This is a genomic window from Halomicrococcus pelagicus, from assembly GCF_050954125.1.
Genome location: NZ_JBPBWC010000002.1, coordinates 384589 through 441231 on the forward strand (window position 1 = coordinate 384589; position 56643 = coordinate 441231).

50 protein-coding genes and 2 tRNA genes (2 of these 52 cut by a window edge) are annotated in these 56643 nt (G+C 67.8%); 27 read left to right on the forward strand and 25 right to left on the reverse strand.

What is annotated here, in order from left to right:
* Positions 1 to 1762 carry the 3' portion of a S8 family serine peptidase gene (locus tag ACRYA2_RS06710; protein WP_433625611.1) on the forward strand. 8 nt of this gene lie to the left of the window's left edge, so the window shows 1762 of its 1770 coding nt (coding positions 9-1770); its start codon lies beyond the left edge, outside the window; the stop codon is at positions 1760 to 1762.
* A 238-nt stretch (positions 1763 to 2000) separates the two neighbouring features.
* The gene (locus ACRYA2_RS06715; protein ID WP_433625614.1) at positions 2001 to 3305 is read left to right on the forward strand and encodes an LVIVD repeat-containing protein; all 1305 of its coding nucleotides are present in this window, start codon (positions 2001 to 2003) and stop codon (positions 3303 to 3305) included.
* A gap of 515 nt (positions 3306 to 3820) precedes the next feature.
* Here the strand turns inward: ACRYA2_RS06715 and ACRYA2_RS06720 are convergent.
* Entirely contained in the window at positions 3821 to 6658 is a 2838-nt protein-coding gene (locus tag ACRYA2_RS06720; RefSeq protein WP_433625617.1) for a S8 family serine peptidase, read from the reverse strand.
* 138 nt (positions 6659 to 6796) lie between these two features.
* Between ACRYA2_RS06720 and ACRYA2_RS06725 the strand changes: the two genes are divergently transcribed.
* Entirely contained in the window at positions 6797 to 8155 is a 1359-nt protein-coding gene (locus ACRYA2_RS06725) for a winged helix-turn-helix transcriptional regulator (RefSeq protein ID WP_433625620.1), read from the forward strand.
* A gap of 174 nt (positions 8156 to 8329) precedes the next feature.
* On the opposite strand, the gene ACRYA2_RS06730 is transcribed toward ACRYA2_RS06725, so the two are convergent.
* From ACRYA2_RS06730 to pth2, 8 genes are all read right to left on the reverse strand, one after another.
* Positions 8330 to 9835 carry an FAD-dependent oxidoreductase gene (locus ACRYA2_RS06730; RefSeq protein WP_433625623.1) on the reverse strand — a complete coding sequence of 502 codons (1506 nt, stop codon included), beginning with the start codon at positions 9833 to 9835 and terminating at the stop codon, positions 8330 to 8332.
* 39 nt (positions 9836 to 9874) lie between these two features.
* Complete coding sequence (locus ACRYA2_RS06735; RefSeq protein ID WP_433625626.1) at positions 9875 to 11509, reverse strand: alkaline phosphatase family protein; 1635 nt, start codon at positions 11507 to 11509, stop codon at positions 9875 to 9877.
* 138 nt (positions 11510 to 11647) lie between these two features.
* A complete protein-coding gene (locus ACRYA2_RS06740; protein ID WP_433625628.1) occupies positions 11648 to 13072 on the reverse strand; it encodes an MATE family efflux transporter in 1425 nt (474 codons plus the stop codon).
* 126 nt (positions 13073 to 13198) lie between these two features.
* Positions 13199 to 14401, reverse strand: coding sequence for an MFS transporter (locus tag ACRYA2_RS06745; protein ID WP_433625631.1), 1203 nt, complete (start codon positions 14399 to 14401; stop codon positions 13199 to 13201).
* A 150-nt stretch (positions 14402 to 14551) separates the two neighbouring features.
* On the reverse strand, positions 14552 to 15898 hold the full coding sequence (gene truD / locus ACRYA2_RS06750) for a tRNA pseudouridine(13) synthase TruD (protein ID WP_433625633.1): 1347 nt from the start codon (positions 15896 to 15898) through the stop codon (positions 14552 to 14554).
* A 134-nt stretch (positions 15899 to 16032) separates the two neighbouring features.
* Positions 16033 to 16407: a DUF7344 domain-containing protein gene (locus ACRYA2_RS06755; protein ID WP_433625635.1), complete on the reverse strand. Its 375-nt coding sequence runs from the start codon at positions 16405 to 16407 to the stop codon at positions 16033 to 16035.
* 82 nt (positions 16408 to 16489) lie between these two features.
* Positions 16490 to 19555, reverse strand: coding sequence for a PAS domain S-box protein (locus tag ACRYA2_RS06760; RefSeq protein WP_433625637.1), 3066 nt, complete (start codon positions 19553 to 19555; stop codon positions 16490 to 16492).
* Between the two features lie 88 nt (positions 19556 to 19643).
* On the reverse strand, positions 19644 to 19982 hold the full coding sequence (gene pth2 / locus ACRYA2_RS06765) for a peptidyl-tRNA hydrolase Pth2 (RefSeq protein WP_113276795.1): 339 nt from the start codon (positions 19980 to 19982) through the stop codon (positions 19644 to 19646).
* A 137-nt stretch (positions 19983 to 20119) separates the two neighbouring features.
* On the opposite strand from pth2, the gene ACRYA2_RS06770 reads away from it, so the two are divergent.
* The gene (locus tag ACRYA2_RS06770) at positions 20120 to 21730 is read left to right on the forward strand and encodes an LVIVD repeat-containing protein (RefSeq protein ID WP_433625641.1); all 1611 of its coding nucleotides are present in this window, start codon (positions 20120 to 20122) and stop codon (positions 21728 to 21730) included.
* 17 nt (positions 21731 to 21747) lie between these two features.
* On the opposite strand, the gene ACRYA2_RS06775 is transcribed toward ACRYA2_RS06770, so the two are convergent.
* Entirely contained in the window at positions 21748 to 22119 is a 372-nt protein-coding gene (locus ACRYA2_RS06775) for a hypothetical protein (RefSeq protein WP_433625644.1), read from the reverse strand.
* 198 nt (positions 22120 to 22317) lie between these two features.
* Here ACRYA2_RS06775 and ACRYA2_RS06780 point away from each other — a divergent pair, with 198 nt between their 5' ends.
* The 3 genes from ACRYA2_RS06780 (at position 22318) to ACRYA2_RS06790 (ending at position 25089) form a co-directional block, all read left to right on the forward strand.
* Entirely contained in the window at positions 22318 to 22893 is a 576-nt protein-coding gene (locus tag ACRYA2_RS06780; RefSeq protein WP_433625646.1) for a 2Fe-2S iron-sulfur cluster-binding protein, read from the forward strand.
* A 205-nt stretch (positions 22894 to 23098) separates the two neighbouring features.
* Positions 23099 to 23171, forward strand: a tRNA-Arg gene (locus tag ACRYA2_RS06785).
* A 316-nt stretch (positions 23172 to 23487) separates the two neighbouring features.
* A complete protein-coding gene (locus ACRYA2_RS06790) occupies positions 23488 to 25089 on the forward strand; it encodes a multicopper oxidase family protein (RefSeq protein ID WP_433625649.1) in 1602 nt (533 codons plus the stop codon).
* Between the two features lie 116 nt (positions 25090 to 25205).
* Here ACRYA2_RS06790 and ACRYA2_RS06795 read toward each other — a convergent pair whose 3' ends face one another.
* Entirely contained in the window at positions 25206 to 25550 is a 345-nt protein-coding gene (locus tag ACRYA2_RS06795; protein ID WP_433625652.1) for an SHOCT domain-containing protein, read from the reverse strand.
* Between the two features lie 121 nt (positions 25551 to 25671).
* Between ACRYA2_RS06795 and ACRYA2_RS06800 the strand changes: the two genes are divergently transcribed.
* Positions 25672 to 26658 carry a DUF7972 family membrane protein gene (locus ACRYA2_RS06800; protein WP_472850124.1) on the forward strand — a complete coding sequence of 329 codons (987 nt, stop codon included), beginning with the start codon at positions 25672 to 25674 and terminating at the stop codon, positions 26656 to 26658.
* Positions 26659 to 26916: 258 nt separating this feature from the next.
* Positions 26917 to 27075 carry a hypothetical protein gene (locus ACRYA2_RS06805; protein ID WP_433625658.1) on the forward strand — a complete coding sequence of 53 codons (159 nt, stop codon included), beginning with the start codon at positions 26917 to 26919 and terminating at the stop codon, positions 27073 to 27075.
* Between the two features lie 6 nt (positions 27076 to 27081).
* Here ACRYA2_RS06805 and ACRYA2_RS06810 read toward each other — a convergent pair whose 3' ends face one another.
* The 3 genes from ACRYA2_RS06810 to ACRYA2_RS06820 all read right to left on the reverse strand — a co-directional run bounded on the left by ACRYA2_RS06810 (position 27082) and on the right by ACRYA2_RS06820 (position 29953).
* A complete protein-coding gene (locus ACRYA2_RS06810) occupies positions 27082 to 28401 on the reverse strand; it encodes a 5'-deoxyadenosine deaminase (protein WP_433625660.1) in 1320 nt (439 codons plus the stop codon).
* A 111-nt stretch (positions 28402 to 28512) separates the two neighbouring features.
* Positions 28513 to 29607, reverse strand: a complete 1095-nt coding sequence (locus ACRYA2_RS06815; RefSeq protein ID WP_433625663.1) for a M20 family metallopeptidase — start codon at positions 29605 to 29607, stop codon at positions 28513 to 28515.
* A gap of 46 nt (positions 29608 to 29653) precedes the next feature.
* Positions 29654 to 29953 (reverse strand): DUF7553 family protein, encoded by a 300-nt coding sequence (locus tag ACRYA2_RS06820; RefSeq protein ID WP_433625666.1) that lies wholly within the window; start codon positions 29951 to 29953, stop codon positions 29654 to 29656.
* A gap of 125 nt (positions 29954 to 30078) precedes the next feature.
* Here ACRYA2_RS06820 and ACRYA2_RS06825 point away from each other — a divergent pair, with 125 nt between their 5' ends.
* Complete coding sequence (locus ACRYA2_RS06825; RefSeq protein ID WP_433625668.1) at positions 30079 to 31122, forward strand: pentapeptide repeat-containing protein; 1044 nt, start codon at positions 30079 to 30081, stop codon at positions 31120 to 31122.
* A gap of 52 nt (positions 31123 to 31174) precedes the next feature.
* Here the strand turns inward: ACRYA2_RS06825 and ACRYA2_RS06830 are convergent, their stop codons facing one another.
* Both ACRYA2_RS06830 and ACRYA2_RS06835 read right to left on the reverse strand, forming a co-directional pair.
* A complete protein-coding gene (locus tag ACRYA2_RS06830; protein ID WP_433625670.1) occupies positions 31175 to 31786 on the reverse strand; it encodes a DUF2238 domain-containing protein in 612 nt (203 codons plus the stop codon).
* On the reverse strand, positions 31783 to 32376 hold the full coding sequence (locus ACRYA2_RS06835) for a DUF2238 domain-containing protein (RefSeq protein WP_433625672.1): 594 nt from the start codon (positions 32374 to 32376) through the stop codon (positions 31783 to 31785). Before ACRYA2_RS06835 ends, ACRYA2_RS06830 begins: the two co-directional genes overlap by 4 nt.
* A gap of 297 nt (positions 32377 to 32673) precedes the next feature.
* On the opposite strand from ACRYA2_RS06835, the gene ACRYA2_RS06840 reads away from it, so the two are divergent.
* On the forward strand, positions 32674 to 35298 hold the full coding sequence (locus ACRYA2_RS06840; RefSeq protein WP_433625675.1) for a valine--tRNA ligase: 2625 nt from the start codon (positions 32674 to 32676) through the stop codon (positions 35296 to 35298).
* A 113-nt stretch (positions 35299 to 35411) separates the two neighbouring features.
* On the opposite strand, the gene ACRYA2_RS06845 is transcribed toward ACRYA2_RS06840, so the two are convergent.
* The 4 genes from ACRYA2_RS06845 to ACRYA2_RS06860 all read right to left on the reverse strand — a co-directional run bounded on the left by ACRYA2_RS06845 (position 35412) and on the right by ACRYA2_RS06860 (position 37396).
* Entirely contained in the window at positions 35412 to 35570 is a 159-nt protein-coding gene (locus tag ACRYA2_RS06845) for a hypothetical protein (RefSeq protein WP_433625676.1), read from the reverse strand.
* An 86-nt stretch (positions 35571 to 35656) separates the two neighbouring features.
* The gene (locus ACRYA2_RS06850) at positions 35657 to 36022 is read right to left on the reverse strand and encodes a DUF7344 domain-containing protein (RefSeq protein WP_433625679.1); all 366 of its coding nucleotides are present in this window, start codon (positions 36020 to 36022) and stop codon (positions 35657 to 35659) included.
* A 175-nt stretch (positions 36023 to 36197) separates the two neighbouring features.
* Positions 36198 to 36692 carry an Lrp/AsnC family transcriptional regulator gene (locus ACRYA2_RS06855; RefSeq protein ID WP_433625682.1) on the reverse strand — a complete coding sequence of 165 codons (495 nt, stop codon included), beginning with the start codon at positions 36690 to 36692 and terminating at the stop codon, positions 36198 to 36200.
* 182 nt (positions 36693 to 36874) lie between these two features.
* Positions 36875 to 37396, reverse strand: coding sequence for an archaemetzincin family Zn-dependent metalloprotease (locus tag ACRYA2_RS06860; protein WP_433625684.1), 522 nt, complete (start codon positions 37394 to 37396; stop codon positions 36875 to 36877).
* Between the two features lie 39 nt (positions 37397 to 37435).
* Between ACRYA2_RS06860 and ACRYA2_RS06865 the strand changes: the two genes are divergently transcribed.
* Positions 37436 to 37849 (forward strand): UPF0146 family protein, encoded by a 414-nt coding sequence (locus tag ACRYA2_RS06865; RefSeq protein ID WP_433625686.1) that lies wholly within the window; start codon positions 37436 to 37438, stop codon positions 37847 to 37849.
* A gap of 27 nt (positions 37850 to 37876) precedes the next feature.
* The gene (locus ACRYA2_RS06870; protein WP_433625688.1) at positions 37877 to 38614 is read left to right on the forward strand and encodes an SDR family NAD(P)-dependent oxidoreductase; all 738 of its coding nucleotides are present in this window, start codon (positions 37877 to 37879) and stop codon (positions 38612 to 38614) included.
* 32 nt (positions 38615 to 38646) lie between these two features.
* Here ACRYA2_RS06870 and ACRYA2_RS06875 read toward each other — a convergent pair whose 3' ends face one another.
* Positions 38647 to 38817: a hypothetical protein gene (locus ACRYA2_RS06875; RefSeq protein ID WP_433625691.1), complete on the reverse strand. Its 171-nt coding sequence runs from the start codon at positions 38815 to 38817 to the stop codon at positions 38647 to 38649.
* A gap of 81 nt (positions 38818 to 38898) precedes the next feature.
* On the opposite strand from ACRYA2_RS06875, the gene ACRYA2_RS06880 reads away from it, so the two are divergent.
* Complete coding sequence (locus ACRYA2_RS06880; RefSeq protein ID WP_433625694.1) at positions 38899 to 39573, forward strand: class I SAM-dependent methyltransferase; 675 nt, start codon at positions 38899 to 38901, stop codon at positions 39571 to 39573.
* Between the two features lie 16 nt (positions 39574 to 39589).
* On the opposite strand, the gene ACRYA2_RS06885 is transcribed toward ACRYA2_RS06880, so the two are convergent.
* On the reverse strand, positions 39590 to 40585 hold the full coding sequence (locus tag ACRYA2_RS06885; RefSeq protein WP_433625697.1) for a PhoU domain-containing protein: 996 nt from the start codon (positions 40583 to 40585) through the stop codon (positions 39590 to 39592).
* 270 nt (positions 40586 to 40855) lie between these two features.
* Here ACRYA2_RS06885 and ACRYA2_RS06890 point away from each other — a divergent pair, with 270 nt between their 5' ends.
* The 4 genes from ACRYA2_RS06890 to pstB are packed head-to-tail and all read left to right on the forward strand — an operon-like array spanning position 40856 to position 45541.
* Positions 40856 to 41962: a PstS family phosphate ABC transporter substrate-binding protein gene (locus tag ACRYA2_RS06890; RefSeq protein ID WP_433625699.1), complete on the forward strand. Its 1107-nt coding sequence runs from the start codon at positions 40856 to 40858 to the stop codon at positions 41960 to 41962.
* A complete protein-coding gene (gene pstC / locus ACRYA2_RS06895; protein ID WP_433625702.1) occupies positions 41962 to 43038 on the forward strand; it encodes a phosphate ABC transporter permease subunit PstC in 1077 nt (358 codons plus the stop codon). The genes ACRYA2_RS06890 and pstC overlap by 1 nt, the downstream gene beginning before the upstream one ends.
* Positions 43035 to 44642 (forward strand): phosphate ABC transporter permease PstA, encoded by a 1608-nt coding sequence (gene pstA, locus ACRYA2_RS06900; RefSeq protein WP_433625705.1) that lies wholly within the window; start codon positions 43035 to 43037, stop codon positions 44640 to 44642. Before pstC ends, pstA begins: the two co-directional genes overlap by 4 nt.
* Positions 44639 to 45541 carry a phosphate ABC transporter ATP-binding protein PstB gene (gene pstB, locus ACRYA2_RS06905; RefSeq protein WP_433625708.1) on the forward strand — a complete coding sequence of 301 codons (903 nt, stop codon included), beginning with the start codon at positions 44639 to 44641 and terminating at the stop codon, positions 45539 to 45541. Before pstA ends, pstB begins: the two co-directional genes overlap by 4 nt.
* A 22-nt stretch (positions 45542 to 45563) precedes the next feature.
* Here the strand turns inward: pstB and ACRYA2_RS06910 are convergent, their stop codons facing one another.
* Positions 45564 to 46520 (reverse strand): diacylglycerol/lipid kinase family protein, encoded by a 957-nt coding sequence (locus ACRYA2_RS06910; RefSeq protein WP_433625710.1) that lies wholly within the window; start codon positions 46518 to 46520, stop codon positions 45564 to 45566.
* A 56-nt stretch (positions 46521 to 46576) separates the two neighbouring features.
* Between ACRYA2_RS06910 and ACRYA2_RS06915 the strand changes: the two genes are divergently transcribed.
* From ACRYA2_RS06915 to ACRYA2_RS06930, 4 genes are all read left to right on the forward strand, one after another.
* On the forward strand, positions 46577 to 47284 hold the full coding sequence (locus ACRYA2_RS06915; protein ID WP_433625713.1) for a CehA/McbA family metallohydrolase: 708 nt from the start codon (positions 46577 to 46579) through the stop codon (positions 47282 to 47284).
* A gap of 104 nt (positions 47285 to 47388) precedes the next feature.
* Complete coding sequence (locus ACRYA2_RS06920) at positions 47389 to 48885, forward strand: heme-binding protein (protein WP_433625716.1); 1497 nt, start codon at positions 47389 to 47391, stop codon at positions 48883 to 48885.
* 124 nt (positions 48886 to 49009) lie between these two features.
* Positions 49010 to 49909: an acyltransferase gene (locus ACRYA2_RS06925; protein WP_433625718.1), complete on the forward strand. Its 900-nt coding sequence runs from the start codon at positions 49010 to 49012 to the stop codon at positions 49907 to 49909.
* Positions 49910 to 50050: 141 nt separating this feature from the next.
* The gene (locus ACRYA2_RS06930; protein WP_433625721.1) at positions 50051 to 51133 is read left to right on the forward strand and encodes a PQQ-dependent sugar dehydrogenase; all 1083 of its coding nucleotides are present in this window, start codon (positions 50051 to 50053) and stop codon (positions 51131 to 51133) included.
* Between the two features lie 70 nt (positions 51134 to 51203).
* Here the strand turns inward: ACRYA2_RS06930 and ACRYA2_RS06935 are convergent, their stop codons facing one another.
* Entirely contained in the window at positions 51204 to 52487 is a 1284-nt protein-coding gene (locus ACRYA2_RS06935; RefSeq protein WP_433625724.1) for an aryl-sulfate sulfotransferase, read from the reverse strand.
* Positions 52488 to 52688: 201 nt separating this feature from the next.
* On the opposite strand from ACRYA2_RS06935, the gene ACRYA2_RS06940 reads away from it, so the two are divergent.
* Positions 52689 to 52913 (forward strand): hypothetical protein, encoded by a 225-nt coding sequence (locus ACRYA2_RS06940; RefSeq protein WP_433625727.1) that lies wholly within the window; start codon positions 52689 to 52691, stop codon positions 52911 to 52913.
* A gap of 48 nt (positions 52914 to 52961) precedes the next feature.
* On the opposite strand, the gene pyrF is transcribed toward ACRYA2_RS06940, so the two are convergent.
* The gene (gene pyrF, locus ACRYA2_RS06945; RefSeq protein WP_433625730.1) at positions 52962 to 53807 is read right to left on the reverse strand and encodes an orotidine-5'-phosphate decarboxylase; all 846 of its coding nucleotides are present in this window, start codon (positions 53805 to 53807) and stop codon (positions 52962 to 52964) included.
* Positions 53808 to 53906: 99 nt separating this feature from the next.
* Here pyrF and ACRYA2_RS06950 point away from each other — a divergent pair, with 99 nt between their 5' ends.
* The 4 genes from ACRYA2_RS06950 to ACRYA2_RS06965 form a co-directional block, all read left to right on the forward strand.
* Positions 53907 to 54554, forward strand: a complete 648-nt coding sequence (locus tag ACRYA2_RS06950) for an HAD family hydrolase (RefSeq protein ID WP_433625733.1) — start codon at positions 53907 to 53909, stop codon at positions 54552 to 54554.
* A gap of 71 nt (positions 54555 to 54625) precedes the next feature.
* The gene (locus ACRYA2_RS06955; protein WP_433625735.1) at positions 54626 to 55210 is read left to right on the forward strand and encodes an FxsA family protein; all 585 of its coding nucleotides are present in this window, start codon (positions 54626 to 54628) and stop codon (positions 55208 to 55210) included.
* Positions 55211 to 55246: 36 nt separating this feature from the next.
* Positions 55247 to 55320 (forward strand) — tRNA-Ile (locus ACRYA2_RS06960).
* A gap of 353 nt (positions 55321 to 55673) precedes the next feature.
* On the forward strand, positions 55674 to 56643 hold the 5' portion of the coding sequence (locus ACRYA2_RS06965; RefSeq protein WP_433625738.1) for a SulP family inorganic anion transporter. 746 nt of this gene lie beyond the right edge of the window; 970 of the gene's 1716 nt are visible here — the first part of the coding sequence; it begins with the start codon at positions 55674 to 55676; the stop codon falls past the right edge of the window.

Sequence of the window (56643 nt, forward strand, 5' to 3'; positions counted from 1 at the left end):
CGTGAACGACCATGACAGACGTCGATTTCTGAAGGCGACGGGCGTGGCCGCCGCTGGGTTCGCGCTCCCGTTCAGCGGTACGGCAGCCGCCGGGTCCGGCGACGTGATAGACGACGCGTTCGACCTCTCGACGAGCGGACTGAAGGAGGCGCTGGTGGTGTTCACCTCGAACGCCCAGGTCGACCGCCTGCGCCACCTCGACCTGGAGGACGGCTTCCACGGGTTCGAGGTGCTCCCCATCGGTTACACCAGACTGACGAGCGACCAGATTCGGATCGTGGCGGACTGGCCGGAGGTGCGCTACGTCCAGAAGAACGTCGAACTGGAGTACCACAACGACGACGCCCGCGAGACGACGGGCGCCGACGCGGTCCACGGAGACTTCGGTTACACCGGGTCCGGTGCCCACTCGGTCGTCATCGACTCGGGCGTCGACGGCGACCATCCCGACCTCGGCGACGACCTCGTTCACAACTGGCGGTACGTCAACCCCCTCTCCAGCAGCGACGACACGACGTGGGAAGACGTCGGGGCCGTGGACTCCGACGACAACGGCCACGGCACGCACTGTTCCGGTTCCATCACCGGGTCGGGTAGGAAGAGCGACGGCAAGTACGAGGGGCTGGCTCCGGACGCCGACCTCACCGTCTACTCGGCGGGGCTGACCCTGCTCATCGTCAAGCCCGTCGCCGCGTACGACCACCTGCTCTCGCGAGTCCGGGCCGGCGAAACGGACGTACAGGTCGTCTCGAACTCGTGGGGCGGCAACAACGGCACCGACTTCGACCCCGACGACGCGGTCAACGTCGCCACGTGGCACGCCTTCAAGGAGGGCATCCTCCCCGTGTTCTCGGCCGGCAACAGCGGACCGGGCACGAACACGCTGAACCAGTACGCCACCGCCCCGCACGTCCTCGGAGTGGCCGCCACGGACGACCGGAAGACGGTGACCGACTTCTCTTCGCGCGGGCGCTCGCCGGACTACGACGGCCCGACGAACTACGACCGGAAGAAGGCGCTCGACAACCTCCGCGAGTACCACGCCGCGGACAAGACCGAGACGGAGGTCGACGCCGGGTCCTACTCGGGGACCGTGGACGTCACGGGCAGCGAGTACCACCGCTGGGACGCCCCGAAGAACGCCGGATACGTCGAAGCGACGCTGTCGTGGACCCCTAGCGTCGAGGACCTCGACTTCTACCTCCACGAGGGGAGCAAGGACGGCGACGTCGTCGCCTCCAGCGCCTCGTTGAACGAACCGGAAGCGCTCGCGGGACAGATAGCGGGCGGCGAGACGTACTACTTCGAAGTCCGTCCGTTCATCGACGTGGTCGCCGACTACGCCATCGAGTTCACGGCCTACGAGGGCATCAACCGCGACGTGACGCCGATGGGGCTCTACCGCAACGGCGTCGGCGCACCGGGGAAGCTCGTGATGAGCACGCTCGAACCCGACGACCCCCTGCAGGCCTACTACGAGGACACCGAGACGTGGTACGGCCGCATCAGCGGGACGAGCATGTCCTGCCCCGTGACGGCCGGTGCCGCCACGCTGCTCGTCGACGCCTACTACCAGAATCACGGTGAGTACCCCGACCCGATAGACGTGCTAAACACCGTCGAGGCGGAGGCCGAGGACGTCCACGACAGCTACACCGTCGAGAGCATCGGTGCCGGCTTCGTCGACGCCTACGACGCCGTCCGGCGGGCCGAGTCGGGCGACTGGAGCACCTTCGGCACCGTGAAACTGGTCGACGACTGACCACGGTGACGGCCAGGCGAACGTCTCACGGACGCAACCAGCGCGAACGACGCACCTAACGCCACGAACACGTGACGAACGACTGCACCACGCCGACGGACGCGACGAGACGCACAGTGCTCGCGGCGCTCGGCGGCCGACGGACCCGCGCTCGCAGGGCCGGCAGGCACGTATCGCGGCGACGTGAGCGACGCGGTCGGCGAACTGCTCGACGAACGACCCGAATTTCACCACGACCATGACTTTCGACAGACGCAGCTTTCTCAAAGCGACGGGAACAGTACTCGGAACCACCGCACTCCCTGCCGGTGCAGCATCGGCCTCGGAGTGGCGCTACGAACTCGTCGGCGAGGCGCTCGACCCGGGGACACAAGAGGTCGACGTCCAGGGCGACTACGCGTACACCGCCCAGTCGGCGAGCATCGCCACGGTCGACCTCGGCGACCCGTCGACGCCGCTGCTCGCGGGGACCGCTACCGGCGAGGGCACCGACAACGTGGACGCGAAGGTCGACGGCGACGTCGCCGGCCTCGCCAACGACGGCGACCCCGGTGGCGTCACGTTCTTCGACGTGAGCGACCCGACGACGCCGACGAGAGTCTCGTTCTACGAGGCCGCCAGCGGCGTCCACAATCTCTTCATCGACGGCGACTACGCGTACCTCTGCATCAACGACGACTTCGCGCACTCGCGGATGGTCGTCGTGGACGTCTCCGACCCGGCGAATCCCGTCAGTCTGGAGGGCGACGAGCGCGGCTCCGGCGGCGCGTGGATGCTCCGGGACGCCCACGAGGACATGGCGGAGGCGGGCGTCAATCCCATCCACGACATCTGGGTCCAGAACGACCTCGCGTACATGTGCTTCTGGGACGCGGGCGTCGTGGTCGCCGACGTCTCGGACCCGACCGACCCGACGGCGGTCGCCCACTTCGGCGCGGCCGACGACGCCGGCGAAAAGCCGGCGGACACCGCCGAACGGTACCGGCGCTACCTCGGCGGACACGAGACCAACGCACACTACGTCCAGCCGACGCCCTCGGGGGACTACACCTTCGTCGGTGCCGAGACGTTCCCCGGTCCGTTCGAGGACACGGTCGTCCCGGGCGACCACGGTGGTATCCGCGTCTTCGACACGAGCGACGTCTCGGCGGCGTCGACGCCGTCGAACCCCTACGCGGACCACGTCGCCTACGTCCCGGCGCCCGAACAGCCCGACGGTGCGCTGTCGACGAGCCACAACTTCGACGTGACCGACTCGAAGCTGTTCGCCAGCTTCTACCAGGGCGGTGTGCGGACGTACGACATCGACGACCCGACGGACCCCCAGGAACTCGCGGCGTTTGCGCCCGACGGCACCGCCTACTGGGGGGCACGGGTCCTGCCGACGGACGGGCCGAGACACTACACCGTGGGCAGTGACATCGGAAAAGGGTTGACCGTGCTGGAACTCGAACACGAGACGCCCGGAACGCAGAACTGGGAGACTGACGAGGAACTCGGTCCGTACGACGTGCTGGAGCCGACGATGCAGAAGCCGCTGTAACCGAACCGACCGCCGGGGACGTCCACGCCGACGACACCCCGTGGAGCGTCGGCACTGGATTCATCCACGCCGACGACGCCGTGGCGCGTGCGGAGACCGGTACCCTCGCGACGGCCGGCGACGAGTCTCGTCGACCGCTGCGCTCCAGAGCGATATAGCTATAATTCCGTCTCCCGTACGGGCGTCCGATTGCCGTGAGCGAACCCGAAGCCGACGAAATAGTAGAGCAGTGTAGCAGCTGTGGCAGTCAGGTGCTCGGCGTCTACATCGAGGACGGACGCTGTCCCGACTGCCGCGAGTGAGTTCGGGACTTTTTTCGCCGCGTCGTCCGGTAACCCCTCCGTCGCCGAGCGGAGCGTGGAAGCGTCGCCCGCCGACCGGCTGCTCGACGTCACGGAGCAGTGAGGTCTCGCCGGTCGTCTTCGGCACCGTTCGTCTGCTGAACCAGTTCGCTTCGGCGGACGTTGGAATTACCCGGAGTTGGATGCGACGAGTCGGGCGGTGGTTCGTGGTCGCTACGTGCTCTTGGCGACGACCGTGTTCGCGTCGCTCGTGCCGCTCACGTCGTACCACGTGCTGGAACCGTCCGGCCGCGCCTGGACCGGCCCGAACGTGTACCGGTTGCTCTGGGCGGCCTCGGCCGGGGCTTCTGCGAAGTAGGTGACCGAGAGGTCGTCGCTCGCGCCGGGCGAGAAGTAGACGTACTTCACGCCGCGGTCCGGGTTGTGTTCGACCCGCGCCACGTCGCCGTAGTCGGTCTCGACGCCCCACTCCTCCGACACGACGTCGCGGACCTGGACGGCCTCGTTGGCCGTGACGTCGAGGTCTATCTGGTCGGTCTGGCCGCCGGTGAACACCGAGCCGTCGTCGGTTCGCGTGCCGGAGACGACGAAGTCCCGCGTCACGTCGAATGAGAGGTCGACGTGGGCCTGCACGTCGTCGCCGTTGACGGCTCCGGGGGCGTTGACGAGTTTCGCGACGACGAAGAAGTACTTCGACTCGTCGGTCGTCACCGACACCGACGGGGAGCCCTGGAGGCCGGCGTCCCGGGCGACGACGTTCGGTTCGCCGTGCTGGGCGGGGTTCTCGGCGTCGTAGACGAACAGGTCGACGTGCGGGTCGCCCTTGGTCGCGCCGGCGTTCCCGCCGGAGTAGTGCGAGAAGTCGACGCTCACGTCGAACGCGCCCCGGCCGCAGCGGACGAACCCGGCGACGGCACGCTCGTCGTCGGGAATGTTCAGGCCGAAGACGTCCGAGATGGTGCCCTCGGTTATCTCGCGCGTGACGGCGTCGACGGCCGGCCCGGGGTTGAGCCGTCCGTACCCCTCCCACGGGTCGCGCCCGCCGAAGTCGTACTCGGGAGCCTTGACGCGGTGGTACGGCGTGGCCGTGAACGCCGTCTCGGTGGCCGTGGCCAGCAGCACCTGCTTCAGCGCCATCACGTCGTCGAACGTCGTATCCTCGGGAGCGGGCAGCGAGAGCGAGTCCGGAGCGTCCTCCTCCATCGCCTGCGCCACGAGTCCGGTCGCGCCCGTCGTGAACGGCGTCGCCATCGAGGTGCCGGCCTTGCCGGTGTAGTCCCGGATGGGGTCCTGGTCGCTCTCGGGCGCGTCGGCGAGTCCCGTCTTCGCCGCGTTGACGAGGTCGGTGACGTACCCGCCCGGCGCGGTCACGTCTGGTTTCATGTAGGCGTCGTCCGGTTCGGGCGACGTGAAGTCGGCGTCCTCGTCGACCCCGGCGACGCCGCCGCTGGAGTACGCCGAGATGCCGTCGAGCGGGCCGGTGGCGACCACGGAGACGCACTCGTCGGCGACGGCGGGCGACCCGTTACCGTTGACGGGCGTCGCCGCGTTGCCCGCCGCGGCGAGCGTCAGCACCCCGGCCTCGGCGATGTCCTTGATGGCGTTCGGAATGGTGTCGAGCGTCCCGGCCGCCGCGCCGAGTGGCAGGCCACCGGCGTACCCCCACGACATGTTGACCGCGCGGAGGTTGAACACGTCAGAGAACTGGTCGGCCTGGTCCGCGAGGTCCTCGGTCGGCGCGGAGAGTCCCTGAAAGCAGACGAGGCTCTGGTCCGGCGCGACGCCGGTGTGCAGCGCCTGGTCGCCGCCGGCGGTCCGGTCGCCGACCGTCGCGTCGGGGTCGACGAACGCGCCGACGCTCACCGTCTCGACGTAGGCCGCCGTCGCCGTCTCGCCCCCGGCGGTCTGGACGTAGACGGTGTACGTGCCGGACCGGTCGGCGGGCGCTTCGACGACGTTGTTGTCGAGCGTGCTCGCGTCGCTGGTCGTCGCGGAGGTGTCGCGGGTCTCCCCGTCCGGCCCCTCGATGCGCAGGTCGATGAGGTCGCCGTACGCCGACCCGTAGACGCCCTCGCCCTGCTCGGCCTCGACCTCGTAGGCGAGTGCGTTCCCGGTCACGGCCGAGAGGGCGGTCCGCGGTTCGTCCTCCCGGACGCGGTCGGGGTCGATGGCGGTCGCGCGACCGCTGTCGCCCATGATGGACGAGCAGTGGGTGCCGTGGCCGTTCGGGTCGCGCGGTCGTTCGTGGTAGCCGTAGCGCGACCCCGGGTCGTACCAGCCGACCGTCTTCGGCGTGTCGGGCGTCGTCTTCCCACCGACGAAGTCGAACACGACGCTCGGGTCGTACGTCTCCACCGTTCCGGAGATCTCGTAGTACGTCCCCGATATCTCGTAGGTCGTGGTCGTGTTGACGTACACTTCGACGACGAGTCGGTAGGTCGTGCCGGCCTCGACGGGCGCGGACATCGTCTCAGGCATGCTCGCCGTGGCCGCGCGAGTGACCGTCTGCCAGCCGTCAGTGACCTTCTCGTCGAGGCGGAACTCCAGGTCGTTGACGGCGTCGACGTTCGGCGACCACGACAGTTCCGCGTCGAGTTCCGCCACGCCGCTCGGGGCGGTGAACTCGTGGTACGTCTCCTCGCCGGTGGCGAAGGTGCCGGGACCGACCGTGCCGGAGAACGACTCGGCGTCGCCGGTCTTCTCCCGCTCGACGTCGTTCTGGTCCGGCTTCGTCAGCTTCACCTCGCCGTCCTCGACGAACGCCTGGACGCCGTTCCACGGACCGACGCCGGGATGGCGCGCGTCGAGGCCGCTGTCGGTCAGACCGACGGTCCGGTCCTGTCGCCCGCGATAGCCCCGCTTCCAGACGTTGCTCGCCTCTCGGGCGCGCCAGTTCAGGAACTCGTCGCTCGCTCCCGCGTCGCTCGCTGCGCTGACGCCGTGCGCACCCACGCCGAGTGCGCCGGCGCCGGCGAGCGCGCTACTGACCGCGAGAAACGAGCGACGGGTCAGCGGGTGGTTCTCTTCGTCGTCCAGGAAGTTCGTTCCCATGTACCACGGAAAGTTAATAGAAAGTAAATGAATTGTGGCAGAACCGTCAAAACGTACAATCCTGATAGCCGGTTGATGTTACGGCGAACAGCTCTAAGTGTTCGTGAGTCGTCGTGTTAGCTAACGACGAACGAGAGGATGGACCGACCCTGCCACCGTCCCGGCGTGATACTGCTCGCCGTACTTCTGTGTCTCCCCGGTTTCGCAACGGCGTTGTCCGCGGGTAGCGCGCCGGGCGGCCCGGCGAGCGGAACGCCCGCACCGAACGGTCCGGACGCGACCGCCACGACGGATAGCCCGAACGCGACGGTCACGACCGCGCCGGACGCCACCGTCACCTCGAACACGACCACCGAGGACGCTAGCTCGACGCCGAGCACGACGAGCGTCCGTGACACAGCGAACGTCCAGAACGCGACGACCCTCCAGAACGCGACGAACGTCACCACAGCGAGCACCGCGACGGTGACGACCGTCGTCGAGACGCCCGGGAGCAGCGTCGACGCGACCGACGCGACGGAATCCGCCACCGAAACCGTCGGCGAGGTTGCCACCGACGCGACGACTGACTCCGTCGACGCGACGACCGCGGTCGGTTCAGTCACCGACGCGACGGTCGACGCCGCAGACGCGACCGGGACGGGCGGCACGGCCGCCGCCGGTGCCACGCCGGGCGCGACCGGCGACGGGTCGTCGAGAGCCGAGACCACGGGTGCGGCGGACGGGGCCGACCGCGGGTCGGCGGGAGCGCGAGCGACGACCGGGCGAGTGGACGCGGCAGGGAGCGATGACGCCGCGGTGGCGGCGGGCGCGACCGACTCCGCTGGGGACGCTCGCGACCCCGAGCCGAGGGGTCCCGTCGGACTGGCGCGGACGGCAGGACTCGTCGGCGCGGCGGTCGCCGCCGGCGTCGCCGTTCACGTCCCCGAGACGGCCTCGCTGGTCGCCAACGCCGGGACCGCGAGCGTCGGCCGGACGGAACCGAGCGGGCGGTTCTGGCGACTGTTCGCGCCGTTCCGGTACGGTCGCCACGACGGGCCCGACCCACTGGACCACGAGGTGCGGGCGGAACTGTACGAGCGCGTCGAGCGCACGCCCGGTGTCTACCTCTCGCAACTCGACGACGGGACGGTCGTCTCGCTGTCGACGATTCGACACCACCTCCGGACGCTGGAGGACGAGGGACTTGTGTCGAGCGCGAAACTCCGGGGCAAGCGGCGGTTCTTCCCCGACGACGAGGACGTCGAACTCACCGCGGCGCTGGCCGACCCGGCGACCGCCGCGGTGCTCGACGCCGTCGCGCGCCGGGAGGCCGCCTCGGTGGGCGAACTCGCCGACGACCTCGACCGCGACCCGAGCACCGTCTCCCACCACCTGTCGCGTCTGGCGGACGACGGACTGGTCGAGCGCGAGCGCGACGGGCGGACCGTCGTGAACCGACTGACGGCGACGGCCGAGGCGGCGTTCTCGGGGCCGGTCGCGCCCGCCGACGACTGACCGGCCGACGACCGTCGAAGTACCGCGAGCGCGGCGACGTGCTGGCGTTAGCATCGGCAGCGAGCGGGCGTTCTTCGTCGGCGGCGTCGCTCTCCGGCGTCCCGACGTTCCTCGGGCCCTCTCGCACTCCCTCGGCGCGCAGGCGCTGACGCGGTGGCGAGCGGGCACCCGCGATCACTTCTTCGGCAGGTCGCTGTTCGCCGGGCCGTCGAGGACGCCCCCGTCGACGTCGAACCGCGAGCCGTGACACGGGCAGTCCCAGGTTCGCTCGGCGTCGTTCCACTCCACGAGACAGTCCAAGTGGGTGCAGACCGCAGAGACGCGGTGACGGTCGCCGTCCTCGTCGCGGTACTCGGCGACCACGTCGCCGCCGTCGCGGACGACGTGGGCGTCCCCGGGCGCGAGCGACGCCTCGCTCCGTCGGAGCTTCGTCGCCCAGTCGCCGGCGAACCGCTTGCCGGCGTTCGCGTTCTCCTTGAGGAGTTCTCCCGCGCTCTCCAGCGGCGGTAGCCGCCCCGGGTCGAACGCGTCCGCCCACTCGCTGCCCGTCCCCGCTATCTCGTCGGCGAGGAGTTTCCCCGCCGCGGTCCCGTTCGTCATCCCCCAGCCCCCGAACCCGGTCGCCACGTAGACGTGCGACCGCCACGGCGCGATGGGACCGACGAACGGAACGCTGTCGGCCGAGACGTAGTCCTGGGTCGACCAGCGGTACGCGACCGACTCCACGTCGAAGTGGTCGCGGGCCTCCCGCTCCAGTCGGCGGTAGCGCTCGGCCGTGCTGCCGCCCTGTCCCGTCTTGTGGTTCTGGCCGCCGACCAGGACGAACTCCTCGTCGTCGGTCTCGTGCGGTCGCACCGAGAAGTACGAATCGCCCGTCCGGTAGAACATGCCCTCCGGCTGCGGGTCGTTCGTCCGGACCGCGAGCACGTACGACCGCTTCGGGTACGCCCGGGCGAAGTAGCCCGCCGGGTCGGAGATGGGGAAGTGGGTGGCGACGACCACGTCGTCGGCGGTCACCGACCCCCGATTCGTCTCCACCCGGCACGGTTCGCCCGCCTCGATATCGGTCGCGCGCGTCTCCTCGAAGACGTAACTCCCCTCGCCCGGAATTACCTCTGCGAGCGCGAGCAGGTACTTCCGCGGGTGGAACTGCCCCTGGTCGTCGAACCGGACCGCGCAGTCGGCGTCCACCGGGTCCGGCACGTCCTCGACGAACGACGCCGGCAGGCCGAGACGCCGCGCGGCGTCGACCTCGCGGCGTACCTTCTTCCGAGCGTCGTCGCCGTCGACGTACGTGTAGGCCGGCAGCCGGCGGAACTCGCAGTCGAGGTCGTCGGCCCGCGACGCGACCTCCTCGACGGCGGCCTCGTTGGCCTGCGCGTACTGGCGTGCGCGGTCGGGGCCGAACTCGGAGCGGACGTCGTCGTATATCAGTCCATGCTGGGCGGTCACCTTGGCCGTCGTCCGCGCGGTGACGCCCGAGACGATGCGGTCGGCTTCGACGACCGCCACGGTCTCGCCGGCGTCTTGGAGTTCGGTCGCCGCCGACAGTCCGGCGATTCCGCCGCCGACGACTGCCACGTCGACCCGGACGTCGCCGTCCAGCGGGTCGAAATCGGTCGTCTCCGTCGTCTCCAGCCAGAGCGATGCGTCCCTGCCGGGTAAGTCGGGCTCCCCCATGGGACGTTCGGAGGGGCGTGAGAGCGAAAAAGGCGGTGGCTACTGCATGTAGCCGAGGTCGGCCAGCCGTTCCTCGACCTCCTCCTCTTCCTCCACCGCGGCGTCGTCCATCTCGTCGTGCTCGGGGTACGACGTCACGCCGGCGTCCTCGACCACAGGGATGACCTCGCCGTCCATCCGGTCGCTGTAGGGGATTCCGAGCGCGGACATGACCGTCGGGGCCACGTCGAACAGGTGCGGATGGGGCCGCTCCTCGATGCCGTCGGGGTCGACGCCCTCGCCTTTCGCCGCGAAGACGCCGTCGAGCTTGTGGTTCCAGGGCTCGTTGGGCGGTGCGAAGTAGTCGCCGAGCAGTTGCGCGGACAGGAACTGTCCCATGTCGTTCGGGATGGTGACCACGTCGGGGGCGTTCTCGACGTTCTTGCCGTGGAAGTACTTCTTGCGCGGGGCGACCTCCTGGAACACGGGGTCGCCGTCGGGCGTCTGGACGCCGCTCAGGCGTTCGATGAGCGCCTCGCGCACGTCGTCGTACTTCTCGGGCGGGACGACGCCCTCCGGTTCGCGGCCCTCGAGGTTGATGCGGACGCCGAGTTCGGTCCGGGCGCGCATGTAGGCGGTCGAGTTCTCGAAGTCGACCTGCTCGTTGCCGGTCCGGGCGACATTCTTCGGTGCGTACTGGCGCGCGACGTCGGCCAGACCCACCTTCTCCAGCGCCGTCCGGATGCGGTGGGCGGTGAAGCCGAACTTCGCCGCGGTCGCCGCCATGCGTTCGACCGTGTTCGGTTCCCAGGTCGTCGTCTCCTTGCCCTCGCGCAGTTCCTCCTGGATGGGGTTCCACGACGGCATCCCCTTGCCGCCCCGGGTGGCCTTCACGAACCCCTCGTCGCGCAGGAACTCGTTGACGCGGAACTCGTACTCGTCGTACGGCCCCATGCCGTGGTCGCTGGCTATCATGACGGTGTCGGGGTCGCACTCGTCGAGTATCTTCCCGATCTGGCGGTCGGTCTCCTGGTAGACCGTCGTCACCTTGTTCCAGTCGCCCTCGAACTCGTGGAAGACGGTGTCCGGTTTCTGGAACTGGACGAAGCCGAACTCGGGGTCGTTCTCGTCGGCCAGGTACCGGAACGCCTCGCCGCGCATCCTGACGAGGTCGGTGTACTCCTCCATCTTCTGGGCGTCGGTGTAGTCCGAGTCCTCGCGGGAGTAGGTCGGATAGACGCGATACTCGCCGATGGCGTCCCGGACGTCGTCAAGCAGCCCCTCGGGGTGACAGCGCGGGTCCTCCGGGCCGATGAACCCGGGGAGCACCGCGCCGTCGATCTCCTCCGGCGGGTGGGTGACGGGCACGTTGACGACGACGCTCGTCACGCCGTGGTCGTCGAGCAGCGACCAGATGGAGTGCTCCTCGACGTCGTTCCCCGTGACGACGTGGAAGTCGTACCCGTCGTAGGTGACGAACCCGCAGACGCCGTGCTTGCCGGGGTTGACGCCGGTGTACAGCGACGGCCACGCGCTCGGCGTCCACGGCGGCATCTGGGACTCCAGCGGCGCGGCGACGCCGTCGTCACAGATAGAACGGATGTTCGGGATATCGTCGTCACAGAGCCGGTCGAAGACGGGGAGACACCCCGCGTCGATGCCGACGAGCAGGACGTCGAGGTTCGTTTCGGCCATCACGCACACCCCCTGAAACGGATAGTTCCGGTTTCTCGTTCGTCGAGGCGAGCGGAGTAGAAGACTCCCCCCGCAACGTTCACCGCACTCATTACCAGGCCATTCACACCCAGGTCATTTTATTATGCCACGCCTAAATCAGTCCTCTCCGTCCGGCGCGACGGCCGGAGTCGGCTCGTCGATGACGGCCTCCTTCCAGGTTCCCCGGGTGAACCACAGCGCAGCGGCAGTCGCGCCGAGGACGTTGCCGAACGCCATCCCGACCCAGATGCCGGTCGGTCCCATGTCGCGTGCGAACGCGAGGTAGTACACCGTCGGCACGCGGCCGATCCACAGCGCGACCATCGAGAACGCCATGGCCGTCTTGGTGTTGCCCGCACCGCGGTACGCGCCGAGCAACACCTGCAACAGCGCCATGAACGTGAACTCCACCGAGCGGATGCGGAGGTACTCGCTGCCGTACCCGATGGTCGCCTCGGCCTTCTCTGTGCCGGTTGCCATGAACACGCCGACGATGGGTTCGGGGAACAGCGCGGCGACGACGGCGACCACGAACATCACGGCCATCCCGACCTTGGCGGCGAGCCAGACCGCCCGCTCGGCGCGGTCGGACTTCTCCGCGCCGAGGTTCTGGCCGACCATCGTGTTCGTCGCCCGACCCAGCCCCATCGCGGGGAGGAAGACGAGCGACGCGAGGCGGTTGCCGAGGCCGTACGCGCTCACGACGGGCGGCGCGAACTGGACGACCATCGCCGTCAGCGTTATCATCGCCAGCGCGCTCGTCGACTGTTCGAGCGCGCTCGGCGTTCCGAGACGAACGATGTCGCGGATGTACCCCAGGTCGGGGAGGAGATACCCCGGGCGCACGTCCGGTCCGGCGTCCGTCCAGAACAGGACGTAGAACCCGAGTACGGTCGCCACCGCGCGGGCGACGATGGTCGCCAGTGCCGCCCCCTCGATGCCCATGCCGTCTATCGGCCCCCACCCGAAGATGAGCAGGGGGTCGAGCACGACGTTAATGGCGACGCTGACGACCATGATGCGCATCGGCGTCCGGGTGTTGCCGTAGCCGCGCATGAGCGAGTTGAAGACGAAGAAGCCGAACAGGAACGGGAGTCCTAGAAAGAACACCTCCATGTAGTGGCGGGCGAGCGGGACGACATCTTGGCTCGTCGCCGCCTGACTCGGGATGGCCGAAAGCATCGGCTCCGTGAGGACGTACCCGGCCGCGGCGAGGACGACGGCCATCATCGTCACGAACGACACGACCTGGCCGGACACCTCCCCAGCGGACCCCTCGCTGTCCGCACCGGTGTACTGGGCGACGAGGATGCTTCCGGCCGACGTGAACCCGCCCGCAATGGAGATGAGGAAGAAGATGAGCGGGAAGGCGAGGCTCATCGCGCCGACGGCGTCCGCGGAGAGCCGACCCAGCCAGAACGTGTCGGCGACGTTGTACGTCACCTGGAGGAGCTGGATGACGACGATGGGCCACGCGAGTTCGAACATCGGCCGAACGAGGCCGCCCTCGGTGATCGACCCACCCCCCTCTGTGCTGCTCATCGTTCCTTCGAAACGAAATAGTGACGTTTCAATATTTCGACTGCCGCGTCCCCCGGTTGCCGTCCTCGGCTCCGGCAGCGCGGGGAAGTTAAGAGGTTCCTAAACCCAGCGCACGGTCGATACGCGTCAATCCGAGACGACCGCCGTCTCGCCGTCGACGGCCGCCTCGTCGGAACGCACCGGGGAGACGGCGAGCCAGAGGAGCCCGCCTGCACACGCCGTCGCGACGCCCGCCCAGGGGAGGATTCCGACGGGACCGGTCCGGGCGGCCGCCCAGCCACCGACCAGCTTGGCGGTCCCGCCGGCGAGCGAGAGCATCATCGACGCCCCCGAGAGCACCGTCGCCCGTCCCACGTCGTCCAGCCGGTCGTTGAGGTACTGGTTGCGTATCGGGCGGGTGAGGACGCGGAGACCGCGGTTGAGAAAGAGGACGGGCACCACGACCAGCGGCGCGAGCGCGACGCCGACGTACGCGAGCCCGTAGACGGGGACGAGCAGCGCGAACACCCGGCGGACGCCCAGATGGTCCTCGAACCAGCCCGCGGCCGAGGCCGCGCTCGCGGAGACGACCTTGAAACCGGCGTACAGCAGGCCGAGTCCGGCGACAGGCAGTCCGACGGCCTCCAGGGCGGGCTGTTCGAGCGTCCGCGTGACCGAGAAGAGCGCCTGGAACAGCGCGGCGTACGCGACGAGCCAGCGAACCGCCGGGCGACTCGCCTGCAACCTGAGCATCTCGACCGCCTCCCGGACGGTGAACGTCTCGTCCGCGTCGTTCGCCACCGCGGGGAAGGTGTAGAGGATGGGGAGGCCGAGCGCGGCCAGGACCGCGTTCGCGAGGAACGGCAGCGTGGGATCGACGCCGTAGAGGACGCCGCCCGCGACGGCGGTGACCGCCGACGTCGCGAGAAGCGCCGTGCTCCCGCGGCCCTCGACGTGCGCGTACTCCGACTCGTCGAAGCGCGCCGCGAGCAGTTCGTACAGCCACGCGTCGCTGGTTCCGGAGCGGAACGCCCATCCCGTCGCCCAGAGGACGTGCAGCCCGAGGTACGCGAGCGGCGACTCCACGAACGGGTACGCCCCCAGCGTGACGGCGCGACAGGCGCTGCCGAGGGCGAGACTCGCCCGCCGGCCGAGCCAGTCGCCGAGGTAGCCGGTCGGTATCTCGGCGGCGACCATCGCGAACGAGAACACCGCGTACGCCAGTCCGACGAAGTCGAGACCGAACCCCTCGTCCTGGAGGTAGAGGATAGCGACCGGTACGTAGAACCCGGCCGAGTTCGTGACCCGAAAGGCGTAGTACCGCCAGACGAGCCGTCGCGACGTCGCCATCGACTACTCGTCGCGTCGCTCGAAAAGTATACTTTCCCGAAAACCTATTTTTGTAGGAAAAGTTACCGTTCCGGTCGTCCGACTCCCAGCGGGCCGTCGCCATATCACGGACGAGCAGTCCTCAGATACGACCCCGGACGAGACGACTCCCTAGCTTACGTCGAGCGGGTCGGTCTTCAGGAACTCCCGCAGGAGTACGGTCGCGTACGACCCCGACGGGAGCGAGAACTCGAGGGTGAGGGGGTCGCGGTCGAGTTCGAGGTCGGTGCGGACGAGTATCGCGCGCCGGGTGCCGGACGAGTCGAACTCGCCGGGCAGGTCGAAGTCCTCGGGCGCGAGGTCGAGGTCGGCGAGCACCGCGCGCTCGACGTCGCCCTGTTCGCCGTCGGCCAGTTCCGTCTCCGTGCCGACCAGCGGCGCGGTGACGAACGCCCGGCTGCGCTCGCAGTGTCGCTCGACGGTGCGGACGCGTTCGGCGGTCACGCGCTGGCGACGGTCCGTGTCGGGAACCGTCAGACCGTCGACCGTCTCGGCGAACGCGACCACGTCGCCCTCGACGGGGCGGTCGAACGGGAGGCCCCGGCGGAGGCGCTCGCTCAGCATCCTGTTGAACGCGTACGACTGGGCGGCGTTGACCAGCAGGCGCTGGAGGTTCGTCGGCAGCGCTTCGAGCGCGGCGCGGAAGTCGGCCGGCGCGTCGCCGCCGTTCTCGACCAGTTCGTGGACCATCGCGCGCTCGAAGCCGAGTTTCCGCGGGAGCGCGTCGAGGGCTGCGTCCCAGTCGGGAGCGACCTCCTCGACCCGGCGACGGGCGCGCCGGGTGTCCTCGGGTTCGGTCTCGTAGGGGTTGCCGACGTAGGCCATGACGGCCGCTTCCCACTCCTCGCGGACGACGTGGAGACCGACCTCGTGCGTGACGGGGCGGCGACTGCCGAACCGCTGCTGGCCGAAGTAGTTGGGGACGCCGACCGTCGTCGCCCCGTCGTCCGCGTCGGCGTCACCGCCTGTGAACGCCCGCAGTTCCTCGATTATCGCGTCGGCGTTCTCCGGCCGTTCCGGGTCGCGGACGACGACCGCGAACTCGTTGCCGGCGAGGTCGCCGAACTGGACCGCCCGGCCCGCACGTCCAACGGGCGTCATCTCGGCCCCGCGGACGTCGGGGAGGTCGTCGGGGTCGACCGACCGGAGCGAGAAGAGTTGCGTCGTGACGGCGTGTTTGTCCTTCGTCCCGGCCCACGAGACGCGCTCGCGGCTGATTCCCAGCGCGTCCGAGAGGCGGCGCGCGAAGTCGTTGGTGTCCCAGCCGACGAGCGTCGCCCGGACGACGAGATGCGGGTACGACCCCGTGTCGGCGTCCAGCGGCTCCGCGTCGAACTGCTCCAGTTCCTTCACCCGGAAGTCCCGGTCCTCGTCGCGGAGGCGACCGCCGACGCCGTCGGCGTCGCTCACGTAGTGTTCCATGCCGACCGCGGCCTCGATGGGGTGTGCCTCGCGCATCCACCCTCGACTCTGCGCCCCGGCGAACTAAAGGCTGCGTCCGACCGTCGCCGGGGTCGACGGTCGGCGGAGTTCGACCGTCCTGCGGACGGTGTAGCACCGGACCGGACGTATTTCGTATTCTCCACCCCGCCTCACTGCCGGGAGATGAGGTCGAGAAACGGCTTCACGACGTCGGCTTCCGTACCGGGTGCGACCGTCGCCTCCTCCTGGTCGTACTCCACGAGACCCACGTCGGCCAGCTTCGGCAGGTGGACGTGGTACAGCATGCTCGCGACGCGACGGCGGTCCGGGTCTGCCGGCGCCCCACGCTCGGCCTCCCAGTCGACCAGTCGCTCGACCAGCTCGTCGACGCGCAGCTCGCCGCCGTGACGAGCGAGTTGCGCGAGGGCGTACCGGCGATAGGGGTTCGACAGCACGTCGAACAGCGTGTCGGGCGAGGGGCGCACGCTCTGTCGAACGGGCGGTTCGGGGGGAGATGTCGGGGTGTGTGCTCGTCGGTTACTCATCGATAGTACGCTCTGACGATGGAAATTGAGTAACAAGAGTGGTGTACCTACGTGTCTTGGTATCTGCTATCAGAGACGACAGTTACGTCGCGGAGTCGCCGAAGAACGCCGACGCGAGCTTTCTCTGGGCCTTTCGGAGATGTTGGTGAAACGTCGCGGAGGAGATATCCATCGAGTCGGCCACCTCCTCGGCCGTACTGGCGCGCGGCCAGTCGAAGTAGCCGGCGAGGAACGCGGCCTGGAGCGTCGCGCGCTGGCGCGCGGTCAACCCGGACGCCAGTTCCTCGCGGAACTCGCCGGCCGTCTGGACGGGACGCTCGCGCTCGCGCTTGGCGAGCAACTCCACGCCGACGAAGGCGTCGTCGAGCGACCCGGCCAGGGTCCGCACGTCGACGTCGCGGGGAGCTTCGACGACCAGCTTCCCCTCGCCGGCCTGCGCGCGCGCCGACCGGACGCTCGCGCCGGCGTCGAGCACGGCCGTGACGAGCGACGTCGAGACGGTGATCGCGACCAGTCCGTTACCGTCGCGGTCGGTCACGACTCCGACGTCGGTGACGGTCGAAACGTCCTCGGCGAGGGCTGCGACCCGTTCCGGGTCGGCACCGGAAACCCGGACGTAGTGCAGTATCTCCCCCTCGGACGTCGGGACCGTGCCGTCGAGGACGAGCGTGCAGTCGCCGCGTGCGGAGAGGTCGACCAGCAGCCAGTCCGGGTCGGTCACCCGGAACTCGAGTTCGAGCACGGAGTCGGCCGCGAGCAGGCGTTCCCGTTCGATAGCGTTGATGGCGAAGCCGACGGTCTCGCCGAGCACGTCGAACCCGGCGGCCTCCCGTTCGCTGAACGCGTCGGTCCGGGTCGCGTAGACGACGAGCACGCCGTACGTCGTCGCGCCGTACGTCAGCGGAACTGCGAGGCCGGAACGGATGCTACGCTCGCTCGCCGCGTCGGCGAGGTCGTCGGGGTGGCCCGGTTCGTTCGGGATGTCCTGGACGACCTGGCACTCGTCCGTCCGGAGCGCCGTCACCGCCGGTCGTTCCCACTCTTCGCCGGCCACGTCGCTCACCAGCTCGTGGAATCCCCGGTCGTCGCCCGCCTTCGACCGGACGGTGACGTCGCCGTTCAGGTCGCGCTCGCCGACCCACGCGAACCGGTAGAGGTTCGAATCGGCGAGGCGTTCGCAGACGGCCGTCTCTATCTCCTCGCGGGACGCGGCGGCGACGAGGCTCCGGACGACCCCGCGGACGAGTTCGTTGATACGGTTCAGCGTCGCCAGTTCGTCGCGCTGCTGGGCGAGTTCTCGCTCGCGCTGGCGACGTTCGGTGACGTTCGTGACGGTCGCGACTACCTCGGCGACGCTTCCGTCGTCGTCGAGTACCGGCGTGGCGTTGACCGACAGCCAGACGCGGTCGCCGTCGGGGCGACTGACACCGAGCACCGCGTCGTAGACGGGGTCGCCGTCTTCGACCACCTGGCGGAACGGGTACTCCTCCGGCGGCATCGGGTCACCGCGTTCGTTCACGATGTCCCACGCCGGGTCGTCGTACGGCCTGCCGACTATCTCGGACTCGGCGAGCCCGAGTATCTCGCCGGCACGGTCGTTGGCCTCCACCACCTCGCCGTCGCGGTTCAGCAGCAGGATGCCGGTCGGGCTGGTCTCGAAGAGTTGCCGCGTCCTGTCGCGCTCCTGGGCGAGCTGTCGTTCGCGCTCGCGGCGCTCGGTCATGTCCCGGGTCACCTTCGCGTACCCCCGGAGGCTCCCGTCGTCGTCGTGTAGCGCGGTGATGACGACGTTCGCCCAGAACCGCGACCCGTCTTTCCGGACGCGCCAGCCTTCGTCCTCGGCCTTCCCCCGTTCGGCGGCGGCGAGGTTCTCCTCGGGAACGCCCGCCGCCACGTCCTCGTCCGTGTAGAACGTCGAGAAGTGCTCGCCGAGTATCTCCTCGCGTTCGTACCCCTTGATGCGCTCGGCCCCCTCGTTCCAACTGACGACGCACCCGTCGGGGTCGAGCATGAAGATGGCGTACTCGTCGACGCCCTGCACGAGCGACCGGAAGCGGTCTTTCTCCTGGCGGAGCCGTCGCTCGGTCTCTCGTTGCTCGGTCACGTCCGTGATGAACCCGGCCAGGTCGGGTTCCCCGGGGTCGTCCCCGTCCATCTCGCGGCCCTGCTCCCACACCCACCGCGTCTCGCCGTCGGCCGTCAGTATCCGGTAGGTGAGTTCGAACGGGTCGCCGTCGGCGAGTGCGTCCTGGACCGCCTCCCAGACCGTATCGCGGTCGTCCGGATGGACGACGTCTCGCCCCCACGACACCTCGCCGCGTTCGATTCGTTCGGGCTCGTACCCCGTCAGGTCGCGACAGCCCTCGCTCACGAACGCCATGGGCCAGCCCGGTTCGTTCCCACACCGGTACGCCATCCCGGGGAGGTTCGACAGCAGCGTCGCGCGGCGACGTTCGCTCTCGCGGAGCGCCAGCCTGGCTTCCCGGCGTTCGGAGACGTCCCGCCCCGTCCCGACGAGACCGACGACGCGTCCGTCGTCCACGAGCGGTGCGGCGTTGAACTCGTAGGGAATCCGCTCGCCCGATTTCGTCACGAGCGCTGACTGGAGGGTCTCGACCGTTTCGTCGGACAGCGTCGCTTCGATGGCGGCCGTGGCGTCGTCGCGGTCCTCCGGTGGGAGGAACTCCAGGGGGTCCATCTCGGCGATCTCGTCGTCGCCGTACCCCGTGATGTCGGCGAATCGGGCGTTCCACTCCCGGAAGTTCCAGTCGGCGTCGAGGACGTAGAACACGTCGTCCAGCGCGTCGACGACGTTCTCGACCTCCAGCGGTCCGTGTTCTTCGAGAAACGCCGCGACGGACGAGTCGTCGTCGTCGAACGTCTGGAGCGAGCAGGACAGGGCGACTCGCTCGCCGCTCCGACGAATGGTCAGGGGTAGCGAGGACCCCTCGCGCGCGCTCCGGGCGAGCGTGTCGGGGTCAGGCCACCCGTCGAACAGGTCCGGGGCGGTCGCTCCCCGGAGCGAGTCGGGGTCGCGGCCGAGCGTCGTCGCGGCCGCACGGTTGGCGTACGTCACGCGGCCGTCGTCGACCACGACTACCGGGTCGGGCGACTCTTCGAGGACGGTTCGCGCGAACTGTTCTCTCATTGGATATCATTCATTTGTGAACGATTGTCAGTGGCAAAGGACTGTAATGGCCTGCCCGACAAAGAAGCTTGCCATCCGGCAGAAACAGTTAGTACAGTGAAAGGTCTCCGGTCACGCGGTCGACGAGGTCGTCGTCCGCGGGGCCGACCGCGAGCGCCGTCACGGTCCCGGAGTCGAGTTGCGTGTGTCCCGCGTCGCGGACGACCGCATTCGGCAGTCCCTCGGCCCGCGCCTTCTCCGCGAGCGAGAAGATGGCGTCCTCCCCGTTCGCCTGGAGGACGACCTTCTTCTGACCCTCTCCTTTCCACCGCTTGCGCGCCTTGCTGCCGGTCTCCTCGTAGGCCGACAGCGACGCGTGGGCGACCTGGGCGGCGAGTTTTCCCTCGCCCATCCCTAGGTCCGCCCGCGCGACGATCGCCTGTTTCATATCCGGGACTCGTCGCCGCGGAGTAAAACGCTGGCTACTCGCGTCGACGGGGACCGGCCCGACCCGACCGCACCGCACGAAACGGTGCTCGCGCTGACACCATCGAACTTATCCTGCTGGCATCCGTGTCTCTGGGCATGCGCCGGCGAGAGTTTCTCCGTACCACCGTGGGGAGCGTGGGCGCGACGGCGTTCGCGTCCCGGGGTTTCGCGAGACGACCGTACGAACCGCTCGGGAGGGTCGCCGTCGAGAACGCCAAGGAGGCGGTCGTCGGGCCCGACGGGAAGACGGCCTACGTCGCCGCGACCGACGGGTTCGCCACGGTCGACGTGAGCGACCCGGCGAACCCGTCGACGCTCGCGGAGCGCCGCGGTCTGCTGGCCGACCGCCAACACGGCCCGCTCGAGCAGATATGGGACGTGAAGGTCGAGGGTGACCGTCTGCTCGTCGTCGGCCCCGCCAACCCCATCGACCACACGGGCGTCCACGGCTTCCTGCTGTACGACGTGGGAGACCCCGCGAACCCGGAGCAGGTCGCGTTCCACGAGACCGACTTCCCCATCCACAACGCCGTCCTGACCGACGGCGTCGCCTACCTGACGGCGAACGACGGCGACGGGAACCCGCTCGTGATGGTGGACGTGTCGGACGACGACCCCGAAGAGGTGGGGCGCTGGTCGATGCTAGACTACGATTCCGACTGGTCGCGGGTCAACGCCTGGATTCGGTCGCTACACGACCTCTGGGTGCAGGACGGCGTCGCCTACCTCGCCCAGTGGGACGCCGGTACCTGGGTCGTCGACGTCGAGGACCCCGCCGACCCGAGCCACGTCGCGCACTTCGGCGACCGCCCCATCGAGGTGCTCGCCGACATCCCCGCGGACGAGACCAACGCGGCGGTCGTCGGCCGGCCGGGGAACCACCACTACGTGATGGCGAACAACGACACCTCCCTGCTCGGCGTCGGGAAGGAGGCCTGGGACGCCGACCCGAGCGACGAGAAAGGCGGCCCCGGCGGTGTCGAACTCTGGGATATCTCGAACCCGAAGGAGGCCCGGAAGCTGTCGACCATCGCACCGCCGACGTCGCCCGACCCGACCTACGACCGCGGTGCGGCCGGCGTGGGCGTCGGCGGTCTCGGTGCCGGCGTCGCCGCCGGAGCCGCGGCGAATCTCGAACTCGACGGCCTCGCCGCCGTCGACCGCGGTGCGTCGAACCTCGGTCCCGCCGGCGTCGTCGCCCACCGCGGCTGTCACGACTGCACCGGCGGGTCGTCTTCGTCCGGCGTCTGGACCACCGCCCACAACTTCGACCTAGTCGGCGACCGCCTCTACTCCTCGTGGTACCAGGGCGGCGTGAAGATCCACGACGTGAGCGACCCGACGAACCCCGAGGAGCTCGCGTGGTGGCGAGACCCGGAGGCGACCGCGTTCTGGACGGCGAAACGCGCGGCCGGGGAGTTCTTCGTCGCCAGCAGCATGGGCCGCGAGGCTGACGGCAGAGGTGGCCTCTACACGTTCCCGGACCGGGCCGGTCGGCAGTCCGACCCGCCGTCGCTCGTCGGGAACGCCAGCGGCGAGCCGTCCGCACCGCAGCAGTCGACCTTGACGGAAGCGACCGCGAACGGGGACGGGACGACCGACGGAACGACGGCGGCGTCGACCGGCCAGCCCGGATTCGGCGCGCTCGCCGGACTGGTCGGCGTCGGTCTCGGTACGTGGTCGCGACTGCGCAGCGAGGACGGCTGAACACGGTCGGAGAAGAGTTACCGGTCGTCGGAGCCGGTCCGCGCTTTCTTGACGAGGACGACGGCGACGACGCTGCCGACGACGCCGAGGGCGCCGGCCATCTTCTTGCCCGGCGAGGGCACCCTCCCGGAGTCGCCGGTTTCGCTCTCGTCGGCATCTACCTCCGGCGCTGGTTCGTCGTGGTCGTCGTCCGAACCGAGCGCGGAGCGGAGCTTCCGGACCGCGAGCGCGGCGACGACCGCCAGCGCGAGTCCGAGCGCCAGGCGAAGACGCGTGCTTCCGCCGTCTGACGACTCGTCAGTCTCGGTCGCGGTGCGTGACGTGTCGGTTTCGTACACCCGTTCCTCCACGAGAGCGGGTTTTTCGAGGTTGAGTTCGAGGAGCGTCATCGGCAAACAATACGACTCCGAGCGAGGTTATAGCTTCCGGCTTGCCCGATGCCGTCGACGACCGAACTCCCGGGCGGGAGGGCCTTTCGTCCGTCAGGCGACGAACTCGCCCTCGTCGCCGAGGGTCGCGTCACATCGAAGGAGAGCGTCCCCGTCAATCACAATGCAGTTAAACCACCGCTCCGTACGCCCCGACATATGGTGGACATGCTGGGTCTGGGACTCGGACTGCTGCTCGCGCTCGTCGTGGTAGCCCTTCACTTCACGAAGGGGACCGAGTGGCGGGCGGCGGACGACATCTCCCAGGAGGTGCTCAACCGCCGGGCCGAAACAGTTCCCGAAACCGACTTCCCCGAACCGATGAACCGCTCCATCGGTGGCGGCGGCGCGGTCGCCGTCGGCGCGGGTGCCGAGGGCGAACTCGAGGGCGAAGAGGGCGAAGAGGAGGAGGAGGGCTTCGACCCCGAAGCGATTCCGGAGGACGAAGTCGAGTACTTCGACGTCGAGTACGTCAAGGAAGGCGAGACCATCGAGGTCGGCAACAACGAGAACCTCCTCGAGGCCGGAGAGGACGAGGGCTGGGACCTCCCCTACTCCTGCCGGCAGGGCCAGTGTCTCTCCTGCGGTGCGAAGATAGCCGAGGGCGAACCGGACGACGTGGTCCACAGCAACAACGAGACGCTCAGCGACGACGAGGTCGAGAAGGGCTACATCCTCACCTGCACTGCCTACCCGCAGGGCGACCTCAGCATCGAGACGAACGAGACGCCCTGACCGTTCGCGACGGACCGCAGTGCGGTTTCGCCGGCGTTCGATCCCGACGTCGTCTATTTCTATCGCTGGCGTCGGAGTCCCCTGGTCTACCACGTCGATGGTGGCGATTTCGAATCGGAGACGACCGAGCGCGCGGCCCTCGACGGGCCGTCGCCGACCGCGCTTTCACAACTGTTAAACTACGTTACCGCATATCGGTGGGCGAGGGCGCGTAGCTCAGCGGACAGAGCACTTGGTTCCGGACCAAGATGCCGCGGGTTCAAATCCCGTCGCGCCCGTCCGATTTTGCGACGAACGGGACGTGATGAGCGAGTCACACCGAGCGACGGGGTTGCATCGAGAGTCGTCAGGAGGTTCTAGCGCTCCCGTTGGGGACCCGTCCGTTCTACGTACTTTCGCCACGAGCTCTGGCAGTTATGGTCGCAGTTCGAAATATCGGTGCGCCTGTTCCGGCAGAGCTGATACCTCGTGACGAGGCAGCTACGACTCGTCCCGCCATCGCCGGCCTTCGTTCCCGGTCGTGACCATCCGATTTTGTATTTCGTCGTGAACCCAATACTGCACTTTAACCGTGACCGGTGCGTACGACCACCGATGGCCGACCACGATTCTCGTCTATCTCGGCGCTCCCTCCTCCAGGGAGCCGGTGCTGTCGGAATCGGGAGCCTCGCCGGCTGTACCTCCAGTTTCGTTCCGTCGTCCGATGACGAAGAAACAGTCTCCCCTCGAACGACCGTATCGGGACGGGCTGACACACGAAAGGCGCTGACGGCGGCTCCCGATACGGTGTCGCCGGCCGACACGTCGGCGCGAAACTGGCTGTACGACGGAGCGTTTCCCGGCGAGGAACTCCGCGTCACCGAGGGGGACGTCGTCCGCGTCGACCTGCAGAACCGCCTCTCCGAAGGGACGACGATACACTGGCACGGCGTGCCCGTGCCGAACCAGATGGACGGCGTGCCGAACGTGACCCAGCAGCCGGTGCAGCCCGACGAGACGTTCACGTACAAGTTCCGGGCCGAACCGGCGGGGACGTACTTCTACCACAGCCACGTCGGCCTCCAGCTCGACCGGGGACTGTACGCGCCGCTCGTGATAGAGGAACGGTCTCCGCACGTCGAGTACGACCGCGAGTACACGCTCCTGTTCGACGACTACCTGACCCGACCGCCGGAACCGCTCGACGGTTCGTCGAACGACGGTGGCGGCGGTGGTGGAATGGGCGGTGGTGGACCTGGCGGCGGTGGCGGTGGCGGTGGTGGAATGGGCGGCGGTGGCGGTGGCGGTGGCGGTGGCGGTGGCGGTGGCGGTGGCGGTGGCGGTGGTGGAATGGGCGGCGGTGGCGGTGGAGGTATGGGCGGCGGTGGACCCGGTGGCGGAGGACGTGGTGGTGGGATGGGCAACGGCGGAATGATGGGCGACCGCCGCCCGCCGTATGCGGGCCTGCTCGTGAACGGTCGCCTTCCGGCGGATCCGGTCACCTTCGACGTACAGCAGGGGGAGCGCGTCCGCTTGCGCTTCGTCAACGCGAGCAGTGCGACGGCGTTCCGCGTCGGTGTCGCCGGTCACGAGCTGACCGTCTCGCACGCCGACGGACGCCCCGTCGACCCCGTGACGGTCGACTCGTTCGTCTTCGGTTCCGGGGAGCGGTACGACGCCGTCGTCGAAGCGACGAACCCGGGCGCGTGGGAGATTCAGGGGCGGGCGCTCGACGGAGGTGAACGACCGGCTCGTGCGGTACTCCGGTACGGCGACGCGTCGACGTCGCCGACGCGTCTCGACTCGTGGGGACGGACGCTCCAGTACGGCGACCTGCGAGCGAAGCGGATTCCGGAGGCGCTCCGCGGGAGTCCCGACCGAACGTTCGACCTGACACTGTCGCCCGAGAGAGGCGGATCGTACGGCTGGCTCATCGACGGGCAATCGTATCCGGACGCCGACCCATTACAGGTTCGGGAGGGCGAACACGTACGGGTCCAGATGACGAACCGGAGTCCGGTGCTTCACCCGATGCACCTGCACGGGCACTTCTTCCGGGTCGGTGACGCGATGAAGGACACGGTCGTCGTACCGGGCCACATGGGGACGGTGACGTTCGACTTCCTGGCGGACAACCCCGGCGACTGGCTGTTCCACTGCCACAACCTCTACCATCTGGAATCGGGCATGGCACGCGTCGTCGAGTACGTCCGATAACGAGCCGTCGGTCGTCGGTCCGACGGCCCCCTTCGCGACGGAGTGGGCTCGAAGATACGAAGAGCCGTCGATGCGGTCCAGACACCGTCGAGAGTCCGAACGCGACGGCGTCGCCGCTACCGTTCGTGCCGGAGGCGTTCGCGGCGGGACTCGAACTCTTCCTCGGAGATGTCGCCGCGGGCGTAGGCCAGTCGCAGTTCTTCGAGCGCGGCGTCACCGCCGGACCCATCCCTGGCGACCGCGCGGTAGAGGACGTAGCCGAGACCGAGCACGACCAGCAGCGAGACGAGCATCATCCCCCACCCCCAGAGCGGCGTTTGCCCTCCGTATCCTTGCCCCATCATCCAGCCACCCATCATCGGGAACGCGAACGCCATCATCAGCATCGGCGCGAGCAGAACGACGGCGAGTATCACGATGACGAGTCGCAACCACGAGTCGTCGCGGTCTGCCGTAGTCATGTGAAATACTACCACAGCGAGGTAGAAAGGAATATCGACCATCCCGGAATTCGCTCCGGGGGTCGGAACGAGGGTGCCGGAGCGGCTTAGTGAGTGCCGTCAAATATGGGGACACCGACCGATGTCCGAGGAACGACCGCGCGGCGCTCGACCGGTGAATCGAAGGCTTCGTTGGTTGCTCGTGACCGGCAACCGTCTGACTGTTGCGGGTGCCTTGCTCGGTGGGGTGTTACTCTTTTTTGCCGCGCTATCGTACGTCGGCGTCCTCTCGGGTCGTCCGTCCAGCCCGATGTATTTCCTGTTCAGCGCGCTGCTTGGCGGGAACTTCACGCTCATCACCGTCGTGCTCTCCATCAACCAGCTCGTCCTTTCGCGCGAACTCGGCGCCCCCGGCGAGTTACGCCAGCGTCTCGAAGGGGCGCTCGAATACCGCGAGGACGTCCAGGCGCGTGCCGGATGGTCCGCGGGTCCCGTGAAGCCGGGTAGATTCCTGCATTCCCTGCACGAAACGACCAGAGACCGGACCGAAGAACTCCGCGAGCAGGTGGTGGACACGACGGACGACCGCCTGCGAGAGCACGTCAGGAAACTCGTCGACGAGGTGCTCGACGATGTGAACAGGGTCACTCGGACGCTCGACGCGGACTCGGTGCGAACCTTCAATGTCATCGAGGCGACGCTCGGAACCAATCACGCGACCCAGCTCCGCGACATAGATCGGATAGCGTCCGATTTCGACGACCGGCTTTCCGACGACCAGCGAGACCTGCTCGCGGCGATTCGAACGAACCTCCTCGACATCGACGTCGCACGGAAGTACTTCCGGACCGTCTACATAGAGAAGGAACTCTCCGTTCTCTCCCGAATACTCCTGTACGTCGGTGTCCCCGCGGAGGTCCTGACGGCCGTCGTGCTCGTCGTCTACGGCGGCGTGAAGACGACGCCGCTCACCGCGGGCTGGCTGAACTCGCTCGTTCCGGTCGCACTCGCTGCCGGGTTCGCACCGCTCGCCATCCTGTTTTCGTTCGTGTTGCGACTCGCCTGGATCGCCCAGCGCAACGCGTCGATAGCGCCGTTCACCACGTCGGACGAGGAGCTCCGCTTCTGACCAGCGTCACGCCCTCGACTGGCACGACCTGCCGTGAGCGGAAACGACCGGTGCAGGCGAACGACGCGGCCGTCCGATACCGTCCGGGGCTCCCGACGCCGGAGGAGAACGCCCGTCCGGCCTACTTCGCGACGGGCGTCGCGCGGCCGGGATCTGCGTCCGGCACGCCGCAGAGCGGACGCGGACCCGGTTCAGGCGGTGTCTGTTCCAGCGGTAGGCGGCGACAACTTAAGGAAGAAGAGGCCGCATCGAACGTCGATGTCCTACACCTATCGACCGGAGTACGCGGTCCGCAACCCCGACGAGTGTCCGACCGTCCGTCCGGCCCCAGGCGGCGACTGGGTCGCCGAGGACTCGGCCGGCCGTTCGGCGCGCGGCGGAACGCCCGCCGACGCGATAACCGCGCTCGGCCGCTGACCCAGGTCAGCGGCCGGGCTGGTCGGGAGCGACGTCCAGGCCGTCGGCGACCTCCCGGGCCCGCTTCCGGATGGCGTCGGCGTCGGCGACGACGACCTCGCCGTCCGCCTGGAGCACGTCGCCGCCGACCATCGTGAACCGCACGTCGTCGCCGTGCGCCGAGAAGACGAGGTGCGAGAGCGGGTCGTACAGCGGCGTCGCGCGCGTCTCGTCGGTCGTCAGGCCGACGACGTCCGCCCGCCAGCCCTCGCGGAGTTTGCCGACGCGGTCGAAGCCGGCGGCGCGAGCGCCGTTGACGGTCGCCATCTCGAAGATGGTCCCGGCCGGCGTCGCCTCCGGGTCGAGGTGTTCGACCTTCTGGAGGAGGCTCGCCTGGCGCATCTCGGTCAGGGGGTCGAGCGTGTTGTTACACGGCGGTCCGTCGTTGCCGAGCGCGACGTTGATACCGCGGTCGAGGTAGTCGACCACCGGCGCGACGCCGGACGCGAGCTTCATGTTCGAGGACGGGCAGTAGGTGACGTGCGTGCCGGTCTCTGCGAGCACCTCGCGCTCGCTCTCGTCGGTCCAGATGCAGTGTGCCAGCACCACGTCCTCGCCGGTCAGGCCGACCTCGTCGAGCCAGTGGATGTTGCGTCGGCCGGTCTCGTCCTCGACGGTCGCCACCTCGTCGCGGTTCTCACTTGCGTGGGTGTGGATGCGAACGCCGTCGTGGTCGTCGGCGACGGCGCGCGCGCCCCGCAGACACTCCTCGGTGCAGGAGACGGCGAACCGCGGCGTGACGGCGTACCGTATCCGGCCGTCGTTCGCGCCGTGGTAGCGCTCGATGAGGCGTTCGGTCTCTGCGAGGGCGGCGTCGGCGTCCTCCTGCAGGCCGTCGGGCGCGCTCTTGTCCATCAGGACCTTCCCGAGGCGACCGCGGATGCCCATCTCGTCGGCGGCGTCGAACGCCCGGTCGGCGTGGTGGACCGAGAGGTGGTCGACGCAGGTGGTCGTCCCGCTCTCTATCATCTCCAGGTAGCCGAGTCGCGCCGCGACGGACATCGCCTCGCCGTCGAGGCTCGCCTCCATCGGGAGGACGTGGTCAAAGAGCCAGTCGAGCAGTTCGGTGTCGTCGGCGATGCCGCGCCCGAGGCTCTGGACGGAATGGACGTGGCTGCCGACGAATCCCGGCGCGAGCAGGTCGTACGACCGGACCTCGCGGTCGGGGTAGGCGTCGAGGACGTCCTCGCGCTCGCCGACTGCGGCGATGCGTTCGTCCTCGACCACGATGGCTCCGTCCTCGATGACCGTCGACGCGTCCGCGACGACCGTTCCGGTCAGTAGCATTCCTGTTACTCGCCGTCGTCACCAGTCCGCGTTCGTCCAAGAACGCTTCGGTTTCGCTCCCGCGCCGCGTTCCCGCGACGCTCGTGCGTCGAGCATCTCCCGACTCGCGTCTCAGGCGCTCTCGGCCGTCGCGCGGTAGATGTCGTAGCACCGCTCCAGCACCTCAAGGCTCACGCTCTCCTCGTCGGTGTGGGCCTCGCCGGGTTCGGCCGCGCCGCAGACCACGCAGGTCGTGCCGGCGTCCGAGAGCCACCCCGCGTCGGTCGCGTGGGGTTTTGTCACCAGCTCCGGGTCCGCCGCCTGGGCGTCGCGGGCCGCGTCGAGCACCGTCTCGGCGAACGCGTCGTCGTCACAGCGCATCGGCGGGAGGTCCTGGTCGACGGTCCACTCCACGCCGTCTATCTCCTCGACCGCTTCGAGATCGACGCGCTCGCCGGGCACGGTGCGCTCGTCGACCGTCACCTCGCAGGCGGCCGGAACGACGTTCCACGCGCTGCCGCCCTCGATTCCCGTGACCGCCACGCTGCCGGACAGTTCCTCGCCGAACACCTCCGTCGTCGGGAACTCGCTCTCCCGGACGACGTCGACGGCGTCGCAGGCGCGGTATACCGCGTTCTCGCCGGCCTCGGGTTCGCTGGCGTGGGCGGCCTCCCCGCGCGCAGTGATGGTACTTCCCCGGCGACCCTTGTGCGCGACCGCGACGTCGGTCACGCCCGGCGCGGAGTAGCCCGTCGACCCCTCGCCGACGACGGCGTAGTCCGGGCGGAACCCCGCGTCGATGGCCGCGCGAGCGCCCTCACCGCCGACCTCCTCGCCGACGAAACTGGCGAAGACGAGTTCCGACGCGGCGTCGTCGGCCGGGTCCCGAACCTCGCTGTCCCGGAACGCCAGCATCGCGGCCGCCACCGCACCCTTCATGTCGGCGGTGCCGCGGCCGTAGAGACGGCCGTCGCGCTCGGCGACCGCGTACTCGCCGTCCTCCATCTGGGCGTCGGCCGGCGGGACCACGTCGTGGTGGCCGACGAGCGCCAGCGACTCCCCGGCGTCGGTCCCCCGGCGCGCGACGACGTTGCCGGCGTCGTCGCGGGTCACGTCGGCGTCCGTCTCGACGCGAAGCCACTCCTCGATGCGGTCGCCCGCCGCCGTCTCGTCCTCGTGGCTCGGAATCGAGACGAGGTCGCGGGTGAGTTCGACCAGTTCGTCCATGACCGGGCCGTCGGCCCGGAACAAGTAGTACGCTGTGCCCCGTCGCCTACTCCCTCGCGTCGCCGAACCCCTCGTCGCTCAGGTCGGTCTCCTCCGGCCCTCCGTGGCCGATGTCCCTCTGGAGGGTGTGCGTGCCGTTCCGGGCCTGCTCTATCCTCTCGACGGCGTCCGCACCCGCGTCGTGTCCGAGTTCCGAGAGTCGGTTGCGGAGTTTCCGGAGTTCGGACTCGCGGTCCGGCAGCGTGACGAGGGCCTCCTTCACGTCCGCGAGGACGGCGGCGACGTCCGACCGCGCGGCGTTCCGTGCCTCTTCGAGGTCGTCTTCGACGTCGTCGACGCTGGTCACGTCCGGGCGCACGGTAAACGACCGGAAAACGGCGCTGCCCGGCGTCGGTCGCCCTTGACGGGACGGCCGACGGGCGGCCGTCCGCAGATAACAACGAAAAAACCTCTGGGGACAAACCTGCCACCATGCCCGAGGAGCGATGCGGGTACACGAACGAGGCTAGCACACTGCCCGACGTCGGGGGCGTCTGCTGCTGGCGGCCGGTCTGGGACGAGACCGACCGCTGCGTCTGGCACGCCGACGTTTCCCAGAAGCCCGCGGACGCGCTGACGGCCGCCACCGGCCGTCGCTTCGACGGCGCCGTCTTCCGCGGCGTCTCCCTGAACGACGCCGAGTGGTTCTCGGGGCGGACGTTCGTCGACGCCCGGTTCGTCGACTGCAACCTCCGGAACGCGGATTTCACCGGCGCGGACCTCCGCGGTAGCCGGATTCGCGAGACGGACGCACAGTGGGCGACGTTCTGCGACGCGAACCTCGAAACGGCGGAGTTCGACCGCTCCGACCTCCGGTTCGCGTCGCTGCAGCGGAGTCGACTCCACCACGTCGTCTTCGCGAACGCCCGCGTCAACGAGGAGACGTCGTTCGGCGAGCGGGTTGTCTACGAGGCGGAACTGGCGGCGGTCGACGACGCGGACGACCGCAGCGAGCGGTTGGAGGCGGCGCGCTGGACGTACCGCGAACTCCAGCGCGTCGCCGAGAGGAACGGGTTGACCCGGTCGATGCGTCGGTACTACCTTCGCGAGAAGGAGATGCACCGGCGGTTCCTGTGGGAGTCGAGGGCGTACCTGAAGGCCGTCGCCGAGGAGGGCTGGCGATGGACGACGGCGTACGGCAGTAGCCCGTATCGAGTCATCGCCACCTCCCTGGTGGTCGTCGTCCTCTGTGCGGTGCTGTACCCGCTGACCGGCGGCATCCAGGAGACGGCGAACGGCGTCGCCATCACCTACGAGGTCGATAATCCCGGGACGACTCCCGGAGGCTTTCTGTCGCTCGTCTTCTTCAAGAGCCTGTACTTCAGCACCATCACCTTCGCGACGCTCGGGTACGGCGACATCCAGCCCATCGGGGAGTGGGCGCGGGTCGTGGCCGGGGTGGAGGCGTTGCTCGGTCACATGCTGCTCGCGCTGCTGATGTTCGTGCTCACGCGCACCATCGTCCGGTCGAACTGACGGCCGTGCCAGACCCGGGCGTCGACGGCGCGGTCGGCCGTCGTACCGCGGTTCACTCCTCCGTCGTCCGGGCCAGCAATCCCACGCTGGTCGGGCGGACGCGGTCCCACGCGGCGACGACGACGGCGCCGACCTGGTTGAACACGAGGTCGTAGACGATGTCGTCGAGGCCGTACTGGGCTAGCACCGCGTCGCCGCCGACGAGTTTCGAGAACAGTCCGGTGGCGAACTCCAGCATCTCCCAGAGCACGCCGAACGCCATCACGAACACGAGCACGAACGCGAACCGTAGCCACTCCGGGAGCGTCACCCTGTCGGAGTGGCGCTCGACCGTCCGGAACGTGGCGTACCCCGCGACGGCGACGATAGAGGCCGACAGCGCGTGCGCGAGCGAGTCGTACCACGGCACCGTCCGGTACGGCCCGAGCGCCCCGAAGGCGTGGACGGACACCGCGACGGTCAGCCACAGGACGAGGCCGCTCTCCATCCGAACACCGTAGTCCCGTTCGAGCACCGCGGGCAGGACGGTGACGGCCAGTGCGATGCTGGCGTTGATCGTGATGTTCACGCTACCGCGATAGACTCCGACGCCCGCGATGGCGAGCATCCCGACCTGGAGCAGTCGGACGAGCGCGCGCTCGTACCGGTCGGAGATGACGGTCATTCGCCACCTCCGAGGGCGTCGGGCGCCCGGGCGTCAATCGACGCCCGCCTGCGGAAGTACAGTTCGAAGAGTCCGCCAGCGACGACGCCGGACGCGGTGGCGGCGACGAGGTCCCACATCAGCCCGTCCTGCGACCGGATGTAGTTGGTGCCGAGCCACTGGTCGGCGTGGAACTGGACGACGGCCCACGTGCCGGCGGCGGCCATCGTCGTCATCGCGACCAGCACCACCGCGAACCACGGCGCCAGTTCCGCGGACGTGAACGCCGACAGTTCGACGACGAGCGCCAGCGCCAGCGCCGCGACCCCGAGGTGCGTCGCGGCGTTCGCCAGCGATTCGGGGCCGAACGTCCGGGCGAGCGCCGGCAGCACCGCCAGCGCGATCACCTCCCACGGGAGCGTCACCGACGGGTCGCGGACGACCAGGGACGGCAGGACCAGGACGACCACCGCGACGCCGACGAAGCCGGCCCAGACCGGTTCGTCGCTCAGCGCGCTCTCGACCATCGCGAAGACGGCCGCGGCGACCAGCAGCCACGCCAGCGTCGCGTTCCGTTCCGGGTCGCCCAGGAGCTCGTCGAGTCCCGCCATACACGAGACTCTCGTTCCCGGACGTTCAAGATAACGACCGATTCGTCCGCTCCGGGCGGCGCGGACGAGCGAGACCGGCCGAATCCGGCCGCCGACCGGCGTCGGGAAGCGGCGACGGTCCGGACGCGACGGCCCGGAGAGCACCGGACGGGAACATTTATCAGCGAAGGTGCGCTCAGTTGAAGTATGAGCGTGACTGCGTCGGTAGTACGTCTCTAGCGCAGCAGCGCGAAGCGTCGCGCGTGTTCTCGCCGGACTACACGACAGTGACGGGATTCTCTCCACCACCAGCCAGATATGACTGACGTGCCAGACGACTACGAACCGGAACGAATCGAGCAGAAGTGGCGGACGGAGTGGCAGGAGTCGGGCGTGTACAGCCCCGACCCCGACGCCGACCTCGACTACGTCATCGACACGCCGCCGCCGTACCCCACGGGCAATCTCCACATCGGCCACGGACTCCAGTGGTGCTACATCGACTTCGCGGCCCGATACCACCGCCTGCAGGGCGAGAACGTCCTCTTTCCGCAGGGCTGGGACTGCCACGGCCTGCCGACCGAGGTGAAGGTCGAGGAGAACCACGACATCCACCGCACGGACGTCTCCCGCGAGGAGTTCCGCGACCTCTGTGTCGAACACACCGAGGAGCAGATTGACTCGATGAAGGAGACGATGAACGCGCTCGGGTTCTCCATCGACTGGGACGCCGAGTACCGGACGATGGATCCGGAGTACTGGGCGAAGACCCAGCGCTCGTTCGTCGAGATGGACGACTACGTCTACCGCGACGAACACCCCGTCAACTGGTGTCCGCGGTGCCAGACCGCCATCGCCGACGCCGAGGTCGAGAACGAGGACCGCACGGGGACGCTCTACTACATCACCTTCGAGGGAGTCGAAAACGAAGATCTCGAAATCGCCACCACGCGGCCGGAACTGCTCCCCGCCTGCGTCGCGATAGCCGTCGACCCCGACGACGAGCGCTACGCCGACCGCATCGGCGAGACGTTCGAGGTGCCGCTGTTCGGGCAGGAGGTCGAACTCATCGGCGACGACGACGTCGACGGGGACTTCGGAACCGGCGCGGTGATGATCTGCACCTTCGGCGACAAGCAGGACGTCGACTGGTGGGCCGAACACGACCTCGACCTCCGACCGGTCGTCACCGAGGACGGCCACCTCAACGACCTCGCCGGCGAGTTCGCCGGACTGACAATCGACGTTGCCAAGGAAGCCATCGCCGACGAACTCGACGAGGAGGGCTACCTCAACGACGCCGAAGAGACCGAGCAGTCGGTCGGCGCCTGCTGGCGCTGTGACACGCCCATCGAGATTCTCTCGAAGGAGCAGTGGTTCGTCGAGGTCCACAAGGACGAGATTCTGGAGCAGGCGGAGGAGGTCGAGTGGATTCCCGACCACATGTCCGCCCGCCTCGAAGAGTGGACCGAGGGGATGGACTGGGACTGGGTCATCTCCCGCCAGCGCGTGTTCGCCACGCCCATCCCCGCGTGGGAGTGCGACGAATGCGGCCACTGGCACATCGCCGACGTCGACGAGCTGCCGGTCGACCCGACGGAAGACGACCCCGCCGTCGGCGACTGCCCCGAGTGCGGGGCCGACGCGTGGGTCGGCGAGACGGACGTGATGGACACGTGGATGGACTCCTCGATAACCCCGCTCCACATCTCCGGGTGGCCCGACGACCTCGACCTGGCGGAGTTCGAACCGGTCGCGCTCCGCCCGCAGGGCCACGACATCATCCGGACGTGGGCGTTCTACACGCTCCTCCGCATCGCGGCGCTGACCGACGAGCACCCGTGGGACACCATCCTCGTCAACGGGATGGTGTTCGGTCCGGACGGCAACAAGATGAGCAAGTCCCGGGGCAACGTCGTCGCGCCGACCGAGGCCGTCGAGGAGTACAGCGCCGACGCCTTCCGGCAGTCGCTCGCGCTCGGCGGCCAGCCCGGTAGCGACATCCAGTTCCAGTGGAAGGAGGTCAAGTCCGCCTCGCGGTTCCTGACGAAGGTCTGGAACATCTTCCAGTTCGCCGCGAACCACTTCGACGAGGACACCGCCGACGTGTCTGACCCGGCGTACCGCGACGCCGACCGCTGGATACTCTCGCGGCTCTCACGGACCGCCGACGCGGTGGAAGCGGACATGGAGGAACAGCGGTTCGACACCGCGCTCCGGACCCTCCGGGAGTTCGTCTGGGAGGACCTCGCGGACGACTACCTCGAACTCGTGAAGGGTCGCCTCTACGAGGGTCGCCCCGGCGAGCGCGACGCCGCCCGGCACGCGCTGTACACCTGCGTCTCCAGCGTCGTCCGGATGCTCGCGCCGTTCTCGCCGTTCCTCGCCGAGGAGATACACGACCACCTCCCCGGCACCGGGGAGAGCGTCCACCGCGCGCGCTGGCCCGACGTCGAGATGCACGACGAGGAGGCCGAGGAGGCCGGCGAGGTCATCGCCGAGGTCGCGAGCGAGGTGCGGGCCTGGAAGTCCGACGAGGGGATGGCGCTGAACGCCGACCTCGATCGCATCGAACTGTACGCCGACCTGGAGCGGGCCCCCGACACGTACGACCTGAGCGAGACGGTCAACGCGCCGGTCTACATCGAGGCGGGACGGCCGAACGTCGAACTCGTCCCGGTCGACGTCGACCCGGACCACTCGGCCATCGGGCCGGAGTTCCGCGACAAAGCCGGCGCGGTCGTCGCCGCGCTCGAAGCCGCCGACCCCGCCGAACTGAAGGCCCAGAAGGAGACGCACGGCGAGATAACGCTCGACGCCGACGGCGAGGAGGTCACCGTCGACGGCGACTGGATAGCGGTCGAGGAGGAGTACCGCGCCGAGAGCGGGGAGGAGGTCGTGGTGCTCGAAACCGACCACGCGACCGTCCTCGTGTTCCCCTGAGAGCGTCGCTGGTCGGGTTTCTATCGGGGTGAACCCGTTTCGACGTCGCTACGAGAGCGTGTTCGGGCTGGTCGTGATACGTGTAGACGAAAGGCATACCGCTCGGTACGGGACTACACCGTTTCGGTCAGCGTTGATGGAACTCGCTCGACGGTCGTATTGCAGGTCGAACAGGTGTTTTTGTCCGTATCGATGTAGACCGCCTTGCAGTCCGGACAGTGAAACAGCGACGACCGTGACTCGTCCTGCAGCGTCGTCTCTGTGTCGTTCACCGATTCCTCCTGGTCCTCAGCATCCCGGAACCGCCTACCGACCGACCTCGCCCACCTGACGATGAACTGCACAGTCGTAACCAGAGTCAGTCACTCGCCATCGTCTGGAGGTGTGCCCGTACCTCGTCAGTTCGGTCCGCGAGCGTCACCTGCTGCTGGGTATCGTCGTAATCGATGAGCCCTGCTTCGGCCATCTTCGGAAGGTGATTGTGCTCGAGGGGAATTTCGATGGCGGCCCTATCGTCGGCCGAGTAGTCGGGTACCTGTCGTTGGGACTCCCACGCTGTGAGTTCCGTCGTCAGTTCACCCACCGAAACCGGCATTTCAGCGGTCTGGAGGAGGTAAAGTATAAATCGACGGCGTGGATTGGACAGCACGTCGAAGAGTTCGTCTCGCTGGTCGCCACCCACGTCGAACTCCGACGGGTCCGTTCCCGAGAATCGATTTGCCATACGTAACTGGAGAGCCTCGGGAGGGAAAGGTGTTGTTTGGCAGATGTATTACCCATAACACATTTCGCAGTTTCCGACCCTTCGTTTGCGGTTGCCACAGCGGCGGGTGTACGTCCCCGTATTTCGTTCCGCTGGAGTTCGGATTCCACATCCAGTAAGCGACTAGCAACGAATCTCACTCGTCTCGGTCAGTATCCTGTCCGTCGTACGGGTCTGTGAAGAAGAAGTGATTGAACGGTTGCACCCGGCGCTGGCGCAGAATCTCTGAACTCTCGATAGAGAGGCCAATATCGTGCATAGCGTCGGTGATGCGGACAGTATCGGCAGTGTTCGTTCCGACGGCCTCGACGAAGAGGTTCCGATGACCGGTCAACGTTTCCCGAACGTCCACTACACCACGAATGTCGAGTATCTGTTCGACTATCTCCGCCCGTTCCGTCGGTGGTGCCGAACAGACGAACATGACCTGGAGCGGGAGGTTCGCCTTCTCGTAGTCGATTTTCGGATGGTAGCCTTCGATAACTCCATCGGCTTCGAGTCCTTCGATTCGATTCCGAACAGTGCTGGCGGAGACATCGACCTTGTCGGCAATCTCTTGTGCGGTTCGGTTCCGCGCATCGATCTGGAGTTCGTGCAGGATACCTCGGTCCACGTTGTCCAGTTCGTCCATACCGATTCTCCGGGAGCCACACTGATAGGTTCCCGGCACGACCTACATCCCCCAGTAGCTCCGTTCAACGGCGCCAAACGCGTACTCCGTACTCACCGCTTCGAATCCGACCGTTAGCCGAGGATTTCGACAGGATCTCGGTTCTAATCCCTCGTCGAGGAACGTCGCCGGACGACCGGAACTCAGAGCACCTGGCGCTGGCAGGAACCGCAGAGGTTCTCCTCCTTCACGTCCACCTCGCGGACGGTCGGCGAGAAGTTCATCACGCAGCGGGAGTTGTCGCAGTGTTCGAGCCCCATGGTGTGGCCGATCTCGTGGACGACCTCCTTGCGGACGCGGTCGGAGAACACCTCGCCGGCGGACTTGGTCGTGATGCCACCGTCGGAGGAGGTCTGGAGGCGATAGGTCGAGATGACGCTGCCGGCGCCGTCAAGGTAGGCGAGGCCGAAGACGTAGTTGCGGCGGCGGTAGAACAGGTCGCGGGGCGTGATGGCGATGTTCTTGTCGCCGGTACCGACGCGACCGGCGAGTTCGATGAAGTCCTCCGCGCGGTACTGGTCGCGGTTCGAATCGTGCGAACCGACCGGAATCTCCTGTCGTTCGTGAACTGTCACGTCGCAATCATAGACGGACCGCAGCGCGGCAGAGGCTTCCCGCTTGACCCGTCCCGTCACGTCCCCCACGGGGACGATGTCAATCAGCATGGCAACGTCTATGGCCGGGCACCCCATAAACATCCCGCCGTGAAGCCCGCCACCCGAGACGCTCTCGTCGCACGACTGGCAGAGTTCGGACGGGTCGTCGAGGTCGGAATAGGTAATCGACCTGACGTAGCCGAGGCGCTCGCAGACCGGGTCGCGGTGACCGCGACCGACGTGGTTCCGCGCGAGGTGCCCGAGGGCGTCCGGTTCGTCGTCGACGACGTGACCGACCCCTCGCCGGACGTCTACGAGGCCGCCGACGCGCTGTACGCGCTGAACCTCCCGCCGGAACTGCACCGGCCCGCACTCGCGGTGGCGCGCCGGCACGACGCCGTCCTCGCGTTCACGACGCTCGGGGCCGAACAGCCCGCGGTCCCGGTTCGACGCGAGACGATTCCCGGCGAGACGCTGTTCTGGGCGGGGGAGCGGGGGCCGCGGGACGAGTCGCCAAGGTAGTTTACCCGGGCGCCCGAACCACCGGTCATGATAGAACCGGACCTCTCCGGTCGAGTCGCACTGGTCACCGGCAGCGCCGCGGGCGTCGGTCGCGAACTGCTGCTGTCGCTCGCGGACTGCGGCGCGGACGTGGCGGTCCACTACCGGAACAGCGAGGCGGCCGCCCGCAACGTCGCCGACGCGGCACGTAATCGCGGAACCGCGGCCGCCGTCGTGCAGGGCGACGTGACCGACCCGGACGACGTGGACGCGCTCTTCTCGGCCGTCGAGGCCGACCTGGGGAGCGTCGACGTGCTGGTGAACAACGTCGGCCCGTTCGCGCCCGAGCACTGGGAGGAGATGTCGTTCGAGCGGTGGAACGCCGTCATCCAGGGGAACGTCAACGCCACCTACCTCTGTTCGAAGCGCGCGCTGCCGGCGATGCGCGAGCAGGGGTTCGGCCGCATCGTCAACGTCGGCTACGCCAGCTCCGAGAAGGGGCTGGTCGCACCGAAGAACGCGCCGTACTTCGTCGCCAAGGCGGGCGTGCTGATGTTCACCCGGATGCTCGCCGCCGACACGGACCGGGACGGTATCACGGTCAACGCCGTCTCGCCCTACGTCGTCGAGAACTCCGACGTGTTCCCCGAGGAGCTGCCGCGGGGCCGGCCGGCGACGTTCGACGACGTCTCGCAGGCCGTCCGGTTCTTCCTGGAGGAGGACAGCGACTACCTCAGCGGCGCGAACGTGAAGGTCGACGGCGGGTGGCTCCCGGAGACGGTGTAGGCGTCGCGGCCCGCTCGCACGCGCTCGACGCGTCAGATGCGACAGCAGGCGCCGCTCGTCAGCTCCTCCTCGTCGACGTACGCTGTCAGACAGGCGTAGTTACAGAACCGCCCGACGGGTTGGCGCTCGTCGACGCCCTCCGCGACGAACACGGGGTCGTGGGCCGTCACGTCGCTGCCGCAGTAGGTGCAATCGTTGCTCACGGTCGCGATAGGGGCTCGGACGAAATCAATTCGTCCCCTCGCGCCCCGGCCTTTTTTGAGCCGTGCGCCGTAGGTCCGGGCGTGTCTCAGGGGACGACCGCCGCCCAGCGGTTCTACGGCCGGTGGGCGAGGCTCTACGACCTGCTGGCGTCGGCGACGCCCGGCCTCGCGCGCCTGCGAGACGTCGCGGTCGACCGGCTCGAACTCTCGCCGGGCGACACCGTCGTCGAGATGGGCTGTGGCACGGGCGCGAACTTCCCGCACCTGCGCGAACGCGTCGGGCCCGCCGGCCGGGTGGTCGGCGTCGACTTCACGGCGGGGATGCTCGCGCAGGCCCGCGACCGCGTCGAGCGCGAGGGCTGGCGGAACGTCCACCTCGTGCGGGCGGACGCCGCCGCGTTCGAGCCTCGCGAGCGGGTCGACGCGGTGCTGGCGACGTTCGTCGTCGGGATGCTGGACGACCCCGGCGCGGCCGTGAACCAGTGGGCGGACGCGGTTCGGCCCGGCGGCAACGTCGCCCTGCTCGACGCGGGCCAGAGCGGTCGCCCGTACGCGTGGCCGGTGAATCAGGCGTTCCGCGGTCTCGTGCTGGCCTCGACGCCCGGCGGCCGCTCGGGGTTCGAGGAACCGCCGTGGGCGGTGCTGGACGACCGCGTCGCCGCGGCGCGGCGCGCGCTCTCCGAACGGTCGGTCGCGGTCGCGGACAGCGAACACGTTCTCGGAGTTGTCAGGATAACGGGTGGACGGCTTCCCTGACGGTCGCGGAGCGAGGTCAGGGACGCGGGGCCGCTTTCTGCATCGCGGTCTCGGCGACGTTACCGCCGTAGTCCGCACACCGGGACAGGGAGTCGACGACGAGCCGCAGTAGCTGGGACTGCTGGGCGTCGAGGTCGCGGATGAGGTCGCTGACGTGGCGGTTGTGCTCGTCGATGCCCCGCACGCGCTCGCGGGCGTCGTTCGCCAGTTCGGTCGCCTCGGGGCCGTCGTCCTCGAACAGCGCGTCCATCGCCATGTCGACGACCTCCGTCGAGTCGTCGTGGAGTTCCCAGAGCGCGTCGGCGACCTCCTCGGGAATCTCCTCCAGGTCGAGCGACAACTGGGCTATCTTGGCCGCGTGGTCGGCGATGCGCTCTAGCTGTCGGGCGCTGGAGTGGAAGTCGAAACACGTCTCCCGGGGGACGCCGATGTCGGCGGCGGCGCTGGGGTTCCGGAGTGCGGAGCGGAACACGCGCGCCACCATGAACCAGAGGCGGTCGACGTCGTCGTCGCGCTCGATGACGTCGTTGGCGAGTTCGTCGTCGTTCTCCACCAGGGCGGTCAGGGCGTCCTCCAGCATCGTCAGCGCGACGAGGCGGATGCGGGTGACGGCGTTGTGAATCGACAGCTCCGAGGAGTCGAGCAGGTCCTGGAGCACGACCCGGTCGCCCGTCTCCTCGATGACCTCCAGGCCGACGAGTCCCTGGGTGGCGTCGCGGATGACGCGGCGCTGGTCGGCGTTGATTCTGGGCGTTTCGAGGCTGATGACGTCGAACCCGCTGACGTAGAGCGTGAAGACCGTTCGAGTGAGGTTCGCTCCTTCCAGTCCCGTGATGTCGAACGTGCCCTCGATGGTGTCGTTGGCGGACTCGGGCGACAGCAGCATCGAATCGCCCTCCGGGTGGAACTCGACCTTGCTTCCGGCTTCGATGCCGTTCTCGTTCGCCCAGGATTTCGGAATCGAGACCGTGTACGTGGAACCCCCCGTCACCTGCACTTTCCGCGTTTCCATGGTCGTGAGTGGTGACCCCCCGACAATAAAAGTAACCCTATCTATATACTCGTCGGGCCGAGCGGATTCTTGGGAAAATTTCCGGAATATATGAAGATACTCTCCCGTTTTTACTCGGGAAACTTCCCGCAGGGTAACGCACTCTTGGACGCTTGTTTTCCGGTTCGACAGCTCCGTGCCGTCCGCCCGTCGATGAATTTCGTTTGTCTATGGACATCTATATAGAAATAATAGAAGGGTATTTACTCGTTCTTCGGCAAGCAGGTGGTAATGCGAGAAACCCCTGTCGACCGTCGTACGGTACTGCTCGCGAGCGGTGCGGCGACGGCGTCGCTCGCTGGTTGTATCAGCACTAGTCCGAAACCCGCAGGTGGCGAGGGTGGGGACTCCGGCAGCGATTCCGGAAACACGGAAGGCGGAAGCGGCGACGGCGGAGTATCGTCGCTTAGCGCCGGCGGCTCCTCAACCGTCTATCCCATCGTCAGCAAGGCCGCGTCCGTCTGGAAGGCCAACCGGCCCGCGGGTGACGAGGACTACTGGCAGCCTAGCAAGTACGGCTACGACACCGAGAAGAGCTACGCCGACTACTGGGCGAGCAAGTACGGATTCGAGACCCAGGACAACGGTCCGCCGTTCAACGTCACCGTCGGTCTCAGCCACTCCGGAACGGGGCTGGAGAAGCTGATGAAGGGACAGGTTGACATCGCCAACGCTAGCGCGCCGGTGAAGGACGAACTGTCGGACGCGAGCGAGTCGAAGCTGAAGAAGTTCCAGAACCACGTCGTCGGCGTGGACGCCCAGCCTATCGTCGTCAGCAAGGCGATTTACGAGGCGGGCGTGAAGAAGCTCACCGCCGAGCAGGTGCGGAAGATCTACAAGGGCGAAATCACGAAGTGGTCGCAGATTCCGTCGTACAACGGCCCGGAGAAGGAGATTCAGGCGGTCGGCCGTGCCGTCGGGTCGGGCACCGACACGGCATTCCGGTCGAACATGCTCAGCGGCCCGAACGCCAAGATGCCCGGTGTCGACGTGCGCAAGGGGCAAAACCAGAAGGTCAAGACGCTCGTCGAGCGGTCCAACAACGCCATCGCGTACATGGCGCTGGCGTTCGTCAGCGGCGACGTCAAACCGATCAAGCTGTCCTTCGACGGTAAGGTGTACGAACCCGGCAAGAACCTCGCCGAGAAGAACTACCCCCTGTCGCGTGACCTCCACTGCTACACGTGGAAAGATACGTCGAAGAAGGAGGCCGCCTTCCTCCGGTCGATAATATCTGATTACGGACAGAAGAACTTCGTCGCGGCCGAAGACTACTCCAAACTCACGAAGAAACGCCAGCAGAACCAACTCGACAAGCTCCCCGACCCCGAACAGTAATGGCGGGGAGCACCGCCGGTGTGGAGTCGATTCGCCGGTCCTTCGAGGGGATGGGTCGGACCGGACGAGCCATCTCGGGACTCGGGACGGTCGCCGTAGTCGCTGCACTGCTGGCATTTCTCGTCGCTCCGCGGTTCACAGCGTTCCCGCTGGTCGCGTTCGGCGTCGTCGTCGTCTACGGCTGGGCGGCCGACCAGGCGGCGACGGCGAAGTTCCTGACGTTCCTGATGACCGTCTCGACGATACTCATCCTCGGCCTCATCACGCTGTATCTCGTCGCGAAGTCGATTCCCGCGTTCAAGCTGATGGGACCGGACATCCTGTTTCGGACCGAGGAGCCGATGTGGTCGGCCAGTTCGGAGAACCCCGTCTACTCGCTCGTCCCAGCCGTCTGGGGGACGCTGATGACGACGTTCATTGCCACGCTCATCGCCGCGCCGCTCGGCGTCGCCGGCGCGCTGTTCATCAGTGAACTGGCGCCGGGGTGGGCCCGTGAGATACTGAAGCCGAGCGTGGAGACGCTCGCCGGAATACCGTCCGTCGTGTACGGACTCATCGGCTACACGCTCCTCAACGATTACCTGATGAACGAACTTGCGCTCCCAACGTATGGGAGCCTCTTCGCCGTCGGCAGTGTCATCGGACTGATGGCGCTCCCGACGGTCGTCTCCGTCGCCGAGGACGCCATCTCCAGCGTGCCGTCGCCGATGAAGAGCGGGTCGCTGGCGCTCGGCGCGACGGACTGGCAAACGGTCAAGAGCGTCACGCTCCCTGCGTCGATGTCCGGCATCTCGGCCGCAGTCTTGCTCGGCATCGGCCGCGCCATCGGCGAGACGATGGCCGCGACCATCATCATCGGGCACGCAATGGAGCTTCCGGACCCGATATACGACGTGTTCGGCAACACGGAGACGCTCACCGGTCTCATCGCGAGCCAGTACGGGAACGCGAGCAGCATGCAGATGTCGGCACTGTTCGCGGCCGGGGTCGTGCTGTTCGTCACCGTGCTCGTTCTGAGCGTCGTCTCGCAGGTCATCGAGCGGCGGATGGAACAGAAGCTGGGAGGTAACGAATGAGCTACGGAACCGACGCCGTTGCAGCAGAGGAGTCGTCCACGAACGAGGCCATCAGCGCGACGGTCGCCGGCGTTAGCATCCTCACCGTGATGCTCGGGCTGACGACGCTGTTCCGCTGGACGAACCCGACGGGCAAACTGGCCGGCGTCGCCCTGTTCGACCTGTTCGGCCTCGTCTTCGCCATGGTCGGCGTCGGCGTCGGCGTGCTCGGCGTCGCGTCCTACGCGGGGCTGTTCGACACGTCGCCCGACCGCTCGGCCGGCCTCGTCACCGGCGGCCTGTTCGGCCTCGTCGGGACCGCGGCGGCCGGCCTCTTCGCATCGCAGACCCTGGGATTCGGCCTTCTCGGCTGGCTCGCGGTCGCGCTGGTCGGCGGTGCCGCGACGGCGGTGGCGACGGTGCTACCGCGCGAGGATCTCGGGTCGACGGTTCCGGCGGCCGCGCTCGCGCTGCTCGTCGGTGTCGTCGTGCTCGGCGACGTAATCACGCCCTCGTGGCGGTGGTCGCCCGAGGGGTTCGCCGTCGGCATCGGCGGTGACATCGCCATTCCCGTTCTCGCCGTGTTCGTCGGTCTCGTCACCGCGTGGTCGGCGGCAAAGGCCTACGACGGGTTTGGCACCCAGGGACGCCAGACGGGTGCGTACATGCTCGTCAGCCTCAACGCCCTCGGGATGCTCGGCGTCCTCCTGCTCGTCATCTCGTTCGTCTTCGACAAGGGCTGGGCACCGGCGACCCGCGGTATCGAGTTCGGACTGTTCACGGCACCCGTCTTCTGGATCGACCTGCCCTTCTTCGACCAGTACGTCGTCATCGAAGCGCCCGGCATCCGGTTCCACTGGCCGTTCACGATGACGGGCTACACGCTCTCGCCCGACGAGGTCAACGGCATCTTCGCGGCTGTCGTGGGGACGTTCTGGGTCGTCGCAGGCGCCGTGGCGTTCGCGGTGCCGCTCGGCGTCGGCGCGGCCGTCTTCCTCACCGAGTACGCTGAACAGGGCGGATTCACGCGCGTCGTCGAGATAGCGACGAACGGCCTCTGGAGCACGCCGAGCATCGTCTACGGCCTGTTCGGCTACGCGTTTCTCGTCCCCCGGCTCGGCAACTCCACGTCGCTCGTCGCCGGCATACTCGTGCTCGGATTCATGCTGCTGCCGCTCGTGCTCATCACGAGTCGGGAGGCCATCAAGACGGTCCCCGACGAGTACCGCGACGCGAGCGCGGCGCTCGGCGTCTCGCAGTGGGAGACCATCCGGAGCGTCGTGCTCCCGGCAGCGATGCCCGGCGTCATCACCGGCGTCATCCTCGGTGTCGGCCGCATCGCCGGCGAGACGGCACCGCTCATCCTCGTGATGGCCGGCGGACTGCGCGCGCCGGCTCCGAACGTCCTCGGCTCGTTCGAGTTCTCGCTCGCGCCGCCGTTCGTGACGAACGAAGCGCTGATGCAGAGCGCGCTCGCCCTCCCCTACAAGGTGTACGCGCTCATTAACACGGAGAGCCTGACGCAGGCGTGGGGCGCGGCGTTCGTGCTCCTGCTCGTCGTGCTAACGTTCTATGTCGTCGGCGTGACGACCCGTATCTACTTCAGGAGGAAACTACGACAATGAGTGAAACCCAGACTCAGATGAGAGACGAACAGCCCGAGCAGACGACGACCAGCGGCGAGAGCGAGGAGGAGATGCAGGAGTCGTGGACGGACTACGAGTTCCGGGGCGACCCCAAGATAGCGGTCGAGGACCTGGACGTCCACTACGGCGACGACCACGCGCTGAAGGGCGTCTCGATGGACATCCCCGAGGAGAGCGTCACCGCGCTCATCGGGCCGTCGGGCTGCGGGAAGTCGACGTATCTGCGGTGTCTCAACCGGATGAACGACCGCATCGACGCGGCGGAGGTCGACGGCTCGGTGACCCTCGACGGCGAGGAGATCTATCAGGACGGCGTCAACCTCGTCGAGTTGCGCAAACGGGTGGGGATGGTGTTCCAGTCGCCAAATCCGTTCCCGAAATCCATCCGGGACAACATCACGTACGGTCCGCGCAAGCACGGCGACATCGACACCGGCCTGCTCGCGCGCCTGCTCGGCAACGCCAACGACGACGAAGCCGACGCGCTCGTCGAACGGTCGCTTCGCAACGCCGCGCTCTGGGAGGAGGTGGAAGACCGGCTGGACGACAACGCGCTGGGGTTGTCTGGCGGTCAGCAACAGCGGCTCTGCATCGCGCGGTGTCTGGCGGTCGACCCCGAGGTCATCCTGATGGACGAGCCCGCCAGCGCGCTCGACCCTATCGCCACCGCCAAAATCGAAGAACTCATCGAAGAACTCGCCGACGAGTACACCGTCGTCGTCGTCACCCACAACATGCAGCAGGCCGCCCGCATCAGCGACCAGACCGCCGTCTTCCTCACCGGCGGCGAACTCGTCGAGTACGGCGACACCGACCAGATCTTCGAGAACCCCAACAGCCAGCGCGTCGAGGACTACATCACCGGCAAGTTCGGGTGACGCACACCCCGTTCGCGCGTCGTCAGTCGCCGTCCGGCACCGGTTCGTACTTCGGACCGACGGGGAGTTCCAGGACGCGCGAACGCACGCCGAGCGTCAACTCCTTCCAGGCACCCATCTCGCCGTCGAGGCTGAACTGGACCGGTTCGTCGTCCTCCGCGGCGATGTCGAGCCGGGGCGCTTTCAGGCTGGTGACGTGCTCGGTCTCGCTGCCGAACAGCCGGTGGGCGGTGGTCTCGCTGAGAAGGTTTTTGGCCGGCATCTTCTCGATGATGGTCACCTCGAGTTGGCCGTCCTCCATGTTCGCCTGGGTGCGACCCTCCGCCGGGAAGCGCCGGCCGTTCCCGACGAGCACGAACAGGGCGTGACCGGACCACGACTCCGCCGCGTTCGTGCCCGCCTCGACGCGGAGTTTCAGTCCCTCGAAGTCGGACATCAGCCGGAGCGTCTCGACGACGTAGGCGAGCACGCCGAGACGCTCCTTCTGCTCGGAGTCGGTCTCGCCGCTGGCGGCCGCGGTCAGGCCGCCGACGCAGGAGTTGACGAACGTCCGTCCGTCGGCGGTACCGACGTCGATACGGCGGCGTTCGCCGTCTTCGAGCATCTCGAAGGCGTGTTCGATGCCCGTGATACCGACGTTGCCGGCGAAGTTGTTCCCGGTTCCGGTGGGGACGACGCCGAAGGTCACCGAGTCGAACGCGTCCGCGAGGTTGAGACCGTGAACGACCTCGTTCACCGTTCCGTCACCGCCTGCCGCCACGACCATCGAGGCCCCGCCCTCGGCCGCCCGGCGCGAGAAGTCGACGGCCTCCCCCTCGCGCTCGGTTTCGAGGACGGTGAAACCGTGTTCGGCGGCGAGTTCGCGGACCTGGTCACCGTGGCCGCTGTCGCCGCTGACGGGGTTGAACACGAGCGCGCGCTCGTCTTCGATCGTCCCGTCGACCGTGGAGAAATCGCCCGAGGTGTCGGCCTCGTCCATCTCTTCTACCTGTTCCGGCGGAAAAGGCAAAGTCCTGTCGGCCTCGTAATCCAATCGTGTTCAATATCGATTTACACGTCCACTCCCGGTTCTTCCACGGCCACGAGACGGCTGCTCAACTGTTCGATCCCCTCGGTTTCCGCATGGTCGCGCGCATGGCCGACTACCGCGATCTCGACGCCATCGCGGTGACGAACCACGACTACCATCGCCTGTTCCGTGGCGGCGCGGTACCCGCCGTTCCCGGCATCGAGATATCGACGACGAAGGGCCACGTCCTGGTGGTCGGACCGGATCCGCCGACCCGACTCGAACCGGGGACGCTGACGCCGACCGAGACGGTCGAACTCGCCCACGACCGCGACTGCGCCGCCATCATCGCCCACCCGTATCGCAACAGCACGGTCCGGGACGTCGACGCGGAGTTCGACGCCATCGAGGTGAACGGCAAGCATCCCCGGACCGAGGAGTGGGTCCGCGCGCTCGCCGACCGCCACGACCTCCCGCTGGTCGGCGGCAGCGATACGCACTACCCCGTAGAGGTCGGTCGCGCCTACACGCGCGTCGACGCGGACGAACTCACGCCCGAGAGCGTCGTCGACGCCATCCGTGACGGCCGGGTCGACGCGCGGGTCAGGTACGAGACCGCCGACCAGCTCGTCCGGCGAGCGTACCGGCGCATCCACAGGGGGAAGGAGAACCTCCACCGACCGGACGAGGAGTCGCCCGGCGTCGGCGAACCGCCGACGGCGGAGGGCGAGTAGGTCGACGAGGGTCTGGCGCGCGCCGACTCACCGGTCCAGGACCTTGCCCACGGCGACGCGACGGACTCAAAAGGTCCTTGGTCGGGCGCTGCTAACCTCCCCGTATGCCGAAAGAACCGCCGAAGACCAGCGAGGGCTGGTACTCGCTCCACGACTTCCGGACCGTCGACTGGGACGCCTGGCGCGACGCGCCCGACCGCGTCCGCGAGAACGCGCTCGACGACGGCGTCGAGTTCCTGCGAGCCCACGAGGACATCACCGACGCCGAAGACGGCTCCTCGGCCGTGTTCTCCGTCATGGGTCACGAGGCGGACGTCCTCGTCGTCCACTTCCGACCGGAGATGAGCGACCTCGACACCGCCGAGCGAGCGTTCGAACGGACGACGTTCGCGGACTTCACCGAGCGCTCGAACTCCTACGTCTCCGTCACGGAGGTCGGGGGGTACAACTCCGAGGAGATGGTCAAAGACCCCGAGGACATCGAGGACACGGGGCTGGCGCGCTACGTCGAGAGCAAGCTCTACCCCGACATCCCGGACAGCGAGTTCGTCTGTTTCTACCCGATGAACAAACACCGCCTGCCGGACGCCAACTGGTACGACCTCGACTTCGAGGAGCGCGCGGAGATGATGGACAGCCACGGCGAAATCGGCAAGGGGTACGCCGGCCAGGTGACCCAGATAATCACCGGCTCCATCGGCATGGACGACTACGAGTGGGGCGTCGACCTGTTCAGCAACGACCCGACGCACATCAAGGACCTGCTCTACGAGATGCGCTTCGACGAGGCGAGTTCGCGCTACGGCGAGTTCGGCCCCTTCTACTTCGGTCGGCGGTTCCCGCCGGAGGACCTCCCGGCGTTCATGGCCGGCGACGAGGTGCCGACGCCCGAGGACGAGTCGGCCCACGGCCACGGCGGGAGCGGACACCACCACGGCGAAGGGGGCCACCACGGCGAAGGCGGTCACGGCGGCGGCGGTGACCACCACGGCGGCCACGGAGAGAGTGACGACGCGAGCCGGTCCGAGAGCATCCGCGACGAACTGTCCGACCTGGACATCTACGCCGGCCGTCCCCACGGCGAGGACGTGTACGCGATGGTCCTCTACTCCGAGGTCGACGCCGTCGACCTGTACGAGGAGGTCGAGGGGCTGCGGGGGAACTTCGAGCACTACGACACGCACGTCAAGACCGCCGTCTACGAGGGCGAGGAGCGCTCGGCGGTCGTGAGCATCTGGGACACGATGTCCGCTGCGGAGACCGCGGGCGGCTTCCTCGCGGACCTCCCCGGCATCGTCGCGCGCGCCGGAGAGGAGAGCGGCTTCGGCACGATGGGGATGTTCTACACGGTCGAACCCGACCGCCGCGAGGAGTTCGTCGAGAAGTTCGAGACCGTCGGCGGACTGCTCGAGGAGATGGACGGCCACCACGACACCGAACTGCTGGCCAACCACGAGGACGAGAACGACATGTTCATCGCCAGCCAGTGGGCCTCGAAGGAGGACGCGATGGAGTTCTTCCGGAGCGACGAGTTCAGCGACACGGTCGACTGGGGCCGGGACGTGCTCGCCGACCGACCGCGGCACGTGTTCCTGGCGTAGGTGGGTTCGGTCGACGTGCGGCCCAGCGTCGCGCGCCGCGGAGTTTCAGCACTCACCGCCGGAACCAAAACCCCCATGCCGTCGGGAAGCCAATCGTCAGTAACCAACCGACGGTGATCTCATAATGACAAAGCGACACGTCACTCTCCCGGAGTCCGCCGAGGCGGGATTGCGCGGCTTCATCGACGAGGTGGACGAGCGACTCGCCGGCGAGGAAGACACCTGCGCGGTGGTCGAGGACGTTCTCGTCGACCTCTACGGCGACCGAGAGGCCTACGAGGCCTGGCAGAACGGCGAGCCGGTCTCGAACGCCGAGCGGGTCCGTCTCCAGGGGTACGACCCCTGCAACTCCACGCTGGAGAGCGAGTACTACGCCGAGAAGGACGAGGAGAAGTTTCGGGAATCGAAACACCTCCAGTGGCTCTGGCGGCAGTTCGACGCCACGCCGATGGCCGACAACGTCGAGTTCGCGCTCCGGTTCCGCCGGATGCTCGCCAAGCACCTCTTCGAGGAGTGCGGGGACGGCTGCCGCTTCTTCAAGGGCATCACGTTCACCTACGGGCACAACATCTCCGTCGGCGACAACACCGTCGTCCACGACGACGTTCACCTCGACGACCGCGGTCGACTCACCATCGGCGACCGGGTGTCCATCTCGGACGGCGTCCACGTCTACAGTCACGACCACGACGTCGTCGACCAGACGCGGGTGGAGAACTACCACACCATCGTCGAGGACGACGCCCGCCTCACCTACGACTCGATGATTCGCGCGGGCGTGAAAGTCGGCGAGAACGCCATCGTCGGCGCGAAGTCGGTCGTCCCCAAGGACGTTCCCGCCCACCACATCGCGGTCGGCCAGCCCGCAAAGAGCGTGAAGGTGAAACCGGGCTGGGAGGACGCGGCCGACCCGCTGGAGGACGCCAACGTCTCCCGGAAGGAGGACCGTCGCATCGAGTACGAACTCGACGACGACTTCGACGTGTTCGACGAGTTCCAGCGCGACCTCCAGCCGCCGAAGTAGCCGACCGTCCCCGGAACCGTCGCCGAGCGGACGAGTCTACGCCCGGTCGAAACATCCAGTCACCGGAAACCGAACCCGGTAGCGAGGCGCGAATGCGGGCGAATCCCTACGTTTTTCTCCCGGGAGCGTCTGAAAACGAGCATGCGACGCCGCACGTACCTCCGGTCGCTGTCGCTCGGACTCGCGGGACTCGCAGGTTGCGTCGAGACGTCTGGCAGTTCGTCGAAGACCACGACGATGGAGCGGGGACCGGGGGTGCGCGTCAAGACGGTCGCCATGCACCTGGAGGTCCCCTGGGGGGCGGCGTTCGGCCCCGACGGCGACCTCTATCTTACCGAGCGTCCGGGGCGCGTCCAGCGCATCCGCCAGAACACCACCGAGGTGTTCGCGGACTTCACCGACACCGTCGCGAGCCGCGGCGAGGGCGGCCTGCTCGGCCTCATCTTCCATCCCGAGGACCCGGATGTCGCGTTCACCTACCAGACGTACGAGGCCGCCGACGGACTGCGCAATCGGGTCGTCCGTCACCGAGTGAACGACGAGTTCGCGCCGGACGGCGTGGTCCTCGACGGGATTCCCGGCGCGTCGATTCACGACGGCGGCCGGCTCGCCGTCGACGGCGACGCGCTGTACGTGACGACCGGCGACGCGGGCGACGGCGACCTCGCCCAGAAGAAGTCGTCGCTCGCGGGGAAGGTCCTCCGGCTCACGCTCGACGGAGCGCCGCATCCGGACAACCCCTTCGGGAACGCGGTGTTCACCTACGGCCATCGCAATCCGCAGGGGCTGGCGTTCCGGGACGGCACGTCGTTCCAGACGGAGCACGGGCCGGACCACGACGACGAAGTCAACGTCCTCGAAGTCGGCGGTAACTACGGCTGGCCGGGGGAGATGGGCGTGGAGGGCGACGACTACGTCGACCCCATCGCGACGTACACGCCGACCATCGCCCCGGCCAGCGCGACCATCTACCGCGGTCCCATCGAGGAGTGGCAGGGCGACCTCTTCTTCGGCGCGCTCGCGGGCACCCACCTCCACCGGGTCGGCCTCGACGGGCAGAGCGTCGTCGAGCAGGAGCGCCTGCTGGTGGGCGATTACGGTCGCCTCCGGACGGCGTTCACCGGTCCGGAGGGACACCTCTACGTGACGACCAGCAACCAGGACGGGCGCAGCGGGCCACCGGCACCGCAGGACGACCGCGTACTCCGGCTCCAGCCCGCGTGAGGCGTCTCCGCGTGCGGTCGCCCGGGCGTCCGGGCGGTCGACCGCGCACCGTCGTCAATCGAGAGCTGGGCTACTCCTCGCTCGCGTAGTCGCGGTACGCGCCGACCGCGAGTTCGCCGAGCAGCCAGAGGGCGACCACGACCATGGCGGCCATGGTCACGAGTTCCGGCAGGCGGACCCACCCCGGGAAGACGAACGCCGCGTACGCCTCTGCCTGCTGGAGCATGCCCGTCGCGGCGTTCGGGTCGCGGAAGTGGCTGTCGAACTTCGTCGCCGGCACCGTGTTGGTGGAGTTCTCGGGAACGGTCATCCGGTCGGCCGAGTAGGGCATCATCACGCCCTCGTAGCGCCAGACCACCTCGCCGTCGGGGTTTATCTCGACGACGCGGTTGTTGAACGTGTCCGTGATGAGCGTGTTGCCGTTCGGCAGGCGGTCGGCGTCCCGCGGCCAGTGGAGCAGGCTCTTGCCGCCGTACTTCCAGACGACGTCGCCCGTCGTGGCGTTCAACTCGACCACGCGGTCGTTCTGGCTGTCGGCGACGAGCAGGTGGTCCGACCCCTCAAGGCGGTCGGGGTTGTGCTGCTCGTTCATCACGGTGTGGTTGCCCGGTCGGCCGACCACGTCGACTATCTCGTTCGTCTTCGGGCTCACCTCGATGACCACGTCGAAGTTCCGGACCGATATCTGGAAGTTACCGTCTTTCAGCTTGTCGATGTCGTTCATGTGGGTCCAGTCCTTCTCACCGCCGGGGTCCGGCGGGCCGCCGTACTTCCGGTGGAACTCGGTACCCTCGGCGAGGTGGTTCTCGGCCTGCCACTCCCACGTTATCTCGCCCTGCTGGTTCACGGTGAACGCGCGGTCGTTGCCCATGTCGATGATGGCGGTCTCGCCGTTCGACAGGCGGTCGACGTCGTGGACCTCGTGGTGGGTGATGTACTCGTCGTACCACGAGTAGTTCCAGACGACCTCCTTGCTCGGGTAGTCGAGTTCGAGCACCTTCGCCTGGATGCACTGCTTCGAGGCGACCTGGAGGTGCTCCTCGGGGCACTTCGAGGGCGGGAGTTTCGTCGTCACCGCGACGAGTACGTTCCCGTTTTCGAGTTGTTCGGCGTCGAACACCCGGGAGTTCGGCGGGTCGTACTCCCAGACGACGTCGTTCGTCGAGGTGTTCACTTCGATGAGCCGACCGTTCAGCTTGTAGCTCTGGACGCTGATGAGCGTGTGGCCCTCGTACGGTCCCTCCGCGACCGTCTCGGCCTTCACCTCCTGGTCGGCCGTCAATGCCTGGATTCCGAGGACCGCGGCGAGGACGACGAACGCCGCGGCGAGGTATCGGACGCGGGGACGGTTCATATCGTCCACTTGTCCACGACGGTTCTAAACCTGCCGATGGGAGCGCAACGCCTCGGGTGGGGTCGTCACCGCGGCCACGCTCGGACAGGTCGAGAAGGCGACACCGACGGCGGATTTCCGCCGAGCGACCAGTGGTGCGCGCCGACCGACGGACCGGATTCTACCCGCAGACTGAAACCGCTCGCCACCGAACGCCGAGTCATGAGCGTCAGTGGCCTGTGCCAGATCTGCGAATCGCGCGAGGCGACGCACGACTGCGACCGGTGCGGAAAGCTGGTCTGCGACGAGCACTGGAGCCGCGACAGCGGCTTCTGTGTCGAGTGCGTCGCGGAGCTGGGCGGCGACGTCGAGAAGGAGCGACCGTCCGGACCGGGTGCGGAGGACGTGACGCCGCCGGACACCGACGACAGCACGCACCAGCTCTGAGGGGGTGCATCCCCGTGTGGGCGTCGAGCGCTCGGCCCGACCGTCGGCTCAGCGATACTGGTTCAGCTGCCGTTTGAGTCGCTTCGCGGCCTGGCCCGCGGCGGCGGCGAACTCCTCGCCTGCGTCCCGCGACTCCGCGGCTCGGCTTCCGGAGGCGCTGTGGGCCTCGCTCTCCTCCCCGGCGAAGATGATGCCCCGCGAGGAGTTGACCAGTCCCGCGCCGTCCGCGAGGGCGTGCGTCGCCGCCGCCTCGGCGTCGCCGCCCTGCGCGCCGACGCCCGGGACGAGGAAGGGGAGGTCGGGCACCTGCTCGCGTATCGCTTCGAGTTCGTCCGGCGAAGTCGCGCCGACCACGAGGCCGACGTTGTCGTTCGCGTTCCAGAGGTCGGCCAGCGACGCGACACGCTCGTACAGCGGTTCGCCGGAGGCGAGTTCGAGCTCCTGCAGGTCGGCCGCGCCCGAGTTGGAGGTGCGACAGAGGACGAACACGCCCGCCTCCTCACGCGATAGGAACGGCTCCAGCGAGTCCCGGCCCATGTAGGGGTTGACCGTGATGGCGTCGGCCGTCTCCAGCAGTTCCGCGTACTTCCGGGTCGTGTTGCCGATGTCGGCACGCTTGGCGTCGAGGACGACCGGAACGTCCTTTCCGTGGGCGTACGCCACGGTCTCCTCCAGCGCGGCCCAGCCGTCCGAATGCTCGTAGAACGCCGCGTTGGGCTTGTACGCCGCCGCGTGCTCGTGGGTGGCGTCGATGATGCGGCGGTTGAACGCCCACTGAGGCATGTCATGCGCTTCGAGGTGGTCCGGAATCCGGTCGCGGTCGGCGTCCAGCCCCACCGAGACGATGCTGTCGGTCGCCGCGATGCGGTCGGCGAGCCGGTCGAAGAAGTTCATATCAGTCGGTTTTCGTGAGAGGACATGGCTCTGTCGAACGCGGTCCCCGCGTCGTCGGTTTCAGTACCCTAAAGGTCCGCCAGTTCCAAGAGTCGACGAATGGTACCGTCTGCAGTTGCCTTCGACCTCGACTCGACACTCGCCGTGACCGAGCGCCCACGGGACCGGCTGCTCGACGAGGCGACGGACGCCGCAGACGCGCCTGCGCTCGCCCGCGAGGACTACCTCGACGCCCACTCCCGGCACCTAGTCAGCGAGACGCGGGAACCGATATTCGACGACCTCCTCTCCGGAGACGACGACGTCACCGCCGAGGACGTCGCCGACGCGTACCGCGAGGCCATCCTCGACGCGCTCGAACCGGTGCCGGGCGCGGCCGGGATGCTCGCCGACCTCCGCGAGCGGTATCGCGTCGGCCTGCTGACGAACGGACCGGTCGTCGCCCAGCGCGGGAAGATCGCCGAACTCGGCTGGGAGGACAGCTTCGACGTCGCCGTCGTCACCGGCGAACTCGACGCCGGCAAGCCCGACGAACGCGCGTTCGCGGCGGTGCTCGACGCCCTCGACGTCGACCCCTCGGAGGCCGTCTACGTCGGCGACCACCCCGACCACGACGTCCGCGGCGCGAAATCCGCCGGGATGTACGTCGTCCAGGTCGTGTTCGACGGCGGTCCCGACCCCCATCCGGCGGCCGACGCCCACGTCGAGCGCGAGGACCTCCCCGAACGCCTGCCCGAACTGCTGTAGGTCGACCGCCTCGATTTCTCCGTCGCGGGCAGGGAGAAAAGCGTTTACAGCCGGAACCACTACGTCCGGACATGTGGAAACGGCTGCTGGCGCTCTTGCTGCTCATCCCGCTCGTCGACGGGCTCTTGCTCGTGTTCGTCGCGGGGATGGTCGGCTGGGAGGTCACCGTCGCGCTCGTCGTGTTGACCGCGCTCGTCGGAACGCTGCTCGTCCGCGCGGAGGGACGCCACACCATCCGCGAACTGCAGGCGGAACTCGCTCAGGGCGAGATTCCGACCGACCGCATCATCGACGGCGGATTCCTGCTCGTCGCCGGCGCGTTCCTGCTCACCCCCGGCCTCGTCACCGACGCCCTGGGGTTCCTGTTCACGCTCCCGCCGACGCGATACGTCTTCCGCGTCGCCGCCAAGAAGTGGGTCATCGTACCCTACGTCGACAAGCAGACCGGCGGGTTCGCCTCGGGCAACGTCTACACCTTCGGATTCCCGAACCCCGGCGACCTGGGCGGCTCGGGGAGCGACTCCGGCGGGTTCGGTCCGGGGACCGGCGGAGCCGGGAGCGCGGGCGACGCCAGCGACGACGACACCTATCGGGTGGACGACGACGCCTACGACGTCGACTTCGACGACGGTGACGAGAAAAAAGGAAACCCTTAACAGTAGCAAGTGGCAACCACTGAATGCGCTCACTGCGGGCCAATAGCTCAATCAGGTTGAGCGCTCGGCTGATAACCGGGAGGTTCGCGGTTCAAATCCGCGTTGGCCCATCCGTTTTCCACGCGCTTACTATCCGATACGGAACCACAGGTTCACCCACTTCAAAGGTAGCCATTCCCGGTTTCGAGGGAGACCGACGGCCGCCGTCTCGGGGAGCGTCCGGTCGACGACCGAACGGACCCACGCAGGCAGACAACGCAGATGACCAGAGACGGCGGCCGTGAGCGAGCCTCCAACGTGTGGTCGACGCGTGCTCGAAAACGACGTCCACGAGTTTCGGACGACGCCGGTAATCGACGGTGAGGCTCTTCGGGGCAGGGATACGAGAGGATACGACGAAAGCAGGCGAAAAACAATCGTTCGATTTTATTCCTCGGACGGTTGTCGCGGTGAGTGAGTTCCGATGTCAACCGACCGCCGCGAAAAACGAAGCAGCCGACGGTTCTCGTCGTTCCTCCCGGTGCTAGAGTGGTTTCCACAGTACGACACGTCGTGGCTCCGTCCGGACGTCGTCGCGGGGATCACCGTCGCGGCAGCGGTCATTCCCGAGGGGTTGGCGTACGCGTCACTGGCGAACCTGCCACCGCAGACGGGCTTGTACGCTGGGTTGATGGCCGTCAGCGTCTACCTATTTTTCGGTACCTCTCGGCAAGTCATCGTAGGACCGACCTCGGCGCTGGCGATTCTGCTCGCGAGTGGCGTCGGGTCAGTCGCTGCCGGGAACGCCGCTGCGTATCCGTCGCTGGTGGTAGTGACGACGCTTCTCGTCGGTGTCGCCGCAATCGTCGCGTGGGCGTTCCGGTTGGGTTTCCTCGTCCACTTCATCTCGGGGTCGGTACTCACGGGGTTTTCCGCCGGAGCGGCGTTGTACATCATGTCGACGCAACTCGGGAAACTGTTCGGCATCGAAGGTGCGACGGGCGCCTTCTACCAGCGAACGTGGTATATCGCGACACATCTCGGTGAGACGAATCCCGAGACGCTGGCCGTCGGCGTCGCAGGTATAGTGTTGCTCGTCGTCGGTGAGCGATTACTGCCGCGCGCCCCGAACGCGCTCGTCGTCGTCAGCCTCGCCATCGTGCTCGTGTCGGTGACGAATCTGGAAGCCCGTGGCGTCGACATCGTCGGGTCGATTCCGAGTGGCCTGCCCTCGCTGACGGTTCCGGCGATTCCCGATATCTCGACGCTGAGTGCTCTCGTCCCCGTCGCCGTCGCGCTGTTCTTGCTTTCGTACGTGCAAGGCATCGGCGCAGTCCAGACGTTTGCACGACGCCACAAGTACCGAACCGATGCGAATCAGGAACTGTTGGCCGATGGCGTCGCCAACCTCGCTGCTGGTTTCGGTGGCGGATTCGCCGTCGGCGGCAGTATGT

Excerpts from the sequence above, each read along its gene's own strand:
- ACRYA2_RS06715 (WP_433625614.1), top strand. The coding sequence starts at position 2,001 with ATGACTTTCGACAGACGCAGCTTTCTCAAAGCGACGGGAACAGTACTC.
- ACRYA2_RS06720 (WP_433625617.1), bottom strand. The coding sequence starts at position 6,658 with ATGGGAACGAACTTCCTGGACGACGAAGAGAACCACCCGCTGACCCGT.
- ACRYA2_RS06725 (WP_433625620.1), top strand. The coding sequence starts at position 6,797 with ATGGACCGACCCTGCCACCGTCCCGGCGTGATACTGCTCGCCGTACTT.
- ACRYA2_RS06730 (WP_433625623.1), bottom strand. The coding sequence starts at position 9,835 with ATGGGGGAGCCCGACTTACCCGGCAGGGACGCATCGCTCTGGCTGGAG.
- ACRYA2_RS06735 (WP_433625626.1), bottom strand. The coding sequence starts at position 11,509 with ATGGCCGAAACGAACCTCGACGTCCTGCTCGTCGGCATCGACGCGGGG.
- ACRYA2_RS06740 (WP_433625628.1), bottom strand. The coding sequence starts at position 13,072 with ATGAGCAGCACAGAGGGGGGTGGGTCGATCACCGAGGGCGGCCTCGTT.
- ACRYA2_RS06745 (WP_433625631.1), bottom strand. The coding sequence starts at position 14,401 with ATGGCGACGTCGCGACGGCTCGTCTGGCGGTACTACGCCTTTCGGGTC.
- truD (WP_433625633.1), bottom strand. The coding sequence starts at position 15,898 with ATGCGCGAGGCACACCCCATCGAGGCCGCGGTCGGCATGGAACACTAC.
- ACRYA2_RS06755 (WP_433625635.1), bottom strand. The coding sequence starts at position 16,407 with ATGAGTAACCGACGAGCACACACCCCGACATCTCCCCCCGAACCGCCC.
- ACRYA2_RS06760 (WP_433625637.1), bottom strand. The coding sequence starts at position 19,555 with ATGAGAGAACAGTTCGCGCGAACCGTCCTCGAAGAGTCGCCCGACCCG.
- pth2 (WP_113276795.1), bottom strand. The coding sequence starts at position 19,982 with ATGAAACAGGCGATCGTCGCGCGGGCGGACCTAGGGATGGGCGAGGGA.
- ACRYA2_RS06770 (WP_433625641.1), top strand. The coding sequence starts at position 20,120 with ATGCGCCGGCGAGAGTTTCTCCGTACCACCGTGGGGAGCGTGGGCGCG.
- ACRYA2_RS06775 (WP_433625644.1), bottom strand. The coding sequence starts at position 22,119 with ATGACGCTCCTCGAACTCAACCTCGAAAAACCCGCTCTCGTGGAGGAA.
- ACRYA2_RS06780 (WP_433625646.1), top strand. The coding sequence starts at position 22,318 with ATGGTGGACATGCTGGGTCTGGGACTCGGACTGCTGCTCGCGCTCGTC.
- ACRYA2_RS06790 (WP_433625649.1), top strand. The coding sequence starts at position 23,488 with ATGGCCGACCACGATTCTCGTCTATCTCGGCGCTCCCTCCTCCAGGGA.
- ACRYA2_RS06795 (WP_433625652.1), bottom strand. The coding sequence starts at position 25,550 with ATGACTACGGCAGACCGCGACGACTCGTGGTTGCGACTCGTCATCGTG.
- ACRYA2_RS06800 (WP_472850124.1), top strand. The coding sequence starts at position 25,672 with ATGTCCGAGGAACGACCGCGCGGCGCTCGACCGGTGAATCGAAGGCTT.
- ACRYA2_RS06805 (WP_433625658.1), top strand. The coding sequence starts at position 26,917 with ATGTCCTACACCTATCGACCGGAGTACGCGGTCCGCAACCCCGACGAG.
- ACRYA2_RS06810 (WP_433625660.1), bottom strand. The coding sequence starts at position 28,401 with ATGCTACTGACCGGAACGGTCGTCGCGGACGCGTCGACGGTCATCGAG.
- ACRYA2_RS06815 (WP_433625663.1), bottom strand. The coding sequence starts at position 29,607 with ATGGACGAACTGGTCGAACTCACCCGCGACCTCGTCTCGATTCCGAGC.
- ACRYA2_RS06825 (WP_433625668.1), top strand. The coding sequence starts at position 30,079 with ATGCCCGAGGAGCGATGCGGGTACACGAACGAGGCTAGCACACTGCCC.
- ACRYA2_RS06830 (WP_433625670.1), bottom strand. The coding sequence starts at position 31,786 with ATGACCGTCATCTCCGACCGGTACGAGCGCGCGCTCGTCCGACTGCTC.
- ACRYA2_RS06835 (WP_433625672.1), bottom strand. The coding sequence starts at position 32,376 with ATGGCGGGACTCGACGAGCTCCTGGGCGACCCGGAACGGAACGCGACG.
- ACRYA2_RS06840 (WP_433625675.1), top strand. The coding sequence starts at position 32,674 with ATGACTGACGTGCCAGACGACTACGAACCGGAACGAATCGAGCAGAAG.
- ACRYA2_RS06850 (WP_433625679.1), bottom strand. The coding sequence starts at position 36,022 with ATGGCAAATCGATTCTCGGGAACGGACCCGTCGGAGTTCGACGTGGGT.
- ACRYA2_RS06855 (WP_433625682.1), bottom strand. The coding sequence starts at position 36,692 with ATGGACGAACTGGACAACGTGGACCGAGGTATCCTGCACGAACTCCAG.
- ACRYA2_RS06860 (WP_433625684.1), bottom strand. The coding sequence starts at position 37,396 with ATGCTGATTGACATCGTCCCCGTGGGGGACGTGACGGGACGGGTCAAG.
- ACRYA2_RS06870 (WP_433625688.1), top strand. The coding sequence starts at position 37,877 with ATGATAGAACCGGACCTCTCCGGTCGAGTCGCACTGGTCACCGGCAGC.
- ACRYA2_RS06885 (WP_433625697.1), bottom strand. The coding sequence starts at position 40,585 with ATGGAAACGCGGAAAGTGCAGGTGACGGGGGGTTCCACGTACACGGTC.
- ACRYA2_RS06890 (WP_433625699.1), top strand. The coding sequence starts at position 40,856 with ATGCGAGAAACCCCTGTCGACCGTCGTACGGTACTGCTCGCGAGCGGT.
- pstC (WP_433625702.1), top strand. The coding sequence starts at position 41,962 with ATGGCGGGGAGCACCGCCGGTGTGGAGTCGATTCGCCGGTCCTTCGAG.
- pstA (WP_433625705.1), top strand. The coding sequence starts at position 43,035 with ATGAGCTACGGAACCGACGCCGTTGCAGCAGAGGAGTCGTCCACGAAC.
- pstB (WP_433625708.1), top strand. The coding sequence starts at position 44,639 with ATGAGTGAAACCCAGACTCAGATGAGAGACGAACAGCCCGAGCAGACG.
- ACRYA2_RS06910 (WP_433625710.1), bottom strand. The coding sequence starts at position 46,520 with ATGGACGAGGCCGACACCTCGGGCGATTTCTCCACGGTCGACGGGACG.
- ACRYA2_RS06920 (WP_433625716.1), top strand. The coding sequence starts at position 47,389 with ATGCCGAAAGAACCGCCGAAGACCAGCGAGGGCTGGTACTCGCTCCAC.
- ACRYA2_RS06925 (WP_433625718.1), top strand. The coding sequence starts at position 49,010 with ATGACAAAGCGACACGTCACTCTCCCGGAGTCCGCCGAGGCGGGATTG.
- ACRYA2_RS06930 (WP_433625721.1), top strand. The coding sequence starts at position 50,051 with ATGCGACGCCGCACGTACCTCCGGTCGCTGTCGCTCGGACTCGCGGGA.
- ACRYA2_RS06935 (WP_433625724.1), bottom strand. The coding sequence starts at position 52,487 with ATGAACCGTCCCCGCGTCCGATACCTCGCCGCGGCGTTCGTCGTCCTC.
- ACRYA2_RS06940 (WP_433625727.1), top strand. The coding sequence starts at position 52,689 with ATGAGCGTCAGTGGCCTGTGCCAGATCTGCGAATCGCGCGAGGCGACG.
- pyrF (WP_433625730.1), bottom strand. The coding sequence starts at position 53,807 with ATGAACTTCTTCGACCGGCTCGCCGACCGCATCGCGGCGACCGACAGC.
- ACRYA2_RS06950 (WP_433625733.1), top strand. The coding sequence starts at position 53,907 with ATGGTACCGTCTGCAGTTGCCTTCGACCTCGACTCGACACTCGCCGTG.
- ACRYA2_RS06955 (WP_433625735.1), top strand. The coding sequence starts at position 54,626 with ATGTGGAAACGGCTGCTGGCGCTCTTGCTGCTCATCCCGCTCGTCGAC.